General features: G+C 69.2%; 50 protein-coding genes, 1 tRNA gene, 1 other RNA gene and 1 pseudogene (2 of these 53 cut by a window edge). 27 read left to right on the forward strand and 26 right to left on the reverse strand.

All coding sequences use genetic code 11. The features are described from left to right. On the reverse strand, positions 1-276 hold the beginning of the coding sequence (gene aceE / locus NS283_RS04200; RefSeq protein ID WP_058595630.1) for a pyruvate dehydrogenase (acetyl-transferring), homodimeric type. It extends 2451 nt beyond the left edge of the window; the window shows 276 of its 2727 coding nt (coding positions 1-276); its start codon is at positions 274-276; its stop codon lies beyond the left edge, outside the window. Positions 277-627: 351 nt separating this feature from the next. Here aceE and NS283_RS04205 point away from each other — a divergent pair, with 351 nt between their 5' ends. Genes NS283_RS04205 through NS283_RS04215 form a run of 3 tightly spaced genes read left to right on the forward strand, consistent with a single transcriptional unit; the run spans position 628 to position 4410 of the window. Then, on the forward strand, positions 628-2643 hold the full coding sequence (locus NS283_RS04205) for a hypothetical protein (protein WP_058595631.1): 2016 nt from the start codon (positions 628-630) through the stop codon (positions 2641-2643). Positions 2644-2666: 23 nt separating this feature from the next. Beyond that, the gene (locus NS283_RS04210) at positions 2667-3710 is read left to right on the forward strand and encodes an acyltransferase family protein (protein WP_058595632.1); all 1044 of its coding nucleotides are present in this window, start codon (positions 2667-2669) and stop codon (positions 3708-3710) included. 4 nt (positions 3711-3714) lie between these two features. Further along, positions 3715-4410 carry a DUF1345 domain-containing protein gene (locus NS283_RS04215; protein ID WP_058595633.1) on the forward strand — a complete coding sequence of 232 codons (696 nt, stop codon included), beginning with the start codon at positions 3715-3717 and terminating at the stop codon, positions 4408-4410. A gap of 3 nt (positions 4411-4413) precedes the next feature. Here the strand turns inward: NS283_RS04215 and NS283_RS04220 are convergent. The 5 genes from NS283_RS04220 to NS283_RS04240 all read right to left on the reverse strand — a co-directional run bounded on the left by NS283_RS04220 (position 4414) and on the right by NS283_RS04240 (position 7653). Further along, positions 4414-4489 (reverse strand) — tRNA-Val (locus tag NS283_RS04220). 14 nt (positions 4490-4503) lie between these two features. After that, a complete protein-coding gene (locus NS283_RS04225) occupies positions 4504-5802 on the reverse strand; it encodes a hypothetical protein (protein WP_058595634.1) in 1299 nt (432 codons plus the stop codon). Continuing rightward, on the reverse strand, positions 5799-6128 hold the full coding sequence (locus NS283_RS04230) for a hypothetical protein (protein ID WP_058595635.1): 330 nt from the start codon (positions 6126-6128) through the stop codon (positions 5799-5801). The genes NS283_RS04225 and NS283_RS04230 overlap by 4 nt, the downstream gene beginning before the upstream one ends. Then, positions 6125-7342: a hypothetical protein gene (locus NS283_RS04235; protein ID WP_058595636.1), complete on the reverse strand. Its 1218-nt coding sequence runs from the start codon at positions 7340-7342 to the stop codon at positions 6125-6127. Before NS283_RS04235 ends, NS283_RS04230 begins: the two co-directional genes overlap by 4 nt. Continuing rightward, complete coding sequence (locus NS283_RS04240; RefSeq protein WP_058595637.1) at positions 7339-7653, reverse strand: DUF6507 family protein; 315 nt, start codon at positions 7651-7653, stop codon at positions 7339-7341. The genes NS283_RS04235 and NS283_RS04240 overlap by 4 nt, the downstream gene beginning before the upstream one ends. Positions 7654-7742: 89 nt before the next feature. Between NS283_RS04240 and NS283_RS04245 the strand changes: the two genes are divergently transcribed. The 3 genes from NS283_RS04245 (at position 7743) to rnpB (ending at position 10587) form a co-directional block, all read left to right on the forward strand. Continuing rightward, positions 7743-8471, forward strand: a complete 729-nt coding sequence (locus tag NS283_RS04245) for a zinc ribbon domain-containing protein (protein ID WP_058595721.1) — start codon at positions 7743-7745, stop codon at positions 8469-8471. 6 nt (positions 8472-8477) lie between these two features. Beyond that, positions 8478-10193: a bifunctional 3'-5' exonuclease/DNA polymerase gene (locus NS283_RS04250; protein WP_058595638.1), complete on the forward strand. Its 1716-nt coding sequence runs from the start codon at positions 8478-8480 to the stop codon at positions 10191-10193. 28 nt (positions 10194-10221) lie between these two features. After that, positions 10222-10587, forward strand: an RNA gene (gene rnpB / locus NS283_RS04715) — RNase P RNA component class A. A gap of 72 nt (positions 10588-10659) precedes the next feature. Here rnpB and NS283_RS04255 read toward each other — a convergent pair. Continuing rightward, positions 10660-11055 carry a DUF732 domain-containing protein gene (locus tag NS283_RS04255; protein WP_058595639.1) on the reverse strand — a complete coding sequence of 132 codons (396 nt, stop codon included), beginning with the start codon at positions 11053-11055 and terminating at the stop codon, positions 10660-10662. A gap of 46 nt (positions 11056-11101) precedes the next feature. Beyond that, the gene (ppgK, locus tag NS283_RS04260; RefSeq protein ID WP_058595640.1) at positions 11102-11887 is read right to left on the reverse strand and encodes a polyphosphate--glucose phosphotransferase; all 786 of its coding nucleotides are present in this window, start codon (positions 11885-11887) and stop codon (positions 11102-11104) included. 98 nt (positions 11888-11985) lie between these two features. On the opposite strand from ppgK, the gene NS283_RS04265 reads away from it, so the two are divergent. From NS283_RS04265 to NS283_RS04275, 3 genes are read left to right on the forward strand one after another with little or no spacing between them, the layout of a single operon-like run. Further along, positions 11986-12171, forward strand: a complete 186-nt coding sequence (locus NS283_RS04265) for a hypothetical protein (protein WP_058595641.1) — start codon at positions 11986-11988, stop codon at positions 12169-12171. A gap of 57 nt (positions 12172-12228) precedes the next feature. After that, complete coding sequence (glnA, locus tag NS283_RS04270; protein WP_058595722.1) at positions 12229-13569, forward strand: type I glutamate--ammonia ligase; 1341 nt, start codon at positions 12229-12231, stop codon at positions 13567-13569. 20 nt (positions 13570-13589) lie between these two features. Then, a complete protein-coding gene (locus tag NS283_RS04275; RefSeq protein ID WP_058595642.1) occupies positions 13590-16580 on the forward strand; it encodes a bifunctional [glutamine synthetase] adenylyltransferase/[glutamine synthetase]-adenylyl-L-tyrosine phosphorylase in 2991 nt (996 codons plus the stop codon). A 43-nt stretch (positions 16581-16623) separates the two neighbouring features. On the opposite strand, the gene NS283_RS04280 is transcribed toward NS283_RS04275, so the two are convergent. Beyond that, complete coding sequence (locus NS283_RS04280) at positions 16624-18315, reverse strand: long-chain-fatty-acid--CoA ligase (protein WP_058595723.1); 1692 nt, start codon at positions 18313-18315, stop codon at positions 16624-16626. Between the two features lie 80 nt (positions 18316-18395). Beyond that, on the reverse strand, positions 18396-18953 hold the full coding sequence (locus NS283_RS04285) for a DUF7010 family protein (RefSeq protein ID WP_058595643.1): 558 nt from the start codon (positions 18951-18953) through the stop codon (positions 18396-18398). A 60-nt stretch (positions 18954-19013) separates the two neighbouring features. Between NS283_RS04285 and NS283_RS19195 the strand changes: the two are divergent. Continuing rightward, positions 19014-19262, forward strand: a pseudogene (locus tag NS283_RS19195) (GNAT family N-acetyltransferase); the annotation flags it as partial. 12 nt (positions 19263-19274) lie between these two features. Here the strand turns inward: NS283_RS19195 and NS283_RS19200 are convergent. Beyond that, positions 19275-19769 carry a hypothetical protein gene (locus tag NS283_RS19200; RefSeq protein ID WP_241492187.1) on the reverse strand — a complete coding sequence of 165 codons (495 nt, stop codon included), beginning with the start codon at positions 19767-19769 and terminating at the stop codon, positions 19275-19277. 133 nt (positions 19770-19902) lie between these two features. On the opposite strand from NS283_RS19200, the gene NS283_RS04295 reads away from it, so the two are divergent. Beyond that, positions 19903-20217, forward strand: a complete 315-nt coding sequence (locus tag NS283_RS04295) for a DUF2277 domain-containing protein (RefSeq protein ID WP_058595645.1) — start codon at positions 19903-19905, stop codon at positions 20215-20217. A gap of 6 nt (positions 20218-20223) precedes the next feature. Here NS283_RS04295 and NS283_RS04300 read toward each other — a convergent pair whose 3' ends face one another. After that, a complete protein-coding gene (locus NS283_RS04300) occupies positions 20224-20868 on the reverse strand; it encodes a hypothetical protein (RefSeq protein WP_058595646.1) in 645 nt (214 codons plus the stop codon). Positions 20869-20975: 107 nt separating this feature from the next. Next, the gene (gene glnA / locus NS283_RS04305; protein WP_058595647.1) at positions 20976-22400 is read right to left on the reverse strand and encodes a type I glutamate--ammonia ligase; all 1425 of its coding nucleotides are present in this window, start codon (positions 22398-22400) and stop codon (positions 20976-20978) included. A 101-nt stretch (positions 22401-22501) separates the two neighbouring features. On the opposite strand from glnA (NS283_RS04305), the gene NS283_RS04310 reads away from it, so the two are divergent. Further along, positions 22502-22960 (forward strand): RDD family protein, encoded by a 459-nt coding sequence (locus tag NS283_RS04310; RefSeq protein WP_058595648.1) that lies wholly within the window; start codon positions 22502-22504, stop codon positions 22958-22960. 40 nt (positions 22961-23000) lie between these two features. On the opposite strand, the gene NS283_RS04315 is transcribed toward NS283_RS04310, so the two are convergent. Next, positions 23001-23711, reverse strand: coding sequence for a DUF4191 domain-containing protein (locus NS283_RS04315; RefSeq protein WP_058595649.1), 711 nt, complete (start codon positions 23709-23711; stop codon positions 23001-23003). A 122-nt stretch (positions 23712-23833) separates the two neighbouring features. On the opposite strand from NS283_RS04315, the gene NS283_RS04320 reads away from it, so the two are divergent. After that, positions 23834-24928, forward strand: a complete 1095-nt coding sequence (locus NS283_RS04320; RefSeq protein ID WP_153003278.1) for a hypothetical protein — start codon at positions 23834-23836, stop codon at positions 24926-24928. Positions 24929-24945: 17 nt separating this feature from the next. Here NS283_RS04320 and sucB read toward each other — a convergent pair whose 3' ends face one another. From sucB to NS283_RS04335, 3 genes are read right to left on the reverse strand one after another with little or no spacing between them, the layout of a single operon-like run. Beyond that, on the reverse strand, positions 24946-26661 hold the full coding sequence (gene sucB / locus NS283_RS04325; protein ID WP_058595651.1) for a 2-oxoglutarate dehydrogenase, E2 component, dihydrolipoamide succinyltransferase: 1716 nt from the start codon (positions 26659-26661) through the stop codon (positions 24946-24948). 54 nt (positions 26662-26715) lie between these two features. Further along, positions 26716-28089: a dihydrolipoyl dehydrogenase gene (gene lpdA, locus NS283_RS04330; protein ID WP_058595652.1), complete on the reverse strand. Its 1374-nt coding sequence runs from the start codon at positions 28087-28089 to the stop codon at positions 26716-26718. After that, positions 28086-29546: a leucyl aminopeptidase gene (locus tag NS283_RS04335; RefSeq protein WP_058595724.1), complete on the reverse strand. Its 1461-nt coding sequence runs from the start codon at positions 29544-29546 to the stop codon at positions 28086-28088. Before NS283_RS04335 ends, lpdA begins: the two co-directional genes overlap by 4 nt. A gap of 85 nt (positions 29547-29631) precedes the next feature. Here NS283_RS04335 and NS283_RS04340 point away from each other — a divergent pair, with 85 nt between their 5' ends. The 3 genes from NS283_RS04340 (at position 29632) to NS283_RS04350 (ending at position 32814) form a co-directional block, all read left to right on the forward strand. Beyond that, positions 29632-30558 (forward strand): proteasome assembly chaperone family protein, encoded by a 927-nt coding sequence (locus tag NS283_RS04340; protein ID WP_058595653.1) that lies wholly within the window; start codon positions 29632-29634, stop codon positions 30556-30558. Between the two features lie 250 nt (positions 30559-30808). Beyond that, positions 30809-32119: an RNA polymerase sigma factor gene (locus NS283_RS04345; protein WP_058595654.1), complete on the forward strand. Its 1311-nt coding sequence runs from the start codon at positions 30809-30811 to the stop codon at positions 32117-32119. Beyond that, positions 32116-32814 (forward strand): coenzyme F420-0:L-glutamate ligase, encoded by a 699-nt coding sequence (locus tag NS283_RS04350; RefSeq protein ID WP_058595655.1) that lies wholly within the window; start codon positions 32116-32118, stop codon positions 32812-32814. The genes NS283_RS04345 and NS283_RS04350 overlap by 4 nt, the downstream gene beginning before the upstream one ends. 428 nt (positions 32815-33242) lie before the next feature. Here the strand turns inward: NS283_RS04350 and NS283_RS04355 are convergent, their stop codons facing one another. Beyond that, positions 33243-34265, reverse strand: a complete 1023-nt coding sequence (locus tag NS283_RS04355; protein ID WP_058595725.1) for a sugar-transfer associated ATP-grasp domain-containing protein — start codon at positions 34263-34265, stop codon at positions 33243-33245. A gap of 45 nt (positions 34266-34310) precedes the next feature. Here NS283_RS04355 and NS283_RS04360 point away from each other — a divergent pair, with 45 nt between their 5' ends. Together NS283_RS04360 and NS283_RS04365 are read left to right on the forward strand one after the other, a co-directional pair. Continuing rightward, positions 34311-34946, forward strand: coding sequence for an alanine racemase C-terminal domain-containing protein (locus tag NS283_RS04360; RefSeq protein WP_058595656.1), 636 nt, complete (start codon positions 34311-34313; stop codon positions 34944-34946). Beyond that, entirely contained in the window at positions 34943-35983 is a 1041-nt protein-coding gene (locus NS283_RS04365; protein WP_058595657.1) for an alanine racemase, read from the forward strand. Before NS283_RS04360 ends, NS283_RS04365 begins: the two co-directional genes overlap by 4 nt. 63 nt (positions 35984-36046) lie before the next feature. On the opposite strand, the gene NS283_RS04370 is transcribed toward NS283_RS04365, so the two are convergent. After that, the gene (locus NS283_RS04370; protein ID WP_058595658.1) at positions 36047-36265 is read right to left on the reverse strand and encodes a DUF7455 domain-containing protein; all 219 of its coding nucleotides are present in this window, start codon (positions 36263-36265) and stop codon (positions 36047-36049) included. Between the two features lie 164 nt (positions 36266-36429). On the opposite strand from NS283_RS04370, the gene NS283_RS04375 reads away from it, so the two are divergent. After that, a complete protein-coding gene (locus NS283_RS04375) occupies positions 36430-38502 on the forward strand; it encodes a DNA gyrase/topoisomerase IV subunit B (RefSeq protein ID WP_153001245.1) in 2073 nt (690 codons plus the stop codon). Between the two features lie 286 nt (positions 38503-38788). On the opposite strand, the gene NS283_RS04380 is transcribed toward NS283_RS04375, so the two are convergent. Continuing rightward, positions 38789-41242, reverse strand: coding sequence for a DNA gyrase/topoisomerase IV subunit A (locus NS283_RS04380; RefSeq protein WP_058595660.1), 2454 nt, complete (start codon positions 41240-41242; stop codon positions 38789-38791). Between the two features lie 71 nt (positions 41243-41313). Here NS283_RS04380 and NS283_RS04385 point away from each other — a divergent pair, with 71 nt between their 5' ends. After that, positions 41314-42441, forward strand: a complete 1128-nt coding sequence (locus tag NS283_RS04385) for an alkaline phosphatase family protein (protein WP_058595661.1) — start codon at positions 41314-41316, stop codon at positions 42439-42441. A 6-nt stretch (positions 42442-42447) separates the two neighbouring features. On the opposite strand, the gene sepH is transcribed toward NS283_RS04385, so the two are convergent. Next, positions 42448-43503 carry a septation protein SepH gene (gene sepH, locus NS283_RS04390; RefSeq protein ID WP_058595662.1) on the reverse strand — a complete coding sequence of 352 codons (1056 nt, stop codon included), beginning with the start codon at positions 43501-43503 and terminating at the stop codon, positions 42448-42450. A gap of 221 nt (positions 43504-43724) precedes the next feature. Between sepH and NS283_RS04395 the strand changes: the two genes are divergently transcribed. Beyond that, the gene (locus NS283_RS04395) at positions 43725-44018 is read left to right on the forward strand and encodes a DUF4193 domain-containing protein (RefSeq protein ID WP_013586557.1); all 294 of its coding nucleotides are present in this window, start codon (positions 43725-43727) and stop codon (positions 44016-44018) included. Here the strand turns inward: NS283_RS04395 and NS283_RS04400 are convergent. Beyond that, the gene (locus NS283_RS04400) at positions 43993-44484 is read right to left on the reverse strand and encodes a DUF3093 domain-containing protein (RefSeq protein ID WP_058595663.1); all 492 of its coding nucleotides are present in this window, start codon (positions 44482-44484) and stop codon (positions 43993-43995) included. The two genes, NS283_RS04395 and NS283_RS04400, sit on opposite strands and share 26 nt — an antisense overlap. 12 nt (positions 44485-44496) lie before the next feature. On the opposite strand from NS283_RS04400, the gene dut reads away from it, so the two are divergent. The 5 genes from dut (at position 44497) to dxs (ending at position 51504) form a co-directional block, all read left to right on the forward strand. Continuing rightward, on the forward strand, positions 44497-44952 hold the full coding sequence (gene dut / locus NS283_RS04405; protein WP_058595664.1) for a dUTP diphosphatase: 456 nt from the start codon (positions 44497-44499) through the stop codon (positions 44950-44952). Next, on the forward strand, positions 44949-45578 hold the full coding sequence (locus NS283_RS04410) for a DUF3710 domain-containing protein (RefSeq protein WP_058595665.1): 630 nt from the start codon (positions 44949-44951) through the stop codon (positions 45576-45578). The genes dut and NS283_RS04410 overlap by 4 nt, the downstream gene beginning before the upstream one ends. Next, entirely contained in the window at positions 45575-46342 is a 768-nt protein-coding gene (locus NS283_RS04415; RefSeq protein ID WP_058595666.1) for a DUF3159 domain-containing protein, read from the forward strand. Before NS283_RS04410 ends, NS283_RS04415 begins: the two co-directional genes overlap by 4 nt. A gap of 136 nt (positions 46343-46478) precedes the next feature. Continuing rightward, a complete protein-coding gene (locus tag NS283_RS04420) occupies positions 46479-49319 on the forward strand; it encodes an aconitate hydratase (protein WP_058595667.1) in 2841 nt (946 codons plus the stop codon). Between the two features lie 235 nt (positions 49320-49554). Next, positions 49555-51504, forward strand: coding sequence for a 1-deoxy-D-xylulose-5-phosphate synthase (gene dxs, locus NS283_RS04425; protein WP_058595668.1), 1950 nt, complete (start codon positions 49555-49557; stop codon positions 51502-51504). 63 nt (positions 51505-51567) lie between these two features. Here the strand turns inward: dxs and NS283_RS04430 are convergent, their stop codons facing one another. The 4 genes from NS283_RS04430 to NS283_RS04445 form a co-directional block, all read right to left on the reverse strand. Further along, the gene (locus NS283_RS04430) at positions 51568-53706 is read right to left on the reverse strand and encodes a 3-hydroxyacyl-CoA dehydrogenase NAD-binding domain-containing protein (RefSeq protein ID WP_058595669.1); all 2139 of its coding nucleotides are present in this window, start codon (positions 53704-53706) and stop codon (positions 51568-51570) included. Further along, on the reverse strand, positions 53703-54911 hold the full coding sequence (locus NS283_RS04435; protein WP_058595670.1) for a thiolase family protein: 1209 nt from the start codon (positions 54909-54911) through the stop codon (positions 53703-53705). The genes NS283_RS04430 and NS283_RS04435 overlap by 4 nt, the downstream gene beginning before the upstream one ends. Positions 54912-54982: 71 nt before the next feature. Continuing rightward, positions 54983-56179, reverse strand: coding sequence for a ribonuclease D (locus NS283_RS04440; RefSeq protein WP_058595671.1), 1197 nt, complete (start codon positions 56177-56179; stop codon positions 54983-54985). Then, positions 56172-56714, reverse strand: a complete 543-nt coding sequence (locus NS283_RS04445) for a DUF3000 domain-containing protein (protein ID WP_058595672.1) — start codon at positions 56712-56714, stop codon at positions 56172-56174. The genes NS283_RS04440 and NS283_RS04445 overlap by 8 nt, the downstream gene beginning before the upstream one ends. A 73-nt stretch (positions 56715-56787) precedes the next feature. On the opposite strand from NS283_RS04445, the gene NS283_RS04450 reads away from it, so the two are divergent. Then, positions 56788-57671: the 5' portion of an alpha/beta hydrolase family protein gene (locus NS283_RS04450; protein ID WP_058595673.1), read on the forward strand. Its footprint extends 367 nt past the window's final position; the window shows 884 of its 1251 coding nt (coding positions 1-884); the start codon lies at positions 56788-56790; the stop codon falls past the right edge of the window.

Consider the following 57671-nt stretch of genomic DNA (forward strand, 5'->3'; position numbering starts at 1 on the left):
GATCCACTTGCGGTAGCGACGCTCGAGCTCTTCGTCACCGGGGAACTCCGGCTCGTTCTGCTGCGAGATGGTGTTGATGTAGTCGGTGGTGGGAACCATCGGCACGTTGAGGTGCAGTTCCTTGGAGCCCTTCAGCAGGCTCAGCATGATCTCGCGAGCGCGAGCCGGCCCCTTCGCCTGAACGAGCTGTCGCAGGGATTCCTGCCACTCCCCGGTCTCTTCGGGGTCGCTGTCCTGCGGCCCTTGCGAATACGGATCCTGGTCGTGAACAGTCACGGAAGACCTTTCGTCGTCTGGCAGGTCATGCCAGAGAATCGCCATACAAGTGCGGCAACCCTTGTTCGCTCCGCACAATCAACCATCGTCCAGCCTAGCGAGTCGCGGCCCAGCCGGATGCGCACGGTTCCGCTGCGCCCGCGCGGGGTCACGTGGATGGTTCGCCATCGAGGCATCCGAACGTCACGGACGGGTGAAGACGAGGGTCAATTCCGCAGAAACGCTCGGAGGTAGCGGAACCGAGAAGCATGTTTACATGCCACTTCTCGAGCGGTGCGCACTCCGTTCACCCGATCCCTCTCGCCGTCGCCGGGCTGCCACGGTGAGTCGTCCACTTCTAGCGTGACGCCGGTGAACCGATCTCTCCCCGCCCTCGACCGCCGTCGATTCCTCGCCACCGCGGGTTCCGGCGCCGCTCTCGCGGCTGCCGGTGTCGTGACCGCGCCGACGAGCGGAGCGGCTCACGCGCAAACCTCGACCGGCGCCGTCGATGTGATCACGGTCGACGGGGCGATCCCGGGGATCCCGTATCGCACACGCACGTCGATCCTGGATGTGGCGGAGTACGCCCGTCGCGCACAGGTGAACAGCGCGGCGTTCACGAACGCGTGGACCCGCGCCCTGCAGCGTCTGGCTGAGGTGCCGGCTCCGGCCAATTCTCCCGCGTCCGGCAACAGCGTGAACTGGCGCCCGAATTCGGGGGTGGTGATCCGCGTCGACCCGGGGTTCTACGCGATCGATCAGTGGTCGATGGCCACGCGACCCGCCGACCTCGGACTCCCGGGATCCGAGAGCGAAGGCCACCAGTACGGCGAGTGGTCGGTGCGCATCACGATCGAGGCGGAGGGGGTGGTGCTCGTGGCGAAAGATCATCAGGGGACGAGTGTCGGGAGCCCCGTCGTCTACCTGGGCAACCCGGACTCTCCGGGTGGCAGCAGAGATCTTCTGAAGCGGGTCACGCTTCGGGGCCTCACGGTGCAGAGCGACGGTGATTCCCTGCAGGGCGGATACGTCGCCGACCGGATCGGGATGCTGGTTCACCAGAGCCAGGAGATCCGCCTCGAACAGGTCTCCGTCTTCGGCTTCGCACGTGAAGGCATCCGCCTCGAGGGGGTCATGGACTCGACGATCGATGCGGCGGTGGTCGGGTGGTGCGGACGCCCTTCCCGACTGGCGACGGCACCCGACCCCCTGCCGTTCGGCCTGTCGCTGACGAGTACCCGCGACTCGTCCGGAGCGATCCTGGAGAACTGCAACGCCGTTCGCGTGATCGACAGTCACCTGGAGTTCTGCGAGCAGGAACTGTACCTCGACCGCGGAACCCGGCATGTCGAGTTCATCGGGTGCAAGTTCGAGCACGGCTGGGGAACCACCTCCGCGCAGTCGCCCATCTCGATCGGTTCGCCGGCGAACACCCGGTCGGCACACGACCGCGTGCTCGAGATCGGGTTCACCTCGTGCATGTTCGTGCAGAACACCTACGTGAACGCCGGGTCTCATCCGAGCCACATCGTGGTCGGCGAGGTCACCTACGGCGGAGGCGAAGCGGCCGCCGCGAAGACAGCCATCACCTTCAGCGGATGCCACTTCTCGGTGCCCGACGGGGGCGGCGAGCGCTGGTTCACCGGTGGCGACACCACTTTCGTCGGTTGCGACTTCGCCGGGTGCGGAAACGCCGAGGGCGAACCGCCGTGCTTCGACCTGGGCAACGACGTCACCTTCGACGACTGCCGTTTCGCGGCCGTGGCCGAGCTGCACGACGGCGTCACCGGTAGTCGTCGGGCCGGTGAGCCCGGGGCGGCGGTACCCGGTTCACGGGCCGACCTCTTCCGCTTCCGGGGCGGCGCCTCCCGCGTGATCAACCCGGTCATCTACTTCCCGCCCCCGACCGAGGGTGTCCACACGTCGCCCGGGTCCGTGGCCACGCTCGCCGGCGGTGCCGGGGACGCCAACCGCATCGCCGGTTGGCATCCGGCCTTCTACGGACTGCCCGGGGATGGAAGCGGCAGACCGGGGCCGATCGCCGCCGTGCGATACGAGGAGACGGGGCGGACGCAATTGGGCTCGTCTCTCGTCTGGGAGGCGATGAGCGGCGCGTCGACCCCGGTTCTCGAGCCCGATGCACAGGGTCGCGTCTCGGTCTGCGGGCGGGAGCAGATCCGCGTGCAAGGCGGGCGAACGTACAGAGGCTTCACCGACGCCTACGCCGGGCAGGTGGTTCGCGTCGTTGCGGACGGCGAACCCATCACGTTCGTGGGAGGGTCCCTCGTCCTGAAAGGCACCCAGACGCTCCGCGCGGGCATCGCCGACATGACGTCCTTCGTGTTCTACACCTACGGCTCGGGATCCGCATGGTTCCAACTCTGACCGTCCGTGCGCGAACGGGCCCGGTGAAGCCCACGATCGGGCGGCGGCTCGACCCCCGCTCGAACAGCCTGAACGCGGTGCGCCTGGTCCTTGCGCTCCTCGTGTTGGTGGCGCACGGCGAGGAGCTCGGCGGCTACGGCCGGCACCTCCAGCCGATCGGGCCCTGGGCGGTCGCCGGGTTCTTCTGCATCTCGGGTTACCTCATCGCCCTGAGCCGGCGACGAGCGCGAGGGGGCGGCGACTTCTTCCTGCGACGGATCGTGCGCATCTATCCCGCGTTCTTCGTGGTCCTTGTCGTCGTCGCGTTCGTGGTCGCACCCTTCGCGTCGGTCGTTCTGAACGCGGGTCCGTGGCGCATCGACGCCGCGGCACTGTACGTCGCCCGAAACGCCGGGCTGTGGATCGTGCAGCCCGCACTCCGCGACATGCTGGTGCAGCTTCCCTACCCGGGGGTATGGAACGGCTCGCTGTGGACACTCGCGTACGAGTTCGCCTGTTACGTGGTGACGGGTCTCATCGGGTTCCTCGCCGCGACCTGGGGCCTGCGGACGACGATCGCCCTGTGGGTGGGAAGCACCGCCGTTGCCGTGCTCGCCGGCGTGGGCGTCGTGAATCTTCCGCACACGCTGGCCACGTTCGCCACGCTGCTCGCCTTCTACCTCTCCGGGACGCTACTCGTCGTCTGGCAGGATCGTGTGCCCCTTCGCCCTGCTCTGATGATCGGTGCGGCTGCTGTGGTCGCGGCCGTGGCCATCACGGGCGCTCCGCAAGCCGTGGCCGGCCCGGCGATGGCCTACCTCATGATCGCGGCGGGAATCCTGCTTCCCCTGCGTCGAATAGGGGCGCGCAACGACATCTCCTACGGGATCTACATCTATGCGTTCCCCGTTCAACAGCTTCTCGCGTTGGCCCTGGCCGATCGAGGCGTGCCTTTCATCGTTCCCCTCGCACTCGCCATGGCGCTCACGATCCCGCTCGCGTGGGCGAGCTGGCTCTTCGTGGAACGACCGGCGATCCGCGCCCACCGTCGATGGGCGTCGAGGCGCCGGGAGGCGGGCGTAGCCTGAGCGCGTGACCTCCAGCGCATCCGCGGGCTTCCGGACCCGCCCCGAGCATCGCTGGCCGGTGCTCATCGCTCTCGCCGTCGGAACCGGCCTGTACGCGGTCCTCCCGAGCGATGCCTCGGGCGCGCTGCGCTATGTCGTCGTGGTCGCAGGTGTCCTCTGCGCGATCCCGATGATCGTGACCAATCCGGCACGCCTGACCCGCGAGACCCGCATCGGGCGCGGTTTCGCCCTGGCATTCACCGTGGTGCTCCTGAGCGCCAACCAGGTCGCCTTCTTCCTCCTCGTCCACCAGCTGCTGCAGGGCGAGGGGAGCGGCGCGACGACCCTCTTGGGCGCGGCGCAGGTCTGGGCGATCAATGTCATCGGCTACGCCGTCGTGTACTGGGAGATGGATCGCGGCGGTCCGATCGCTCGCCGCCGGGATGCCCGCGCTGAGCTTCCTCCCGCCGACTTCCAGTTCCCGCAGGACTCCGACCGCGACGCGGTCAGCGAGGTGGCGCGGCGCTCGTCCGACGTCGAAGACTGGGCGCCGGGGTACGTCGACTACCTCTATTTCTCGGCATCCAACGCGATGGCCTTCAGCCCGACCGACGTCATGCCCCTGAGCACGCGCGCCAAGATGTTCATGATGGTGCAGGCGATCTCGGGGTTCGTGCTTCTCGCGCTCGTGATCGCGCGGAGCGTGAACATCCTGAGTTGACGGTGGTGGGCCCTGCCGGGATCGAACCGACGACATCCACGGTGTAAACGTGGCGCTCTACCAGCTGAGCTAAAGGCCCGGGATGCCACGAGTCTAGCGGGCGGGCGAGGCCGGGCCCTCCTCGAGCGCGCGAGCGCAGAGATCGACGAGGAACGTGTACACCGCGCGACTCGGATCGGCGACGAGTTCGTGCACGCCGTCGACCGGCGCGGTCACGCGCTTCCATCCGCGCCCCGGGATGACGGCGTCGAAGCGCTCGCTGCCCGCTCCCTGGAGGAGCACGTCGGCCCATCCGCCTGTCGACGAGTCGACGGCCGCCTCGAGGTCCCGCGTCGACACCGTCATCGGTTCGGCGTCGTCGATCGGCCAGAACGGCTCGAGTCCGATCCACGCGGCAACGAAAGCGGGGACGTGCTCCGGAACGACCAGAGCGATGTGGCGGCGTTCCGGATCGGCGATCGCGGCACCCCCGTTCAGCTCGCCGATCGAGGGGTCGTGCGCGATCACGACGCCGCGCGGTCCGGCGAAAGCCACGAGAACGGCGGCTCGGCCTCCGCGCCGAACCCGGGCGACGAGGAGAGGCTGACGCGCGCCGAGGGCCGAGGCGACAGCCGTGCCCGTCGGGGTGAGCGCCGCGCCCTCGTCGATGAAACCGGCCGCGAGCAGCTCGGTTGTGGCATCCGTCGTTCTGACCCGACGGGGAAGAATCGCGGATGCCAAGCCCCGGCGCGAGCGTGACGCACCCGCGCGCAGCGCGGTCAGAGCCGCCGCCGAGACCACCGGCGCGGTCGTGGCGAAGGGCGGGGGAGCGAACGCGCTGAGAGCCTCGAGCGGGAAGCCGACACGCGTCGACGCGTCGGCATCCGCGGGAGCGGCACCCACCGATCGCGCCGCCGCCTCGACCTCGCCGGCATCGGCGGTGAGACGCAGCTGCGCGGCGATCCACGAGAAGACCGGGCCCACTGCTCCGAGCTGAGCGGGGGTGGCGCTGGCGGACAGGTGCACGTGGTGCGTCCCCGTCGCCCACACCGTCTTCGTCACGACGACGTCGGTCGCTCCCGCCGGGTAGACGAAGGTGATGCATCGCGCGCGGGCGAGGGTGGCATCCGGATTCTCGTCCCACAGGTCGACGCCCACCACCCGGGCTCCGGGATGCTGCTGGCTCGAGGCGAGGATCGCGGCCGCGGACGCGTCGGTGAGCGGCGCGGTGCTCTCCACCGCGGTGAGGACGAGGTTGGGCTGGAAACCGTCCTGCCGATCGCGGAGGGTGAGCACGAGTTCGGCGCCGTCGTACTCCGAGGCGACGAAGCTGTCGGGATATCTCACGATGGCGTGCGGCGTCTGCACCTCGTGCACCTGGGGAGCACGTCGGTCGGCGGTCGAGAACTTCACGCGCGGCCGCCTTTCGTCGTCGGGTCGCCGCGCAGGGTGAGGTACCACGCGGGGAGAAGGAAGCGGGGGAGCCAGAACGCCCCGACGATCGCCACGACGAGCAGGATCGCCGCGACCGCGAGCAGGACGAAGAACACCTCTCGCGAGTACGACTCCACGAGCAGGGCCACGGATGCCACGGCGAACGCCGCACCCAACCACAGCCAGGCGAATCCGATCGTGCTGCCGAATCCGCGGCGCGCGCGGATCCACCCCTTCCATCGACCGGTGTAGGCGACGACGCCGAGAACGAGGAACACGACCCCGAGGAGAAGCCCGACGGTCACAGGACGTTCCCCGGCTGCGCCCCGACCGGCCCCGGCGCCATGATCTCGACGTTCTCTTGACGGACGTCATCCATCACGTCCTGCGCGACCGCTTGACCGCCCATGCCACCCAGGACGCCGCCGATCACACCGCCGATGATCCCGCCGATGATGGTTCCCGGGCCGGGGAAGATCGATCCGATGCTCGCACCGAGGAGAGCGCCGCCCCAGCCGCCACCGGCTCCACCCGCGACAGACGCGCTGCCGATCACGACGGTGTCGACGACGGCCTCTTCCTGCCGCTGATCCTCCGACCAGTCCGGGTGCCGCGTGAGGGTGTCGTTGTAGCTCTCGCCGTAGACACCCCAGTACGTGAGTCCGGCGCCGAGCAGCCCCAGCGCCTTACCGGCGCGGCCGGCCCACTCCGGCGGCGTGCCCACCTTGTCGGGAGCGAACTGCGGCTGACCCTGCCAGCCCGGGAGGCCCGAGACGCGGGGAGGGGCGTCGGGCAGCAGATTGCTCTCGAGCATCAGGATGCCGGAGGGGCTGCGCACCCACACCTGCCCATCGATCATGGTGCGCGGCCACGTCGGGTTGATCTGGCCCGCGGTGAGCGTGATCTCGTCGGGCAGGAGGGCTCCGGGACCCGGGACCATGAGCGTGCCGCGGTACCGCTGGAGGAGCTCGGCGGCGAGACCCTGCGTGCCCGAGCCGATGTTGCCGTTGACGATCTCGAGGCCGTCGTTCATCGACCACGAGGCTGACGTCCGAAGAGCGCGCAGCGCTCGCGCGCACTCCTGGTCGGCCGCGACCACGTCGCCCTCGAAAACCGATCGCCTCTGCGCGACGTCCCACACCGTGGGGGCGCTCGGGTCACGGTCGTCCATCGGCAGGTCGAGCTGCTCGTCGACGGTGGCGAGGTCGGCCACCAGGGCGGCGCGCCGCGCCTCGAGCGACGTCAGGGTGTCGGCGTAGGTCCGCAGAGCCGAGACGGCAGCCGTGAGAGCGGTCTCGAGGTCGTCGACGGTCGGCGGCACAGGCGCCATCGCGCCGTACGCCGTCTGCGCTTCGGGAGCGTGATAGACCGCGCTCAGACCGCCCCAGGTGGTCGTGATGTCGGTCGAGGCGTCGTCGAGTCCGTCCAATGCCGCGGCGAGGGTGTCGGCGGCCGCCGATACCGCTGCCGAGCTGGGCACCGCGACGAGCGGTCCGGTTCCGGTGAAGGGCGTGCTCACGGCTGCACACCGCTCATCGTCGACTGCGTCTGCGCCGCCATGTCGTAGTCAGCCTGCTCGTAGAACGAGATCACGCTCTCGGTCGTCTCGGTGACCGTGCTGACGTGCCGTCGGAGAGCGGCGAGGCGGATCAGGAACGGGTCGGCGGCGACCTCGCTGAGCGCGGTCGAGGTCTCACCGTCGCCGACAGCCGTCTGGACTGCGTCGAAGGCGTTCGCGGTCGCGGTCACGACATCGTCGATGGCCTGGGCGTGTTCGTCGGTTGCACGGCAGACGGCGCGCGCCTGTACGGGATCGATGCTCCATGTCACGGTGATGGCATCCCTTCATCCGGGGGGTCCGTACGTTCCAGGCTACCCAGGGCGCTCGCGTGTCCGACCCTCGCGGTAGCGTGGACACCGTGAACGCCGACCCCGCCGACCAGCGCAAACTGCTCGATCTCGCCGACCTCGATGCCCGTATCCGGCACGATGAGCGTGTCGCGGGCAACCCGCCGCAAGCGGCGGAGGTGCGCGACCTGCTCGCCCAGCGCGCCACGCTGACCCAGGAACTGTCGAGTCGAGCCAACGCCCGCGACGACCTGACGGCTGAGATCGCGCGTCTCGAGTCCGACGTCAAGGTGGTCGACGCCCGGATCGCGCGCGACACCGAGCGACTGGCCGCCTCATCGAACCCGAAGCAGGCGCAGGGCTTCGAGAGCGAGCTCGCCGCTCTCGCGCGTCGCAAGAGCGATCTCGAAGACCTCGAGATCGAACTCATGGAGCGGCTCGAGAACGCGGATGCCGCCGTTGCCGAGCAAGAGGCTCTGATCGCCGAGACCAACGCCCGCGGTGCAGAGCTGAGCGCCGAAGCCAAGCGCGTGGTCGCCGAGGCCACCGAGCGCCTCGAGGGCGCCCGCCGCGACCGCGAGGCCGTGGCCGGCTCCGTGCCGACGGATCTGGTCGCGCTGTACGAGCGCCTGGCCGCGCGCGGAAACGGTGCCGGTCTCCTCCGGGCCGGTGCGTGCGAAGCGTGTCGCATGGTTCTGCCCCCGAGCGATCTGGCGTCGGTCCGCCGCGCGCAGACCGACGAGGTCGTCTTCTGCCCCGAGTGCGGGGCGATCCTCGTGCGCACCGAAGAATCGCGGTGAACCGCCCTGGCGTCCGCGGCCTCTGACGCGGTCGTCGTCGGACGGACGGCATCCGGTGATGTCGCCCTGATCGATCTGGATGCCACGGGCACCGCGACCTCCACCGTCACCGTCCGGGCGTCCGACGTCACCCGTGCGATCCACGACCGCGAGACGACCGGGCCGGTCCGCTGGATCTGGAGCGACACGCGTACGTGGTACCCCGGTCTGCTCGCCGCGGGCGTTCGCGTGGGGCGAGCCTGGGACCTCCGCCTCGTGCACGCGCTCCTCCGCGATGCAGCAGCCGTCACCGACGACCACGGTCTGCGTGCCGCTCGCACCTGGGACGCGATCGCAGCCGACACCGTCGCCGCCGACACGCTGTTCGACCTCGCCGACAGGGCATCCGGCCCTCCCGACACCGCAGACGCGGCGCTCGAGGAGTATCGCCGTCAGCGCGCCGCCATCGACGGTGCCTCGAGGCCCGATGCACTGCGCCTTCTGTGCGCGGCCGAGTCGGCGGGCGCACTTCTCGCGGTCGAGTTGCACGCGACGGGCCTTCCGTGGAGCGTCGAGGCGCACGGCATCCTGCTGGCACGCGAGCTGGGGGAGCGGCGCGGCCGGGCTCTCCCCACCCGCATCGAGGAGTCCGCGGCACGCGTGCGCGCGGCTCTCGGCGACCCGTCGGCGTCGCTCGACTCGCAACCACGTCTGTTGAGGTCGCTTCATCGCGCCGGTCTCTTCGTCGAGTCGACGAGCAAGTGGGAGCTGTCCGAACACGACCATCCGGTGGTGGCACCCCTCCTGGCCTACAAGAAGCTGATGCGCCTGTACACCGCGAACGGGTGGGCGTGGATGTCGGAGTGGGTTCACGACGGACGGTTCCGGCCCGTGTACGTCCCGGCGGGGGTCGTCACCGGCCGCTGGGCGTCATCCGGCGGGGGAGCGCTGCAAATTCCCCGGGCGCTCCGTGTCGCGGTCCGCGCCGACCCGGGGTGGACGCTCGTCACGGCCGACGTGGCGCAGCTGGAACCCCGCGTCCTGGCGGCGATGGCGCGCGACACCGCTCTCGCCGACGCCGCGCGCGGCCGCGATCTCTACGCGGGTGTCGTCGAGGCCGGTGCGGTCGCCACGCGCGCCGAGGCGAAGATCGCGATGCTCGGGGCGATGTACGGCGCGACGACCGGGGAGAGCGGCCGTCTCCTTCCCCGTCTGCGGCGCACGTTTCCCCGGGCCATGGCGCTCGTCGACCACGCGGCGCGTGTCGGCGAAGAGGGCGGTGTCGTGTCGACGTGGCTCGGCCGTACCTCGCCCGGCCCCGGCGAGGCGTGGCGCGCGGTGCAGTCGCGCGCCGGCGACGCCGAGGCATCCGGGATCGACGAGACCCGCGCCCGCCGCTCCGCGCGCGATCGGGGGCGCTTCACGCGCAACTTCGTGGTGCAGGGAACGGCCGCTGAATGGGCTCTCGCCTGGCTCGCCGACCTGCGCGGGCGCCTCGCGGCCTTCGAACCCGTGGATGCCGCGGACGGCGCGCCCCGCTCCGGCCCGGTGTTCGAGCGCCGCCCGCACCTGGCGTTCTACCTGCACGACGAGATCATCGTGCACACGCCGGTCGTTCACGCCGAAGCCGTCGCCGCGGCCGTCCGGGATTCCGCGGCGACCGCTCAACGCCTTCTCTTCGGATCGTTCCCCCTGGACTTCCCGCTCGACCTCAGAATCGGCGAGACGGCGGAGAAGGGTTAGACGGCCCGCGTACACTCGAGGGTGCGAATGGGTCGGCTGGACGGTCGCGTCACGGGTTCGCCCGTGCCGAGGAACGTCCGGGCTCCACAGGGCAGGACGGTGGGTAACGCCCACCCGGAGCAATCCGCGAGACAGTGCCACAGAGAGCAGACCGCCCGCGCTTCACGGCGCGGGTAAGGGTGAAAGGGTGGTGTAAGAGACCACCGGGGTCGTGGTGACACGACCCGCACGGTAAACCTCGTCCGGAGCAAGGCCAGACAGGGGATGTTGACGCGGCTCGCCGAGTCCCCGGGTAGGCCGCTGGAGCGGCACGGCAACGTGTCGCCGAGAGAGATGACCGTCCACGGGGCGTTTCGCCCCCGGACAGAACCCGGCGTACAGGCCGGCCCATTCGCTTCACGTCACTCGACCACGCGAGTTCGCGCCGCGAGGACGGGCCTGCACGCCGGTTCGGCGAATGCGCCGGTCAGTCGCAGAGCGTCGCCTGAGCAGCCTGGGCGACGATGACGCCGTCACCCGGCTGAGCGGAGAGGCCCGCGGGAACGACGAGGATGACCTGGTCCGCGGGCGTTCCGGCCTCGAGCTGCTCGCACGTGCTCTCGCCGAGCGAGACCAACTGATCGTCCGTCGCCGAAGCGAGGTCGCCGAGCTTGCTGCGCACCTCGGTGAGGTAGGCGGCATCCTCCGACGAGGCCGGAGCCGCGGTGTCTTCCGGCTCGACGACGACGGTCGTGTCGCCCGACGAGAAGGTCCCGGTCTGTCCGGGCGTGACGGTGATGTTCTCCTCGGTCGTTTCGCTGGTGCATCCGGCGAGGAGCACAGCGGCGGTGGCGAGGACGAGGACAGCGGGGAGACGTTTCATGGCTCCACCATAGGAAAGCCGAAACGCGTCCGTCAGAAAGACGGCCTCACTTGACAGCGGGCAGCGCCTCGGGCACAGGGACGGCCAGCGAGGCTGCGCCGATGATCCCCGCGTTGTTGCGATGCTTCGCGGGGACGATGGGGGCACGCAGCTTCAGCAGGGGCAGGAACTGCTCGGAGTGCTTCGAGACCCCGCCGCCCACGACGATCAGGTCGGGGCTGAAGAGGAACTCCACGTAGTCGTAGTACCACTGCAGGCGCTTCGCCCATTTCTCCCACGAGAGTTCCTCGCGCTCCATCGCGGAGTAGGCGGCGTAACCCTCGGCGTCCCGCTTGTGGCCGCTGCGCTGCAGATGGCCGAGCTCGCTGTTGGGGACGAGCACGCCGTCGTAGATCAGCGCCGAACCAATGCCGGTGCCGAGCGTCGTCAGGATGACGAGACCGTCGATGCCCTTCGCGGCGCCGTATCGCACCTCCGCGACACCGGCGACATCGGCGTCGTTGGCGAAGTGGATGTCGCGCGACAGACCGTGCTCGAAGAACTTCTCCGCCTCGAAGCCGATCCACGACTTCGACACGTTGGCTGCCGAGAGGGTTCGTCCGCCCTTCACGATAGCGGGGAAGGCCACGCCGAGCGGCAGGTCTGCCGGCGCTTCGAGGGTCTCGAGCACCTCCTTGACGGCGGCGAGCACGTCGGCGGGCTCCGCGCCGACGGGGGTCGCGACCTTGATGCGATCGCTGACCAACTCCCCGGCATCCAGATCGACGATCCCCGCTTTGATTCCGGTTCCGCCGATGTCCACTCCGACCGCGCGCGACGCATTCGTTGCCATGCCCTCCAGCCTATCCAGCCGAGCGGCCTGGATCAGTAGGATCGACAGAGGCCCGGCGGACAGCCGCCGCAGACGCTTGACCCACGCGAGGAGCGATCGTGAGCGACGAGAACACGAAGTACTGGTACAACCTGGAAACCCACGAGGTCGAGCAGGGTTACGCGTCGCCCGCGATCGACCGTGCCGGTCCCTTCGACACGGCCGAAGAGGCCGCTCGCGCCCCCGAGATCCTGCGTGAGCGGTCGCGGCAGTGGGCAGAAGACGACGCCCGCGAGGACCGCTGAGCCGTCGACGGATCAACCGCTGACCGCACCGCACCGTACTGAGAACGAGGGATGACGATGGACAAGCAGCGCGATTTCGTTCTGCGCACGATCGAAGAACGCGGCGTCAAGTTCGTACGCCTGTGGTTCACCGACGTCGTGGGCACGCTCAAGTCGGTGGCGATCGCGCCGGCCGAGGTCGAGGGAGCCTTTACGGAGGGCCTCGGATTCGACGGCTCGGCCATCGAGGGTCTCACGCGTTCGTACGAGTCGGACCTGCTCGCCCACCCCGACCCGACGACCTTCCAGATCCTGCCGTGGCGCGGCGAGATCGACCCCACGGCGCGCATGTTCTGCGACATCACGACGCCCGACGGCCAGCCCGCCGTGGCCGACCCGCGCCACGTGCTCAAGCGCACGCTCGCCAAGGCCGCCGACGCCGGGTTCACGTTCTACACGCACCCCGAGATCGAGTTCTACCTCCTCAAGTCGTCCCAGCTGGGCGCCGACGGACGCCCCGAGCCCGTCGACTCGGCCGGCTACTTCGACAACGTCCCCGGCGGCACGGCTCACGACTTCCGCCGTCGCTCGGTGCGCATGCTCGAAGACCTCGGCATCTCCGTCGAGTTCAGCCACCACGAGGGCGGCCCCGGCCAGAACGAGATCGACCTGCGCTACGCAGACGCGCTCACGACCGCCGACAACATCATGACCTTCCGCACGGTCGTGAAGGAGGTCGCGATCGAGCAGGGCGTGTACGCCACCTTCATGCCGAAGCCCATCAGCGGCCAGCCCGGAAGCGGCATGCACACGCACCTGTCGCTCTTCGAGGGCGACATGAACGCGTTCTACGAGGAGGGCGCGCAGTACCAGCTGTCGAAGGTCGGCCGTCACTTCATCGCGGGTCTGCTGCGCCACGCGAACGAGATCTCGGCCGTCACCAACCAGTTCGTCAACTCGTACAAGCGCCTGTGGGGCGGCGACGAGGCGCCCAGCTTCATCTGCTGGGGCCACAACAACCGCTCGGCGCTGGTACGCGTGCCGCTGTACAAGCCGAACAAGGGTCAGTCGACGCGGGTGGAGTACCGCGCGCTCGACTCCGCCGCGAACCCGTACCTGTCTTACGCGCTCATGCTCGCGGCCGGACTCAAGGGCATCGAAGAGGAGTACGAGCTCCCCGCCGAGGCCGAAGACAACGTGTGGTCGCTGAGCGACGCCGAGCGTCGCGCGCTCGGATACGCGCCGCTCCCCGCGAGCCTCGACCACGCCCTCGAGTACCTCGAGGAGTCGGAGCTCGTCGCCGAGACGCTGGGCGAGACGGTCTTCAAGTATGTGCTGCTCAACAAGCGTCGCGAATGGCAGCAGTACCGCGCCCAGGTGACGCCGTTCGAGCTCGCGAGCAACCTCGAGGCACTCTGACACCGCCCGACAGGACACCGATGATGTCGGGCGATCGATCGACGGCGCTCACAGCCCTGGCGCGCATCGGCTTCTCGCGACTCGCCGAGGCCGATGCGCTCCTGGGCGAGCTCGACGAGATTGTCGGCGTCGAGCGGACGGATGCCACGGCCCTGGCGCAGCGCGTCGCGGACCCCGATCGCGCCCTGTCGGCGATCGTGCAGATCGCTCGACGGAACGCGGACGCCGTGCGCACCTGCGCCACAGACGCCGGAGCGTGGCGGGCCTTCTGGGACATCGTCGGCGCCTCGGACGGGTTCGCGGAGTTCTACCTCCGTCATCCGGAGGAACTCGTGCACCTCGCCGGCGCCGGTCTGACCATCCCCGACGAGCAGGAGATGCGTGCCGACCTCCTGGCATCCGTCGGCGACGACAACGGCTTCGCGGCGGATTCTTCGGATGCCGCGTGGGTGGCGTTGCGAGTGCGCTATCGGCGCATCCTGGCCCGGATCGCCGCTTACGACCTCGGGCAGGACGACCCGGCCGCCGCGATCGACATGGTCTCGGCATCCCTCGCCGACCTGGCCGGAGCGGCGCTCGAGGCTTCGCTGAGCGTCGCTCGTGCGCGTGTGGCCGGGACCGGACCGGCGGCGTTTCCGCGCGCCCAGGTCGAGGCGACGCAGTTCGCGATCATCGCGATGGGCAAGACCGGAGCGCGAGAGCTCAACTACGTCAGCGACGTCGATGTGATCTTCGTCGGCGGGTCGGCCGACGAAGAGGTCGTGTCCGAGGCGCGGGCGATCGACATCGGGACGCGTCTGGCCGTGCAGACGATGCGCGGCATCTCGGGGCCCGAGATCGAGCCGCCGCTGTGGGAGGTCGATCCGAACCTCCGCCCCGAAGGGAAGCAGGGAGCGCTCGTTCGCAGCCTCGGCTCGCACCGGCAGTACTACGACCGGTGGGCGAAGAGCTGGGAGTTCCAGGCGCTCTTGAAGGCGCGCGCGATCGCGGGCGACGCGCAGCTCGGCGCCGACTACGTCTCGGCGATGCAGCCTCTCGTATGGCATAGCGCCGCGCGTGAGAACTTCGTCGAGGGCGTGCAGCGCATGCGCGAGCGCGTGACCGACCACATTCCGGCGAGCGAGATCAACCGTCAGCTGAAGCTCGGGCCCGGCGGCATCCGTGATGTCGAGTTCACGGTGCAGTTGCTCCAGCTCGTGCACGGGCTCACCGACCAGCGGATCCGTCAGCGCGGCACGCTCGAAGCGTTGGACGCTCTCGTCGCCGAGGGGTACATCGGGCGTTCCGAGGCTGAGGCATTCGCGCGCGACTACCGCCTGCTGCGTCTGCTCGAGCATCGCCTGCAGTTACGGGGCCTGCGCAGGACGGCGCTCCTCCCCGAGAAGCCCGACGATCTCCGCGTCCTCGCGCGGGCGACGCGACTGGCGGATTCCGCCGAGGGTGTTCAGGCCGCGTGGGAGGCCATCAAACGCGAGGTGCGCGACATCCACGTGCGCCTGTTCTACCGTCCGCTGCTCTCCGCCGTGGCGGCACTGCCGGAGGGGGAGCGAACCCTCTCGACCGAGCAGGCGCGCGATCGCCTCGCCGCGATCGGATTCCGCGATCCCGCCGGCGCCCTGCGGCACATCGCGGCGCTGACCTCCGGGTTGAGCCGCAAGGCCACGATCCAGCGGCACCTCATGCCGGTGATGATCCGCTGGTTCGCCGATGGCGTCGACCCCGACTACGGGCTCCTGGTCTTCCGGCGCATCAGCGAGCGGCTGGGCAACACGCCCTGGTTCCTCCGTGTGCTGCGCGACTCCGCCGGTGCGGCGGAGAGCCTGACGCGTGTCCTGTCGGGTTCGCGATACATCGGCGAGCTGATGGAGTGGATCCCCGAAGCGGTGGCATGGCTCGACGACGATGCCCTGCTCCGTCCGCGCTCGGGCAAGGCCCTCGAAGACGAGGCGCGTGCCATCCAGACACGATGGCAGAACATCGACGACGCCATGCGGTCGGTGCGCGCGCTTCGTCGTCGCGAGATGCTCCGTGTCGCGATGGCGGCCGTGCTCGAGGTGGTGTCGCTGGAGGAGCTCTCCGACGCTCTGACCACCATCACCGAGACGACCATCCAGGCGACGCTGCGCGCCGTCCGCCGCGCCGTCGTCCCGCCCGAGGACGATGAACTCGACTTCTCGGTCATCGCGATGGGACGCTTCGGCGGTCGCGAGCTCGGGTTCGGCTCGGATGCCGACGTGATGTACGTCTACCGGGCGAACGGCCTCGACCCGCAGCGCGCGAACAACCTGGCGCTGAAGATCGTCGCGGGTCTGCGCGAGCACTCCGAGGACCATCGTCTCCCGCTCGATCTCGACGCCGAGCTGCGCCCCGAGGGGCGCAGCGGCCCCCTGGCCCGCTCCCTCGACGCGTACGCCGAGTACTACCGTCGCTGGTCGTTGTCGTGGGAGGCGCAGGCCCTCCTTCGCGCCCGCGGCGTCGCCGGGAGCGTGAAGCTCATCAACGACTTCATGGCTCTCGCCGACGAGGTGCGCTACCCCGAGAAGGCCGACCCGAACGGTTTGCGCGAGATCCGCCGCATCAAAGCACGCGTCGAGAACGAGCGGCTCCCGCAGGGCGCGGACCCCGCACGTCACCTCAAGCTCGGTCCGGGGTCGCTCAGCGATGTCGAGTGGCTCGTCCAGATCCTCCAGTTGCAGCACGCCCGCGCCGTGCCGGGTCTTCGGACGACGTCGACCCTCGGAGCGCTCCGCGCGGCCGTCGATGCCGGTCTCGTGCCGGTCGACGCGGCCGAGAAACTCGCGGCGTCCTGGCACCTGGCGAGCCGCTTGCGTTCGGCCAACACCCTGCTCTCGGGCCAGACGAGCGACGTGCTGCCCGCCGACCGCGCCCGTCTCGACGGCATCGGACGCATCCTCGAGTATCCGCCGCGCTCGGCGACCCGCGTCGAGGAGGACTACCTCGCCGCGACCCGCCGTGCCCGACGCGTGTTCGAGAAGCTTTTCTACGGGTGATGCCCGCTCGGTGCCGAGCCCGCGGGCGGGGCTCGCGCGCCGGTCACGACATCAGATGCTCGCGCACCTCTCGACGTAGAACCTTGCCGACGAGCGAGCGCGGGAGGTCGTCGACGACGATCACGCGCCGCGGAACCTTGTAGGCAGCCAGGCGGGTCTTGCAGAAGTCGCGGACCGCGTCGGGCTCGAGGTCGACCCCGTCGCGGACGACGATCGCGGCAGCGACGTCTTCGCCGCCCCGCGGCTTGGGCAGCGCGACCACGGCGGCAGCCTCGATGTCGGGATGCGCGACGAGCGCGTCCTCGACCTCGCTGGGCGAGACGTTGAACCCGCCCGTGATGATGATCTCTTTCAACCGGTCGACGATCGTGACGAAACCGTCGGGTGAGACCGAGGCGATGTCACCGGTCCGCAACCACCCTCCGTCGAGCAGCGTCTCGGCGGTGTCCGTCGGGCGGTTCCAGTATCCCTGGAACACCTGCGGACCGCGGAGGAGGAGTTCTCCCGTCTCGCCGAGCGGGACATCGGTCTCGGGATCGGCGGGATCGACCACGCGGATCTCGGTGCTGGGGAACGGCACGCCGACCGTACCCGGCCGGCGCGACGGACCGATCGGGTTGCCGAGCGCGACGGGCGAGGACTCGGTCATGCCGTAGCCCTCGACGAGCAGACCGCCCGTCGCGGCCTCCCAGCGATCGACCGTCGCGACCGGCAGGCTCATCGCCCCCGAGATCGCGAAACGCACGGTCGACAGATCGATCGTGCCCCGGGCCGCCGCTCGGGCGAGCTGGTCGTAGATGGGCGGAACGGCGGGGAGGAAGGTCGGCGGGCTCTTCCGGACCGCGGATGCAACGAGCTCGAGATCGTACTTCGGGAACAGCACGAGCTTCGCGCCGATGCTCATCGCGAAGGTCAGGCACAGGGTGAGCCCGTACGCGTGGAACAGGGGAAGGACGCCGTAGAACGTCTCTTCCCCGTCATGGAGACCCGGCACCCAAGCGCGGCCCTGCATCGCGTTGGCGCGGAGGTTCGCGTGCGTCAGCACCGCCCCCTTGGGACTGCCCGTCGTGCCGCTCGTGTACTGGAGGAGCGCGATGTCGTCGAGTCGCGGTCCGGTGTGCTTGCGCGACAGCGTGCCGTGGGTAAGCAAGGTCTCCCAGGGTCGCGCGCGCTTCGACGTCGGCGCGGCGGTCAGCTGCGCGCGTGCCTCCCGGGCTTTGCGGACCGGAAGCCGGAGCGCAAAGCGCTTCGCGCGCGGCATGGCCCTCGTGATGTCGACGCTGATGACATGCTCGAGAGCCAGGTCGGAGGGGAACTCGGCAACGGTGTCGGCGACCTTGTCCCACACGATCGCGAACCGCGCGCCGTGATCCTCGAACTGGTGTCGCAGCTCGCGAGGGGTGTAGATCGGGTTGTGCTCGATGACGATCGCACCCAGCCGGAGTGCCGCGTAGAACGCGACCACGTGCTGCGGACAGTTGGGAAGCACGAGGGCGACGCGATCACCGGCACGCACACCGACCCGACGAAGACCCTCGGCGGCCCGGTCGACGAGTCTGCCCAGCTCGCGATACGTCGTCGTCGCGCCGAAGAACTCGAGCGCGGGACTCTTGCCGTACCGCGACACGCTCGCGGCCATCATCTCGGGCAGCGTCTGCGTCGGCTCGTCGATCTCGTGCGGAACTCCTTCTGCGTAGGAGCTCAACCAGGGACGCGAAGCGTAGGGGAGGGGCATGGCATCCATCCTTCCGTCCCCCTCCGACATCGCGGCGGCGCGGCACCTGTGGGGATGCCGGGAGCCTGGGGCGGAAACCCCTACGCGTGCGATGTGTTGCGCTGCCGCTCCGCTCGCGCTGCGAGATACAGCAGAACCGCGAAGGCGAGCAGAATTACCGCACCGATCCACCCGCTGACGTCTCGAAGCGGGGGAGCCGCGAACATCGCCGTCGCGCCCACAGCGACGAGACCTCCGGCAAGAACGCCGTAAAGCCGCATGCCGTAGAGCGAGATGAACGTGAGGTAGTGAGCGCCGACGATGATCAGCGACGCGGGGAGGAAGAGCGTCGGCGCCACGCTGCCGAGGGCGATCGCCACGAGCAGTCCGAGCGGGACGGTGAAGGCGCACTGCATGGCCAGGGCGGCTGACGGGTGCCCCCTCGGAAGGAACGCCGGCCCACCCATGATCTTCAAGACGACAGCCGAAAGGGGGAAGATCATCATGCCGCCGAGGAACAGGACAGACATCGACAGCCAGATCGGCCCCCATATCGAGGCGACCGACGCCGCCGCCCAGATCACGGCCGAGACGAGCGGCCCCGAGAACCCGCCCCGATATACCCGACGCACATCCGCCTGGGCGATTTCGACTTCCATATGGCTCATCCTGACAGGCCGCGCTTCGCCGCTCACACGGAGCAGTGCTTCGATGGACCCATGCACTTCCAATCGCTGACCGAGGATGACCTCCGCTCGTCCCCACCGTGGTGGCACGACCGTAACCTCGCAGCGGATTTCTGGCGTGACGGCGAGACCAGGTCGGCTGTGGCGATCGACGGGGGCGAGATCGTCGCGGCCGGAGCGATCTGGCTGTCCCGCGTCCACGACGCGCGTTTCTGGGTCGACATAGTCGTACATCCCGAGATGCGACGGCAGGGGATCGGGACGGCGATCCTCCGTCATCTGGCGACCCTTCGGTCACGCGATATCCCTTTCGCCGCACGCGGCTACGTCGATGAAGAGAAGATGCTGTTCGCGGACGCGCGCGGAGCGGTCACCACTCAGATCGTTCCGCCCGCACGGGTCGATCTGTCGACGCGCACCTCCCTGCGGTCGCATGCTCAGGTTCAGGCTGTGGCGGGGATCGACAGGTCCCGGATCGAAGCCGCGCACGCGGCCATGTATCAATGGACGCATGAGACCTGGAGTCCCGTCCGCCCCGGCTTCGAGACCGCACTCAACGAGGGCTTGTGGGACGTTCTGGACGTGGATGCCTCCGCCGCCGTCGTCGATGACCAGGGGCGTGTATCGGCGCTCGCTCTCGTCTATCGGGATACGGATCCGCCCCTCATCGTTGCCGAGACGACGACGCGCCATCAGGCCGAGGGAGAGCATCTCGTCGAGGGCAGCATCCGTCGCGCCATGGCGATCCTTGCCCACCGTGGTTTGACGAACGTCGACTTCGACGGACACGTCAGCGACCCGCACTTCCTACCCGCCCTGTCTCGCCTTCGTCCGAGCGGACGGTGGTTCAGGATCGTCGAAATACCGGCGCCGTGAGCGTCGCACCCTCGCGTTGACGACGCGATCGACCTACTCTGACGCCATGTGCCGGAACATCGTCCCCCTCCACAACTTCACCCCGCCCGCGACGGATGCCGAGTGCCACGACGCCGCGCTGCAGTTCGTGCGCAAGATCGTCGGAACGACCAAACCCTCGCGGGCCAATCAGGAGGTGTTCGATCGCGCGGTGGCCGAGATCGCGGCATCCGTTCGTCTCCTTCTCGACGACCTGGTGACGAGTGCTCCACCGAAGGTCCGTGAAGAGGAAGCGGCGAAGCGGCAAGCGCGCTCGGCCGAGCGGTACGAGGCGATACGTGTCTTCCAGGAGCAGAAGCGAGCCGCGCGGTCGGCCTCCTGACGGATCTCAGCCCTCGGCGAACCGCTCGAACAGGGGAGTGGCGTCGGGACTCTCCAGATCCGGGATGCCGTCATCGTCCGGGCCCGCGGTGAGCGGCCCACGCAATTGGTCGAGGAGCGCCGCGGAGTCGCCAGAATGACACGTCGACGTCGCGCGAAGCTCGAGGACGTCAGCGCTGAGCTCGGCGGCGAAGCCAGGGCTCAGGTCGACGCCCAGGAGCGCCACTCCCTCGCCGAGGTTGCGCGCCTCGATCGAAATGTCCGTGACGCTCGGACCGTACGACCGAGCGGGCTCGACCTGCCAGCCGTTCTCCGTCAGCCAGGACCGGAGCTGTTCCATCGTGGCCGGCCCCCGGTCGTGGAACGAGAACTCCGTGGGGAGCTTGCGTTGGAGGGAGAACTGATACCCGTCATCGCAGACGTGGGGGATATCGCCGTATTCTTCGACGCGCCACTCTCCGGCGTAGATCTGCCCCTGCACCTCAGCGACGGCTGCCTTGAACTCGAGATTCGCCGCCTTCGCCTGGGCGAAGCTCTCCTCACTGGCCGGTGAGTCCGGCGGTGAGGCCGTAGGGCCGACGCACCCGGACAGCAGAGTCACCACCGTCAGCGCGCTCACCGCGAGCACGAACGGTCTTGCTCGCTCGATCATCGATCCCATCCTGCCAAAACCGCGGGCCGCCGTGAGGCCCGCCAGACGAACGAAGACGCCCGCCCCCACGAAACGGCGGGGACGGGCGTCTTGCAGCGATCAGGCGGTCAGACCCCGAAGTACAGCTCGTACTCGAACGGGTGCGGACGCTGAGCGATCGGCTGGATCTCGTTCTCGATCTTGTACTCGATCCAGGTCTCGATGAGCTCCTCGGTGAAGACGCCACCGGCGAGCAGGAACTCGTGGTCGGCGCGGAGGGCCTCGAGCGAGTCGAGCAGCGAGTTCGGAACCTGCGGGATGTTCTTCGCCTCTTCGGCCGGGAGCTCGTAGAGGTCCTTGTCGACGGGCTCGTGCGGCTCGATGCGGTTCTTGATGCCGTCGATGCCGGCCATCAGCTGAGCGGCGAACGCGAGGTACGGGTTGCCCGAGGCGTCGGGGGCGCGGAACTCGATGCGCTTGGCCTTCGGGTTCGTGCCCGTGATCGGGATACGGATCGCCGCCGAGCGGTTACCGGCCGAGTACACCAGGTTGACCGGCGCCTCGAAGCCCTTCACCAGGCGGTGGTAGCTGTTGAGGGTCGGGTTGGTGAAGGCGAGCACGGCGGGGGCGTGAGCCAGGATGCCGCCGATGTACCAGCGGGCGATGTCGGAGAGGCCGCCGTAGCCGGTCTCGTCGTAGAACAGCGGCTTGCCGTCGTTCCACAGCGACTGGTGGGTGTGCATGCCCGAACCGTTGTCGCCGAAGAGCGGCTTCGGCATGAAGGTGGCGACCTTGCCCCACTCTTCAGCGGTGTTCTTGACGATGTACTTGAACTTCAGGATGTCGTCGGCCGCGTGCACCATGGTGTCGAAGCGGTAGTTGATCTCGGCCTGGCCGCCGGTGCCGACCTCGTGGTGGGCGCGCTCGAGGATGAGGCCCGCGTCGATCAGCTTGAGGCTGATGTCGTCGCGCAGGTCAGCCTGCTTGTCGACAGGAGAGACCGGGAAGTAGCCACCCTTGTAGGGCGTCTTGTTGGCGAGGTTTCCGCCCTCTTCGACGCGGCCCGTGTTCCAGGCGCCTTCCTCGGAGTCGACCGAGTAGAAGCTCGCGTTCTGCTTCACTTCGTAGCGGACGTCGTCGAAGATGTAGAACTCGGCCTCGGGAGCGAAGAAGGCGGTGTCGGCGATGCCGGTGGAGGCGAGGTACTTCTCAGCCTTCTTGGCGACCTGACGCGGGTCCTTCGAGTAGATCTCGCCGTTGCGCGGGTTGTAGATGTCGAAGACCATGACGAGCGTCTTCGCCTCGCGGAACGGGTCGAGGTACGCCGTCGTCACGTCGGGGATGAGCTGCATGTCCGACTCGTGGATGTTCGCGAACCCGCGGATCGACGAGCCATCGAACAGCTGTCCGACGGTGAAGAACTCCTCGTCGACGGTCGAGGCGGGGATGTTGAAGTGCTGCTGCACACCAGGAAGGTCCGTGAAACGGATGTCGAGGAACTTGACGTCCTCGTCCTGGATGAACTTCAGCACCTCGGACGAATCTTTGAACATGAAGACTCCAGAGGTAGAACATTCGGGATGGGCGGGCCGCGGCTCGCCTCCTCGACCATACCCAGAACCGGTGTCTCGGTCATATCTCGCATGTTTCAGAGATGTTACGCGGACCCGATTACGCTGGGGTCGTGACCGCTGCGACCGACAACGAATATCCGGGCCAGCGGCTCGGCCTTCCCCGCGAGGGTCGCGGCTCCATCGCCCGGCCCGGACGGCGGATCGCCGCCCTCCTGATCGACGTCGCGAGCGCCGGTCTCATCGGCTTCGCCTTCTTCTCGAGTCCCGATCCCGTGACGGGCGTGCCGTTCGCGAACCCGATCGCGACGAACCTCATCTTCTTCGCCGTGCAGATTCTGTTCATCCCGTTGATCGGCGGAAGCCCGGGGCACCGACTCATGGGGATGCGTCTCGAATTGGCATCCGGGGGATGGGTGGGCGTGTGGCGCCCGATCGTCCGCACGATCCTTCTGGCGCTGGTGATCCCCGCGGTCGTGTGGGACTCCGACCAGCGAGGTCTGCACGACAAGGCCGTCGGAACGGTTCTCGTCCGCAGCTGACAGCAGAAAGGCCCCGCGTCGGCGGGGCCTTTCTCGTGGGTCAACGGGGGCGCGGTGCCCGCATCTTGTTCGGGTCGACGCCCTTCGGGATCGGCAGCGAAGCCAGGCCCTGCGAGACCGAGGAGACGCGCTTGATGACGGCGGCCATCGTGGCGCGGTCGACCTTCTTCGGCAGCGACTTGATTCTCGAGGCGAGGTCCTTGATGGCGACCTCGTCCTCGCCGTGACCGACATAGAAGACCGTGATGGGAACGCCGGTGGCCACGCGCTGCACGCGGGCTCGCTCCTCACCCATCAGGCGGGAAAGACGCGTGCGCGAGCCCTCGCCGATGAGGACGACGCCGCCGCGGCCGATTGCACGGTAGACCGCTTCCTGCGTGCGGGGGTTCACGCCGATGGGCGTTTCCGACGCCTGCCAGTTGCGACCGAGCGACGACGACAGGACGTGGCCGGTGGCCCCCGGCATCCCGTCGATCTTCTTGTACATCGCGTGGGTCGACAGGCGCGTCATCGTGATCATCCCGCCCAGGATGCCGGCCAGCAGACCCGTGAAGCCCCACAGGATCACGCTCCAGACGGCGACCGGCGGGATGAGGAACCCGATCAGCACGCCGAGCGCGGCACCCACCAGCACGATGCCGGCCAGCGCGAACGGGAGCCAGCGGTACTCCTTCTGCGTGAAGGTGTAGAGCGTGCGAAGCTGCGAGAAGAATCCCGGACGCTTCTCGGGGGTGGTGGTACGAGCGGCCATAGGAACGATTCTATCTTCGCGCGTGACGCCGCCTCTCCTCCCCAGTCGGTCAATGCTCCGCTCTGTCCACGATCGCCCTCGTGAGCGCCGCGCTCGGTCACGGAAACGCGCACGATCGACGGATGACCGCGTCTGCCGCCCCGCCCGTCGTCGAACGCCTCGACGACTATCTCCACCGCCGCTCACGGAGCGGTCTTCCGCTGTCGCCCGGCGAGGTCGTGACCCTCGCGGTGGGTGTTCTGCGCGGATGCCATCACGCGGAAGACCGCTCCCATCGAGGGTTCTGGGCGCTGACGGCCCGGGGCTGTCCGACGCTGGTCGACGAGGGCGAGGGCGAGGGCGACGACATCCTGGCCGAGACGGCTCGCGTTCTCGCGCGCCTTGCGGACATGACCGATCGCGACGGACGTCCCCTCGTCGAGCGTGCACGGGAGACCGTGCTGACCCACCCTCCCCGCGCCTGGGAGGAGGGGGAACGACGACTCTTCGCGTGGGCCGCTCCTGTTCCTCTGGTCCTGGGCCCCCTTGCGCCGATCGCCGCAGTCGAGACCGGACCCCGGGAGGCTTCCGCGCCCTCGCCATCCGGCCTCCTCGCCGTCGTCGATGCGGACGTGGCGACCATGGTCGCCGAAGCCGTGCGCGACGTGCGTGAGAAGCTGCGCCGTGTCCGCCACCTCCGCTGGATCACGTTCGGCACCGTGGCGGTCGCCACCGCGCTCGTGCTCGGGTTGCTTCTTCCGTCCTCCGCACCGGCGTCGATTCCCGCCGGCAATCCCGGTCCGTCCGCCACCGGGTGGGCGAACGAGGAGATTCCGGATGCCACGTCTCCGGCGACGCCGACTCCGACCGGTCATCCGACGGTCCTCGAGCTCGGCGGTTCGACCCACCTCCTCGACGTACAGACCCGCACACCGGCGCCGTCGGAGAGCTCGGCGGACGGCGAGATCGTCGCCGCCGCGCGCGCACTGCTCGAGTCGTACGCGGCATGCGCCGGAGAGGCGGGGTGCGAGCAGCGCCTGAGAGAGGGTCGAGCAGCCGGCGACGACGAGACACCGATGGATCCGGCCGTCGCGGACATCGCCCTGGTCGATGACTTCGGGGGACTCGCCGTCGTCCGATTGGACGACGGGGGCCGACGCCAATATGTGACGCTCGTGCGCGACAAAGACCGATGGCTGGTCCGCGCCGTCAGATCGGGCACGGACCAGCCATCATGAGCCGGTTGCAGCGGGGATCAGATCCCGAGGTCTCCCTCGAACTGAGCCGCCTCGAGGCGTGCCTTCACCGCGCCGAGGAAGCGAGCGGCGTCCGCACCGTCGATGATGCGGTGATCGTAGGAGAGCGCCAGGTACACGTACGAGCGCACGGCGATCGCATCCTTGCCGTCGACCGAGACGACGCCCGGCTTCTTCACCACGGCACCGAGGCCGAGGATCGCCGACTGCGGCAGGAAGACGATGGGCGTGTCGAACAGCGCGCCGCGCGAACCGGTGTTGGTCAGCGTGAACGTGCCGCCGGCGAGCTCGTCGGGCTTCAGCTTGTTGTCGCGCGTGCGAGCCGCCAGATCGGCGATCTCGCGGGCGAGCTGAGCGATGTTCTTCTCACCGGCGTCCTTGACGACCGGCGTCAGCAGGCCACGCTCGGTGTCGACGGCGATCGCGACGTTCTCCTGGGCGGGGTAGACGATCTCGTCGCCCTCGACCGTCGAGTTGATGATCGGGAAGGCCTTGAGGGCCTCGATCGCCGCGATGGCGAAGAAGGGCAGGAACGAGAGCTTGTCGCCCGTCTTCTGCTGGAACTCGCCCTTGACACGGTCACGGAGCGCCGCGACCTTCGTCACGTCGACCTCGACGACGGTCGTGAGCTGCGCGGTGGCCTGCATCGACGCGACGGCGCGCTCGGCGATGACCTTGCGCAGACGCGACATCTTCTGCGTCGTACCGCGAAGCGGCGACACCTCGACAGGCGCAGGAGCAGACGGAGCAGCAGCCGCGGGAGCCGCCGTCGGAGCCGACTTCGCGGCCTCGGCCGCCTTCAGGACGTCTTCCTTGCGGATGCGTCCACCGACTCCGCTGCCCTTGACCGTGGTCAAGTCGACGCCCTGCTGCTGGGCGAGACGCCGGACGAGCGGGGTGACGTAGGTGACGTCATCGTTGGAGGAGGCCGCGGGCGCCTGCTCGGCGGGCTTCTCGGCGGCCGGAGCCGGGGCCTCGGCGGGCTTCTCGGCGGCGGGCTGCGGAGCGGCCTTTTCTTCCGCGGCGGGGGCGGGCTGCTCGGCAGGCTTCTCCTCGGCGGCCGGGGCCGGCGCAGGAGCCTCGGCAGGAGCGGGAGCACCGCTGCCGATGCGGGCGAGGGTGGCGCCGACGGCGACCGTCTCGTCTTCCTGGACGACGATCTCCTGGAGGGTTCCGGCGACCGGCGAGGGGATCTCGGTGTCGACCTTGTCGGTCGAGATCTCGAGCAGCGGCTCGTCCACGGCGACATCGTCGCCGACGGCCTTCAGCCAACGCGTGACGGTGCCTTCGGTGACGCTCTCACCGAGCTCGGGGAGCTTGACGTCCGTCGCGTCACCGGACGACGCCGGGGCGGGCTGCGCGGCTGCCGGCGCCTCGGCGGGGGCAGCCTCCTCGGCGGGAGCTTCCTCCTGCGCGGGAGCCTCCTCCTGAGCGGCGGGCGCGGCCTCGGACGCGGCGTCCGACGAACCGGCGCCGGACCCGTCGCCGATCTTCGCCAGCACGGCGCCGACCTCGACGGTCTCGTCTTCTTGCACGAGGATCTCTTCGATCACGCCCGAAACGGGCGAGGGGATCTCGGTGTCGACCTTGTCGGTCGAGATCTCCAGCAGACCCTCGTCCTCCTGGACGGTGTCACCGACCTGCTTCAGCCAGCGGGTGACCGTTCCCTCGGTCACGCTCTCGCCGAGAGCGGGGAGGACGACGGAAGTGCTCATGGATATGTCTCCTTCGTACCGGATGCGGTATCTAGCTTAGTGACCGGTTCGTGGTCAAAGTGCGTGCAGGGGCTTTCCGGCGAGAGCCAAGAAGGCTTCGCCGAGCGCCTCGCTCTGGGTGGGGTGCGCGTGGACGAACGGCGCGATGTCTTCCGGGTGGGCCTCCCAGCCCACCGCGAGCTGGGCCTCGGTGATCAGTTCGCCCACGCGGTCGCCCACGAGATGCGCACCGACGACCGGCCCGTCGACCCGCCGGACGATCTTGACGATCCCCGACGTTCCGATGATCTCACTCCGGCCGTTCCCGGCGAGGTTGTACTCGTAGGCGCGGACGGCCTCGGATCCGTAACGATCCTGTGCCTGGGCCTCGGTGAGACCGACGGACGCGACCTCCGGGTGCGAGTAGGCGACGCGAGGGACGTCGGAGTCGGAGACGAGCACGGGAGACAGGCCCGCGATCTCCTCCGCGACGAAGATGCCCTGCTGGAAGCCCCGGTGCGCCAGTTGCAGTCCGGGCACGATGTCGCCTACCGCCCAGACGTGGGCGGCCGCGGTGCGCAGACGTTCGTCGGTCTGCACGAAACCGCGGTCGAGGACGACGCCGGCCTCCTCGTAGCCGAGACCGGCGGTGGCCGGACCCCGGCCGACCGCCACCAGGACGTAGTCCGCCGACAGCTCCGCCCCGTCATCGAGGACCACGGTGATGCCGTGCTCGTCCTGTCGCGCCGAGTCGAATCGCCGACCGAGCCGGAACTCGATGCCCCGCTTGCGGAACGCGCGCTCGAGGGCCTTGCTGGATGCGACATCCTCCGCGGGCAGGAGGTGGGGGAGTGCCTCGACGATCGTGACGTCGACGCCGAAAGAGCGCCAGACGCTCGCGAACTCGACGCCGATGACGCCGCCGCCCAGAACGATGACGCGCTGCGGGACCACGTCGAGATCGAGAGCCTGCTCGCTGGTGAGAACGCGACCCCCGATCTCGAGACCGGGAAGGCTGCGGCTGTACGACCCCGTCGCCAGAATCACGTCGGCGCCCCGGTAGAGGTCCGCGCCGACGCGCACCGCGGGTCCGGCCTCGAGGGATCCCTCGCCGCGGACGACGCGGATGCCGCGCGCCGAGATCAGCCCCTCGAGCCCTTTGAACTTCTTGGCCACGATGCCCTCGCGGTAAGCGCGCACCCCGGCCGGATCGATGCCGGTGAGGCTCGCGTTCACGCCGATGCTCGCCGCATCGCGCGCCAAATCTGCGACCTCGGCCGCGTGCAGGAGGGCCTTGGTCGGGATGCAGCCCCGGTGCAGGCACGTGCCCCCGAGCTTGTCCTTCTCGACGAGGACCACGTCCTTGCCCAGCTCGGCGAGACGAAGGGCAGCGGCGTACCCACCGCTCCCACCCCCGAGGACGACGACGTCGGCGGAGTACTCGGTCATCGCGAGCTCGCCAGCAGCTCGACCAGCGAACGAACCGTCGCCGCCGTGACTCCCTTGTCGGTGTACCCGAACGGAGCACCCTTGTTCATGCCCACGCCCGCGATGTCGAGGTGCACCCACGGGATGCGGGGGGCGTCGGCCTCGTCCGAGACCCGGCCGACGAAGTGGCGGAGGAAGAGCCCCGCGAAGAGCGAGCCTCCCGCCGGGTCGCCGATCTTGGCGTTCTGCAGGTCGGCGATGGGCGAGTCGAGGTCGTCAACCATGTGCGCCGGGAGCGGCAGCTGCCAGGCGAGCTCCGAGGCGCGCGACGCGGCGGACAGGTACTCGGCGACAGCGTCGTCTTCGCCCATCACACCGGTGTGCCGGTTTCCGAGGGCGATCGTGATCGCGCCGGTGAGAGTGGCGACGTCGACGAGCAGATCAGGCCGCTCACGGCTCGCGGCAGCGAGGCCGTCGGCGAGCACGAGACGGCCTTCGGCATCCGTGTTCAACACCTCGACAGTGGTCCCGTCGAGCGTGCGGAGCACATCACCGGGACGCGTGGCCCGCCCCGACGGCATGTTGTCGGCAATGCAGAGCCACGCGCTCACGCGAACGGGCAGCGCCATCTCGGCCGCGGCCTTGAGCACCGCGAGGACCGTCGCCGCACCGCACATGTCGTACTTCATGCCGACCATCGAGGCGGCGGGCTTCAGCGACAGGCCGCCGGTGTCGAACGTGATGCCCTTGCCGACGAGGGCGACGTGACGCTGCGCCCCGGCGGGGGAGTAGTCGAGGCGGACGAGGCGAGGCGGGCGGTCCGAGCCTTGACCGACACCCAGGATGCCGCCGTACCCGCCGTCGCGGAGCGCTTCCTCGTCGAGCACCTCGACGTCGACGGGCAGACCGGCGACCGCCTCGACCGCCGCGTCGGCGAAGTCGGCGGGACCGAGCCACTCGGCGGGCGTGGTGACCAGATCCTTCACCAGAGCGACCGCGCCGGAGATGGCCGCCACGGCGACGACATCGTCGTCGGCCGGAGCGTCGGGCGAGTAGACCGTGACGCGCTGCGCGCGGGTCTTCGGCACCTCCTTTTTGTATCCGGCGAACCGGTAACCACCGAGGGCCGCCCCCTCGGCCAGCGGCCGCCATGCGGACGGCACCAGCGCCTGAACCGCGACGTGCTCGAAGCCCGTGAGCTGGCGCAGGCCCGCCCCCGCCGCGTCGCGGAGGGCGGCGGCGTCCGGATCGGTCCCTGCACCCACGACCGCGAGCGGCGTGGTGACGCCGGGCACGTGCACCCGCTGGAACGAGCCGGGAGCGCCGGTGAACCCCACGGCCGTCAGAGCGGCACCGAGTCCGTCCCACCCCACGGGGTCTGCACCTTCACCCACGGGCTTGGCGACCACCAGAAGAATCGCATCGGCATCGGACTCGCGCAGGGGGGCGCTTGTGTGCGCCACAGAAGGAAAGGGCATGCCGTCCATCCTAGGTTCGCGTGTGTTCGCTAGCAGCGGGACGCTCCGGACCCCGACGTCCGACCCGGCTCGTAAGCTGGAGGGCATGCCGTATTCCGCACCGCTGTACGATCGCGCACCCTCCGCGCCGCCGGTGCCCTCGGGGCTTCCCCTGGTGATCGCGCTCACGGGGTTCACCGACGCCGGCGGGGCTGTCACCCGGCTCGTCGAGTACTTCCGTAACGACCTGGAGCCCCACGCGGTCGTCGCGTTCGACAACGACACGCTGCTCGACTACCGCGCTCGGCGCCCTTTGATCACATTCGTCGAAGACCACCTCAGCGACTACCGGCCGCCGCGGCTCGAGCTGTCGCTCGCCCACGACTCCCTGGGCAGCCCCTTCCTTCTCTTGGCGGGATACGAACCGGACTTCCTCTGGGAAGCCTTCGCCGAGAGCGTCCTCGAGCTCAGCGCCGGGCTCCAGGTGTCGTCCGTGACGTGGGTGCACGCCATCCCGCTCCCCGTTCCGCACACGCGGCCGATCGGCACCACGGTCAGCGGCACGCGCTCCGACCTCGCCGAAGCGCACTCGGTCTGGCGCCCGCACACGCAGGTGCCCTCGACCGTCGGCCACCTGCTCGAGTACCGCTTCGCGGAGGCCGGCGCCAAGGTCGCCGGGTTCGCGCTGCTGGTTCCGCACTATCTCGCCGACACCGAGTACCCCGCTGCCACCCTCGCCGCCCTCGACAGCCTCACGGTGGCCACCGGACTCGTCTTCTCCGGAGAAGTGCTGCGCGAAGAGAACCGCGACTTCCTCACGAAGGTGACCGAGCAGGTCACCGCGAGCGACGAGCTGACGCGCATGCTGCAGGGCCTCGAGGAACGCTACGACTCATACATGGCCGGTTCCACCCAGGCGACGCCGATCATCCACACGGGCGATCTCCCCAGCGCCGACGAGCTGGCGGCCGAACTCGAGCGCTTCCTGGCATCCGGCCCGAGCGACGACGACCGGCGCGGGCCCCTCGGCTGATCCCGCTCCGCGCAGTCAGCACATCTGAAAGCGCTTCTCGCGGAATGCGAGGACGCGCCTCCGCGTTACTACGCATAGATCCCCGGTGCGCGTCAAGTCCCGCGTCGAGGATGTGAGACAATGAAGAACCTGACCCGTTGTCAACCGGTCCAGGAGCCCCGCTCCTCGGCTCCGGACTTGACAAGGGTCTTACTAGTGTCCGAGAACGACCGGCGGCCGTGCAACGTACGTTCCCGGTGAAAGGCGAAACGTGGCAGGCACGAACACCAAGACCCGCTCCCGGAGTGCGAAGGACACCGACCTCGACACTTCCGAGGAGACCGTGACGACGTCGACGAAGACGCCGGCGAAGAAGGCCCCCGCCAAGGCCAAGGCCACACCGGCGAAGGCCAAGACGAAGGCGAAGAAAGACGACGACCTCGAAGACGAAGAAGAGGTCGACGAAGAGGTTGATGTCGAGCTCGACACCGACGACGACACTGACGACGACGACGAGGCGAAGCCCGCGGCGAAGAAGTCCGACGACGACAGCGACGACGACGACGAGACCCCGGCGGCGCCCGCCGAGGCCCTGCCGACCGGCGCGATCGTCATCTCATCGAGCGACGAGGACGACGTTCCCGTTTACTCGGCGCAGATCACCGGCGCCACGGCCGACCCGGTCAAGGACTACCTGAAGCAGATCGGCAAGGTCCCGCTCCTGAACGCGGCCGAAGAGGTCGAGCTTGCGATGCGTATCGAGGCCGGCCTGTTCGCCGAAGAGAAGCTGTCGAACATGTCGGCGGCCGAGAAGACGAGCCAGCTGGGCCTCGACCTGCAGTGGGTCGCCCGCGACGGTCAGCGCGCGAAGAGCCACCTCCTCGGCGCCAACCTCCGTCTGGTCGTCTCGCTCGCCAAGCGCTACACCGGTCGCGGCATGCAGTTCCTCGACCTCATCCAGGAGGGCAACCTGGGCCTCATCCGTGCGGTCGAGAAGTTCGACTACACCAAGGGCTTCAAGTTCTCGACGTACGCGACCTGGTGGATCCGCCAGGCGATCACGCGCGCCATGGCCGACCAGGCTCGCACCATCCGCATCCCGGTGCACATGGTCGAGGTCATCAACAAGCTCGCCCGCGTGCAGCGCCAGATGCTGCAAGACCTCGGTCGCGAACCCACGCCCGAAGAGCTCAGCCGCGAACTCGACATGACCCCCGAGAAGGTCATCGAGGTGCAGAAGTACGGCCGCGAGCCCATCTCGCTGCACACGCCCCTCGGTGAAGACGGTGACAGCGAGTTCGGTGACCTCATCGAGGACACCGAGGCGGTCGTCCCCGCCGACGCGGTGGGCTTCACGATGCTGCAGCGTCAGCTCGAATCCCTCCTCGACTCGCTCAGCGAGCGTGAGGCGGGCGTGATCCGCATGCGCTTCGGCCTCGGCGACGGACAGCCCAAGACCCTCGACCAGATCGGCGACACGTTCGGCGTGACGCGCGAGCGGATCCGCCAGATCGAGTCGAAGACGATGGCGAAGCTGCGTCACCCGTCGCGCTCGCAGTCGCTCCGGGACTACCTCGAATGAGCGGCGAGGCCAACGCCGGCAAGGCGCTCACCCGTACCGTCGAGGGCACCTCGTACGCGCGCATCCCGATCCGCACGCGGGTCGTCATGCCGGGCGATGATCTCGACGCGTTCATCCTCGAGTACGCGAAGGATGCCGTGCAGCCGGGCGACCTGCTGTTCGTCACCGAGAAGATCGTCGCGATCACGCAGGGCCGCTCGTTCAAGCTCGACTCGATCAAGCCCCGCAAGCTCGCGCTCTTCCTCTCGAAGTACGTCACGCGCACGCCCTACGGCATCGGCCTCGGCATGCCCGAGACGATGGAGATGGCGCTGCGCGAGTGCGGCACGCCCCGCATCCTGTTCGCCGCGGCCGTCTCGGCCGTGACCAAGGCGTTCGGACGCAAGGGCGACTTCTACCGCATCGCGGGTGACAAGGCTCGCGCGATCGACGGCCCCACGAAGGGCACGATCCCGCCCTACAACCAGGCCGTGGTCCTCGGACCGGAGCGCCCCCGCGAGGTCGCCGCGCGTCTGAAGTCGCTGCTCGGCATCGACCTCGACGTCGCCGTCGTCGACATCAACGACCTCGGCGGGAACATCCTCGGGTCGACGCTCGACAAGGCCGGCGAGAAGCGTCTCGTCGCGATCCTCAAGGACAACCCGCTCGGCCAGGGACACGAGTCCACGCCGCTCGGCATCGTCCGCCCCAGCTGATCGAGTCATGCGACAAGGCCCGTCCCCTTCGCGGGGCGGGCCTTGTCGCGTTTCTGCATGCCACCACTCTCACTGCCCCAAGCCCACCGCGGGGATGATCTGCCGCAGATGCGCACGAACACCCGCCCCGGCCGCACATTCGCGGCACACGAGCGATCCCACCGGGAGCACGCGACGGTGACGTGCCGCAGATGTGCGGCAACGGCCCCGCCGAGCGCACATATGCGGCAAGTGAGCGGCGCGATGCGGTGACGCCGTGATGCGATGACGCCGCGATGCGATGACGCACAGCGACGACACGGGGCGTACGCGCCGCGCGCCATCGGGCTGATTGTCGCGGGCGGGGCCGGGGAGCGAGCACCCCCGGGGCCCTGGAACACAGCAGAACCCCGACCCGGTCGCAGGAGCGGGCCTCACGGCATCCGGAGTCAGAAACCGATCGCGGCCCGATAACGCGGCTTGTGACCGGTACGGATACCGGTGACGCTCGGCTTGTTCTCGTACACGCCCGCACCCCAGTTGCCCTCGACGAGCACGGGACCTTCGGGGCCGACGACGATGTCCCACCCGACGTACTGCACCTGCGGCACGACGCGGGCGACCTGGTCGACGAACGCCTTGACCTCGTCGATCATCGGCAGCTGGAAGTCGGCGATGCGCACGCCCGAGTCGGGGTGCAGCTCGTGGACGTGCCCGTGGGAGTCGTAGCCGGCCCCGAGGGCGTGGCCGTTCTCGTCGAGCATCGTGTAGAAGCCACCGAAGGTCATCTGGTCGCTGACCGCGCCGCGGCCGAACTTCTGCGCCATCGCGAGGATGTGCGTGGTCGAGCCGTCGAAGAACGCCGTGACGCGCGTGGTGTTGACGGTGCCGGGGCAAACGGCCGCGAGGTCGTCGTGCTGACGGATGACCTCTTCGACGAGGATCTCCCCGCGCTCGAGCAGACCGCGGTGGAACGCGTCCCAGTCCTCGACCTCGGCCGCGTGGTAGCGGTGCACGCCGGTGCCGGCCTGACCGACCGGCTCCTTCGTCACGATGGTGCCCAGGCGCTCGGTGAAGGTGCGCAGGTCGTCGGCGTTGTCGGCATCCACGACCATCCACTCACGGCGCAGGAAATCGCTGAACCGGCGGTCGAATTCCACCTTGTCCTGGAAGATCCCGCGGTAGTCCGGGTGGTCGTACTTCTGCGAGATCTGGTTCGACACCGGGTGCGTCATGTACGTCGCGCGTTCCGCGGGGGTGAGGATCGCGAAGTCGTAGTCGATGTAGTCCTGGAACCCGACGTTCTTCACGCCCGCCTGGTAGAGCATGTCGGCGACCACCAGCGGCAGGGACTTGCCGTGCTGCTCGGATGCTTCCTTCGCTCGCTCGACCACCGACCCGACGTCGATACGGCGGGCGCGTCCGGCGAGGTAGCGCAGACGGGTGACGGGGGAGAAGCCCTGCTTAGGCATGCACGCTCCGGGGTCGGGGATCACGGACCCCGTTAGTCTAGATGTGTGACCTCCACGCTCCCTGCTCGCGCGTCCGCCGCCGGGGGAGTCGCTCCGATCGCGTGGGTCTCCGAGGCTGCGCTGCGCCACAACGCGCCCCTGGCCGTGGGGGGTGACGACGACGTTCTCGCCGCCGACGCATGGGGTCACGGCGCCGAGTGGGTGGCATCCGTTCTCGCCGGACAAGGGATGGATGCCACGGCCCTCGACGCCCCGACCCTGTTCGGCCTGCCCGGAACGCGCGCGCGTCCCGTGATGTCGCTCCGCGGCCGAGCGCTGGGCACCAAGCCCCTCCTCCGCGGCGAGGGCGTGTCGTACGGGTACACGCACCGCGCGCCACGCGACACGACGGTCGCGTTGGTCACCGGGGGATACGCGCAGGGAGTCGTGCGCGCTCTCGGCAATGCCGTGACCGTGTCGATCGACGGACGTCGGCACCGGATCGTCGGTCGCGTGGCCATGGACGTCTCCGTCGTCGACGTCGGTGAGACGTCGATCGCTCGCGGAGCGGAGATCGTGTTCTTCGGCGACCCCGCGGCCGGTCACCCCTACCTCGAGGAGTGGACGGATGCCACGGGCTGGACCGCGGCCGAGATCGTCGCGGCCGTGGGCGTCCGCGCGGAACGGCGGGTCGCCGCGTGAGCGCCGAGTACCGCGTCGACCTCGACGCCTTCGCGCGAAACCTGCGCCGCGTGCGCGACGCGGTGGCCCCGGCGCAGCACATGTTCGTCGTGAAGGACGATGCGTACGCGCACGGTCTCGACGTGCTGGTCCGTCGCGCCTGGAACGAGGGCGTGCGATGGTTCGGAGCCTTCGACGTGGTCACCGGCGCGGCGGTCCGGGCGGCGACGGGACCGGATGCGCGCATCTTCGTGTGGCTCATCGGCGGGGCCGATGACCTGGCCGCGGGGATCGCGGCCGACCTCGACCTGGGCATCGGAGACCAGGCGCTCCTCGACGACCTCGCCGCTCTCGACGCCCGGGACGTCGCCCGCGTGCACCTCAAGATCGACACGGGTCTCCACCGCAACGGCATCCGTCCCGAGGCATGGGACGCGGCTCTTGTCCAGACGTCTGACCTCGTGGCCGCGGGGCGCGCCCGGTTCGAGGGCATCTGGTCGCATATCTCGGAAGCCTCGGATGCCGATGACGACGACGCCCGCGCGCTGTTCCTCTCCGCGCGGGAGGCGGCGCGCACGGCCGGTTTGGAGCCGCGCTTCTCGCACCTGGCCGCCAGTGCGGCGGGTTTCGCCCGGGGCGAGTTCCGCGAAGACCTGGTGCGCGTCGGTGCGTTCTCCTACGGCATCCGGCCTACGGGAGGACCGCATGAGGCAGAACTGGGGATCGAGCCGATCTCCACGCTCGTCGCGACCGTGACCGCCGCGAATCCGGAGCGCGTGCTCCTCGATGTCGGGAGCCTGCACGGTCTGCCGAGCGCCCTGTCGGGCCGCTTCGACGTCGCGACGCCCGCCGGTCCTCGCCGGGTGGAGGCGATCGGTCTCACCTCCCTCACCGTCGCGCCGTGGGACGCGGTCGTCGGCGAGACGGTCCCCGTCTTCGGCCGCGGCGCGCTGGCGAGCGCGACCGACCTCGCGGAGCTGATCGACACGATCGGCGAGGAGATCGCTCTTCGCGTTTCGCCCGTCGTTCCTCGCACGTACGCGGGGCAGTTGGGCTGACGACACAGAAAAGGCCCCGTCCGCTCCTGTCGGAGCGACACCGGGGCCCGTTCTGAGGGAGTCTCAGTCGGCAGCGTGGAGACGCGCGGTCTCGTCGTGCCACGAGGTGGCGACGCTGCGCAGCTTCTCTTCGTACTTGCGGCCGTGGTGCGCGCAGAACAGCAGCTCGCTGCCGTTGACCTCGGCGGCGATGTACGCCTGCGCGCCGCAGGAGTCACAGCGATCCGCCGCCGTCAGGCGGTGGTCGAGAACGGACGCTTCGGGTGCGGTCGTGGTGGTCATCTCGGGTGCCCTCCTCAAGTGGTCGTTGGGCGAGTCTCCATATACAACCACGCGGATGTTTCCCCTATGCCGCGGCTTGATCACATTTCGCTGTGCGCGTACGGTGACCCGACCGTGCTGTGTGTCTGGCAGGGGATGTCGGTGGGCCCCGATTACGCTGGGAAATCGTGACGTCCGAGTACTCCGCCCATCATCTCCAGGTCCTCGAGGGCCTCGAAGCCGTCCGCAAGCGCCCGGGCATGTACATCGGCTCCACCGATTCGCGCGGTCTGATGCACTGCCTGTGGGAGATCATCGACAACTCGGTCGATGAAGCGCTCGCCGGGCACGGCAGCCGCATCGACATCGTCCTCCACGCCGACGGCAGCGTCGAAGTGCGCGACCGTGCCCGCGGCATCCCGGTCGACGTCGAGCCCCGGACCGGGCTCACCGGCGTCGAGGTCGTCTTCACCAAGCTCCACGCCGGCGGCAAGTTCGGCGGCGGTTCGTACGCGGCATCCGGAGGCCTGCACGGTGTCGGCGCCTCGGTCGTGAACGCGCTGTCGGAGCGTCTCGACGTCGAGGTCGATCGTGCGGGCAAGACGTACGCCATGTCCTTCCACCGCGGCGAACCGGGCCTGTTCGCGGGCGACACGCCCGACTCGGCCTTCACGCCCTTCGAGCGCAGCAGTGAGCTGCGCGTCGTCGGCAAGGCCCCACGCGGTGTCACCGGTACCCGCATCCGATACTGGGCCGACCGACAGATCTTCACCAAGGACGCGGCCTTCGGCCTCGACGAGCTCGTCCAGCGCGTTCGCCAGACGGCGTTCCTCGTGCCGGGACTCGAGATCGTGGTGCTCGACGAACGCGGTGACGAGAAGGTCGAGACGAGCTACCGCTTCGACGGCGGGATCTCGGAGTTCGCGGACTTCCTCGCCCCCGACGCGGCCGTGACCGACACGTGGCGTCTCACGGGCACCGGCACGTTCACCGAGACGGTGCCCGTTCTCCAGCCCGGTGGGTCGATGATCCCGACCGAGGTGCAGCGCGAGTGCGAGGTCGACATCGCGGTTCGGTGGGGCACCGGCTACGACACCACGACCCGGTCGTTCGTCAACATCATCGCCACGCCCAAGGGCGGCACGCACCAGCAGGGCTTCGAGCAGGGCCTCATGAAGGTGCTGCGCGCGCAGGTCGAGCAGAACGCGCGCAAGCTCAAGGTCGGCAACGACAAGATCGAGAAGGACGACCTTCTCGCCGGTCTCACGGCGGTGCTGACCGTCCGCCTCCCCGAGCCGCAGTTCGAAGGCCAGACCAAAGAGGTGCTGGGCACTCCCGCGGTGCGTCAGATCGTGGCATCCGTGGTCCAGAAAGAGCTCGCGGCTCGCTTCGCCTCACCCAAGCGCGACGACAAGACGCAGACGGCTCAGCTGCTCGAGAAGATCGTCTCCGAGATGAAGGCGCGCATCTCCGCGCGCACCCACAAAGAGACCCAGCGGCGCAAGAACGCCCTCGAGTCGTCGTCGCTGCCGTCGAAGCTGGTGGATTGCCGCTCGAACGACGTCGACAATTCCGAGCTGTTCATCGTCGAAGGAAACTCGGCGCTCGGCACCGCGCGCGACGCCCGCAACAGCGAGTACCAGGCGCTGCTGCCGATCCGCGGCAAGATCCTGAACACGCAGAAGGCCTCGATCAGCGACATGCTGAGCAACGCCGAGTGCGCCTCGATCATCCAGGTCATCGGCGCGGGGTCGGGGCGCTCCTTCGATCTCAGCGCGGCGCGCTACGGCAAGATCATCCTCATGAGCGACGCCGACGTCGACGGCGCGCACATCCGCACCCTGCTGCTGACGCTGTTCTTCCGCTATATGCGGCCGCTCGTCGAGGCCGGCCGGGTGTTCGCCGCCGTGCCGCCACTGCACCGCGTCATCGTGATGAACCCCGGCTCCAAGCCGAATGAGACGATCTACACCTACAGCGAGCAAGAGCTGCACGCCCTGCTCGCGCGTCTGAAGAAGGCGAACAAGCGCTGGCAGGAGCCCATCCAGCGGTACAAAGGCCTCGGAGAGATGGATGCCGATCAGCTCGCGACCACCACGATGGACCGTGCCGGGCGCACCCTGCGACGCGTCCAGGTGAAAGACATGGAGGGCGCCGCGCAGGTGTTCGACCTGCTGATGGGTAGCGAGGTCGCGCCCCGCCGCGAGTTCATCGTCGACTCGAGCGACCGGCTGGCGCGGGAGAGCATCGACGTCTGACGGCGGAGTCCCCGGGCGTCGTGGCTGCCGCAGGTCAGGGTCATGCTGTCCTGTCCTGCGGAGCCGGACACCGACACCGAAGGATCGTGCTGTACCGTCTCGCGGACACCGGTGCAGACGCCGAAGGTCGCGCCGTACCGCCCTGCGGAGTCGGGGCCGGAAACGCCGCAGCCGCCGCGCGCGGAGCGGGGAGTCACCCTTCGGATCCGCACGAGGGAGCCGCTGTACGCATCGGTCAGCTACCCGCCGGATATCCGCACGGCGGCCCAGCCCGCCGACACGACGATCAGCGGACGACGGTGCCGATCGCGGCGATCGCGGCGTCGAGAGGCTGACCCGACGCGTCGCGCTTGGCGCCCGCCTCGGGGAGCGTCCGAACGGACCCGTCGGCTCCCACCGCACGCGGCTCGCTGCCGACCCAGGCGAGAACCAGCGCGTCCTCCCCGCGGAGCAACCGCTGCGCGCGCACGCCGCCGGTGGCACGACCCTTCGCGGGGAACTCGCTGAAAGCCGACACCTTGGCACTGCCGGCGTCGGTTCCGGGCAGTGCCGCCGACGAGCCGGCGATCGTCACCACGACGGCGTCGAAGGCCGAGGCCCCCACGACCGCGAACGCGATCACGCGCGCACCGTCTGAGAGACGGATGCCGGCCATGCCGCCGGCCGAGCGTCCCTGCGGCCGCACGGACGAGGCGTCGAAGCGCAGCAGCTGAGCGTCGCTGGCCACGAACACCAGTTCGGCGTTGTCGCCCGCGAGAGCCGCGCCGACCACCCGGTCCCCGTCGCGGAGCCCGATGATCTCCATCTCGTCCTTCGCGCCGATCTCCCTCGCGGCGACCCTCTTCACGACCCCCTGCGCGGTGCCGAGGGCGATGATCGCCTGATCGCCGAGCGGGACGAGCGCGACGACCTCTTCGCCCTTGCCGAGGGTCAGGTACTGACCCACCTTCGTACCCGCGGCCACCTGCACCGAGTTTGCGGGCACCGAGGGCAGGTCGACCGGCGAGAAGCGCACGAGACGGCCTGCCGAGGTCACCGCCCCGATGTCTCCGCGCGTGGTCGTGTCGACCGACGAGCGGATCGCGTCGTGCTTCGAGCGGCGCGTCGGAGCGACCACACCCCCGCCTGGTGCGTCGGCGACCAGTTCGGCGCGCACCATGCGCCCGGTGGCCGAGAGGTACACGCGGCACGGGGCGTCGGCGATCTGCAGGTCCGCCGCAGCAGCTGCCTTCGTGGAGCGCGGTTGCACCGGCCCGCCGTTCAGCAGCATGGTGCGCCGCGGGGTGCCGTACGCCTCTGCGGCGGCATCCAGCTCCCGCGCCACCTGCTGGCGCAGCAGCGTCTCGCTGCCCAGCAGCTCGACGAGCTCGGCGATCTCGGCGTTCAACTGGTCGCGCTCGGCCTCGAGCTCGATGCGCGAGAACTTCGTGAGGCGCCGCAGGCGCAGCTCGAGGATGTACTCGGCCTGGGGGTGCGAGAGGTCGAACACCTCTTGCAGACGCGTGCGCGCCGCCTCGCCGTCATCGGACGAGCGGATGACCTGGATGACCTCGTCGATGTCGAGGATCGCGATGAGCAGGCCCTCGACGAGATGCAGGCGCTCACGCTTGCGCGCCAGGCGGTACTCGCTGCGCCGCGTGACGACGCGGATGCGGTGGTCGAGGTACACACGCAGCAGGTCGCGAAGCCCGAGCGTCTGCGGTTGCCCGTCGACGAGGGCGACGTTGTTGATGCCGAACGAGTCCTCGAGCGGGGTCAGGCGGTAGAGGTGCTCGAGCACGGCCTTCGGGTCGAACCCGGTCTTGATGCCGATGACGAGGCGCAGACCGTGGTGACGGTCGGACAGGTCGGTGACGTCGGCGATGCCCATCAGCTTCTTGGCTTGAACGGCATCCTTGATCTTCTCGATGACGCGCTCGGCTCCGACGAGGTAGGGCAGCTCGGTGATGACGATGCCGGTGCGGCGCGGGCCGAGCGACTCGATCGAGGCCTTCGCCCGCGTCCGGAAGGTGCCGCGACCGCTGGTGTAGGCGTCTTTGATCCCGTCGAGGCCGACGATGATGCCGCCCGAGGGGAGGTCGGGGCCCGGGACGAACTCCATGAGCTCCTCGACCGTGGCATCCGGATTCTGCAGCAGGTGCGTCGCCGCGCCCACCACTTCGATCAGGTTGTGCGGCGCCATGTTCGTGGCCATGCCGACCGCGATACCGGTCGCGCCGTTGACCAGCAGGTTGGGAAATGCCGCCGGCAACACCTCGGGCTGCTGGAACTGTCCGTCGTAGTTGGGGATGAAGTCGACGACGTCTTCGTCGAGGTTCTCGGTCAACGCGAGGGCCGGGGGAGCAAGTCGGGCCTCGGTGTAGCGCGAGGCCGCGGGGCCGTCGTCGAGCGAGCCGAAGTTGCCGTGTCCGTCGACGAGCGGCACCCGCAGCGTGAAGTGCTGCGCGAGACGCACGAGCGCGTCGTAGATGGGGGCGTCGCCGTGCGGGTGGAGCTTTCCCATCACCTCGCCGACGACACGGGCGCTCTTGACGTGCCCCCGATCGGGCCGCAGACCCATCTCGGCCATCTGGTAGAGGATGCGGCGCTGCACCGGCTTCAGACCGTCGCGGGCATCGGGAAGAGCGCGCGAGTAGATCACCGAGTAGGCGTACTCGAGGAACGACCCCTGCATCTCGGCGGAGACATCGACATTCTCGATGCGCTCGGACACGGGGGAGGAAGAACGGGAATCGGGCATGGATGCGGCCTCGGGTCGGGCGGGCGTCACGTCAGGACGGGGATCGGGAGCCGTGTGGAAGACTTGCTCCGATGTCTCTCAGCCTACCGGCGGACCCGCCGCGTTCCCGGAGCCTCACCGGTGTGGTGGAGCAGTCGATCGCCGCCCTCGAGGGACGCTCGGACTGGTTCGCCCCCGCGCGCAGCGCGGTCGTCTTCGTCGTCGACGGTCTCGGCGCCCACAACCTCGCCGCCCGGCGGGGGCACGCGCGCTTCCTCGGTTCGACGGGGGGTCGCCGCGACGTCGCGCGCACGGTCTTCCCCTCCACGACGGCGGCGGCCCTGACGAGCCTGCTCACCGGCACCGACCCGGGCACGCATGGGATCGTCGGGTATCGCGCCCGCATCCCCGGCACCGACGTCGCGCCGAACCAACTGCACGGCTGGGAGACCGACGGCCTCGACCCGAGAACCTGGCAGCGCAGCGAGCCGCTGTTCGAACGCGAGGTCGCGAGCGGTCGGCCGTGCTTCGTCGTCTCCCGACCGGAGTACACGCGGACGGGATTCACCGCGGCCACCCTCCGCGGGGCCGAGTTCGTCGCGTCGAACGACCTCGCCGAGCGTGCCGCGACGGCGGCCGATCTGGCGGCGCGCCACCCCGGTGCGCTGGTCTACCTCTATGCGCCGGAGCTCGACACCGCCGGACACCGCGACGGCACCGAGTCCGATCGCTGGATCACCGCGCTCGAGCGCGTCGACGCCGCGGCCCAGCTGCTCGCCTCCACCGCCGATGCGACCACCGGCATCCTGATCACCGCCGATCACGGAATGGTCGACGTCCCCGCCCGTCGACACGTGCTCCTCGGCGACGGCGACCCGCTGGTCGACGGGGTCGCCCTCCTCGGCGGCGAACCGCGGATGTTGCACCTCTACGCGGAGCCCGGGCGAGCGGATGCCGTGGCCACGGCGTGGCGAGAGCGCGAGCACGCGCGGGCCTGGGTGCTCACCCGTGACGAGGCGATCGCGGCGGGCCTTTTCGGCACCGTGGCGGATGACGTCCGCGAGCGGATCGGCGACGTCGTCGTCGCCGCGCGAGGGCGCTACGCGTACTACGACGACCGCGAGACCGACAAACGCCCGCAGAGCATGGTCGGGCAGCACGGATCCCTCACCGACGAGGAGCGGACGGTCCCGCTCCTGCGCCTCGGCGCGTTCGCCTGAGCCCGCTCAGCTCTCGTCGGAGCGCGCCCCGAACACGATCTCGTCCCACGAGGGCATCGACGGGCGGCCCTTGGCCCGGCGACCCGCGTCGTTGCCCGACGCCGCGGGGCCGGACGAGGAGGCGTTCTCGGGCTCGGGCGCCGGCTCGACGGCCGGGTCGCTGTAGCCCGGTTCGACGGCGTCGAAGAGCGCGACCGGTGCGCCCACAGGGCGCGGGGCCGGGGCCTCGGGCGCGGTGGTTCCGGGCAGCGGCTCGCGCTGGCCGCGCCGACGGCGGAGAGCCTCGAGAAGGTCGGCGGTCTCCGACGATGTCACCGGCACATCGGGCGCGCGCTTGATCGCCGCCGCCTGTACGGCTGCCGCCACGGGTCCGGTGGCCTCGACGCCCGGCTCGTCTTCGATGTCGATCTTGCGCGGGCCGAACGACCCGCTGTCGAAGCGCGACTCGTCCTTGGGGAGCGGGCTGTCCAGGGCGCGCAGTCGTGGGATGAGGCCCTCGGGAAGCGACCCCTGGCGTGACAGCTGGATCGCGTCGGCGTTCTGAGGCGAGAGCGTGCTGCGGCGGGGGTCGAAGCTCCAGCGGGCATCGTGATCGATGCCGTTCGCCGTGAACTCGAGCTTGACCATCCAGCCGGACGATTCCTTCCAGCTGGTCCAGCGTTCCGCGGAAGCGCCGGCCTCACCGAGCTTCGCGCGCACGGCGGTGCCGAAGGTGATGGGGGAGTCGTGTTCGAGAGCGCCCCCGAGAAGCACGGGCACGGCCAGCGCCTGGGCGACGACATGCTCGCGCTCGGCCAGCACCGGACCCTCGAACCGCTCCACGTCCTCGACGCGGGCGTTCAGCAGGGTCGCGACCTCACGGGCGGTGAGGCCGGAGCGGATGTGCGCCTGGATCTCGCGCGGGCTGGGGCGGGGTCCACGATCGTCGTCTTCACGGTCGCGACGGGCCCGACGCGCTTGCACGCGCATCACCTCGTCGAGGGCGAGAGCGAATCGTTCACCCGATTCGGTCGCGACGACGAGGACGTCATCTTCGGTTCCGATGACTTTGAGCTGCTCCATGCGAAACACCCCTCCGATCTGCGGTCGACGCCCATGCTGACACGGCCGTTCCCCGGTTCCGGGAATATCGCGGGCGCGCCGCGAGTTTCACGCCTCGCCCGAAACGCAACCCGCCTCGCGAGCATTTGCTTATCGAGGTCGGGTCATGCAAACTATGGCCGCCCGATCGGGTACCCGACGGCGCACAGCACCACAATCACCGGAAGTAGAGACCAGCACGCATGGCCACCGATTACGACGCACCGCGCAAGACCGAGGACGACAGCGAGTCGATCGAGGCCCTCAAGGAGCGCGTGCCTGACAAGACGTCGGGATCGATCGACAACGAGGATGCCGACAACCCCTCGGGCTTCGAACTCCCCGGGGCCGATCTGTCCGACATCGAACTCGACGTCGTCGTCCTCCCGCCGCAGGAAGACGAGTTCACGTGCATGAACTGCTTCCTCGTCAAGCACCGCTCGCAGATCGACCACGAGAGCGGCAACGGCTTCATCTGCGCGGAGTGCGCAGCCTGAGCTGAGCACGCTGGATCGCCGCAACGAGGCGATCCGGCGTCCGGGTGGACACCACCCACGAAGGAGTCGGATCCTCGGGGTCGGTCACGGGAACCGTGACGACCCCGTCGATGCCGCCCCGGATCACATGCCACGCCCGATGGTCGAGACCACTCCCTCGGGCCGTGCGAGCGGCGTCGCCCTCGACGCCGAACGGCTCTCCGAGCAGCTCGACGGGGATGTGCGCACGGCCGGCGTGCAGCTCGCCCTCGCGGATCTCGACGACAGGGGAGATCGCCAGGAGGCCGACCACGATCGCGACCGACACGACCAGCCCGATGAAAAGGGCGAGGGTCGTGTTCAGAGGCGAGAAGACGACGGCGGCCATGGGGCCGCAGACGGCCGCGGCGACCAGCGCCCACAGCGACGGGCTGAGGCGCTCTCGGTACTCGACTCCGGTGCGGATGCCGCACCCCCTCTTCTGCATTACCCTCGTGGGGTGACCGAAACGGTGGATGTCCTCATTGTCGCATCCGAGCCTCCGGTCTTCGCCCACCCGGGCGACGCCGGAGCCGACCTGACCTCCGCGGAGGCCCTGCGTCTCGAACCCGGTCGACGCGCGCTCGTGTCCACCGGGGTCCGCATCGCGCTGCCCGAGGGTTACGCTGCGTTCGTCGTCCCGCGCAGCGGACTGGCCGCCAAGCACGGCATCACGATCGTCAACTCTCCGGGGACGATCGATGCGGGCTATCGCGGCGAGATCAAGGTCGCCCTCCTCAACACAGACCTCGACGAGGCCTACGACATCTCCGTGGGCGACCGCATCGCCCAGCTCATCGTGATGCCCGTCCCGCCCGTGCGCTTCGTCCCCGTCGACGACCTGCCCGACAGTGTGCGCGGCGAGGGCGGATTCGGATCGAGCGGATACCAGAACCTTCAAGGGAGCACCCGATGACCGACGACGCTCAGCCCACCTCCGAAACCGACGACGCCGCCCTCGAGGTGGCGATCTCCGCGAAAAGCGCTCCCGCTGATCGCGAAAGCAGCGGGCCGTTCGACGAGGCGGAGGCGAACCCGGTTCGCCCGTACATCGATCTCGGCGGCATCAAGATCCTTCCGCGCGAAGGCCTGAACCTCCGGCTCGAGGTCGAGGAGCAGACGAAGCGGATCGTGGCCGTCGGCCTCGATTACGCCGACTCCACCCTCCAGGTGCAGCCGTTCGCCGCTCCCCGCACGAGCGGGCTGTGGGGCGAGACTCGCGAACAGATCCGTCAGCAGGTCAAGCAGCAGGGCGGTCGCGTCGAGGAGCGCGAGGGCCCTCTGGGTCCCGAACTGCTCGCCGAGGTCCCGGTCATGGGTGGCGCCGAGGGGGCGGGCAAGCGCCTCGCGCGCTTCGTCGGCGTCGACGGTCCGCGGTGGTTCCTGCGCGGCGTCATCGGGGGAGCGGCCACGACCGACGTCGAAGCCGCGGCGGCTGTCGAAGATCTCTACCGATCGATCGTCGTGGTGCGGGGCGGTTCGCCCATGCCGCCGCGCGACCTGATTCCCCTCCGGATGCCGGCGACCCCCGGCACGGCATGAGCGACGACGCGGCACGCCCGACGCGCGAGGGCGAGAACGTTCCCCTCGAACCGCCCGCCGCGGCCGACAGCCTGAGCGCTGCGCTCGGCAACGCGGCTCGACGCGCGGGCCTGGATCCGTCTGCTCACGCGTCGACCGGCTCGGCCGTGTGGTCGGCGATGGGCGGGTGGCGCGGCATCCTGGAATCGGTCCTGCCGTCGCTGGCGTTCGTCGTGCTCTTCACGGTCACCATCGATCCGACGACGGGGCAGGGGAACCTGTGGCTCAGCCTCGGCGTGTCGGTGGGCATCGCCCTCGTCTTCACGATCGCGCGACTGATCGCGAAGTCCCCGCCGAGCGCCGCCATCGGGGGCCTGCTCGCGACCGTGGCGGCGGCAGTCCTCGCGCTCGTCACGGGCCGGGGCCAGGACAACTTCGTGTTCGGGTTCTTCACGAACGGCGCGTACGGCACCGCGTTCCTGGTCTCCGCCCTGGTGGGCTGGCCGCTGATCGGTCTGGCGGCGGGCTACCTGACGGGGGAGGGCACCAGCTGGCGCGCCGACCGTCGCAAACGCCGGACTTACGTGTGGCTGTCCGTCGCCTGGGCCGCCCTGTTCGCGGCGCGCCTGATCGTGCAGCTGCCGCTGTACTTCGCCGGCGACGTCGTGGCGCTCGGCACGCTCAAGATCGTGATGGGCCTTCCGCTGTTCGCGCCGATGCTCGCCGTGACCTGGCTCACGGTCCGCGCCCTGGGACCTGCTCGCTCCGTTGCGCGCGAAGACTGATACATTTATCTTGATATCAAGATAAATACCCGTCTTCAGCGCGGTTAGGTCGGCCTTCCTGGCAGCGACCGAGCGGCGCGGGGAAGATGGGATTCGCGGGCTGACGCCTGCGCATTCGCCGACGAAGGAGACGATCGTGTCCACGGTTGACAGCTTCGGTGCCAAGAGCACCCTGACGGTCGGCAGCACCGACTACGAGATCTTCCGCATCGACACGGTCGCCGGTCACGAGAAGCTCCCGTTCAGCCTCAAGGTGCTGCTCGAGAACCTTCTCCGCACCGAGGATGGCGCCAACGTCACCAAGGAGCAGATCGAGGCCCTCGGTTCGTGGGTGCCCACGGCCGACCCCGACACCGAGATCCAGTTCACCCCCGCACGCGTGGTCATGCAGGACTTCACCGGGGTGCCCTGCATCGTCGACCTCGCCACCATGCGCGAGGCCGTGACGGCGCTGGGCGGCGACCCGAACAAGATCAACCCGCTCTCGCCCGCCGAGATGGTCATCGACCACTCGGTCATCGCCGACCTGTTCGGCAGCGAGAACGCCCTCGAGCGCAACGTCGAGATCGAGTACGAGCGCAACGGCGAGCGGTACCAGTTCCTCCGCTGGGGCCAGACGGCGTTCGACGACTTCAAGGTCGTCCCCCCGGGCACCGGCATCGTGCACCAGGTCAACATCGAGCACCTGGCCAAGGTCATCTACGACCGCACCGTCGACGGCGTGCTCCGCGCGTACCCCGACACCTGCGTCGGCACCGACTCCCACACCACGATGGTCAACGGCCTGGGCGTGCTCGGCTGGGGCGTCGGCGGTATCGAGGCCGAGGCGGCCATGCTCGGTCAGCCCGTGTCGATGCTGATCCCGCGCGTCGTCGGCTTCAAGCTCTCTGGCGAGATCCCCGCCGGTGTCACCGCGACCGACGTCGTCCTCACGATCACCGACATGCTCCGCAAGCACGGCGTCGTCGGCAAGTTCGTCGAGTTCTACGGCGAGGGCGTGGCCTCCGTGCCGCTCGCGAACCGCGCCACCATCGGCAACATGAGCCCCGAGTTCGGCTCGACCGCGGCGATGTTCCCGATCGACGACGTCACCCTCGACTACCTGCGCCTGACCGGTCGCGACGAGCAGACCGTCGCCCTCGTCGAGGCGTACGCCAAGGAGCAGAAGCTCTGGCACGACCCCGCCCGTGAGCTGGTCTTCAGCGAGTACATGGAGCTCGACCTCTCGACGGTCGTCCCCTCGATCGCCGGCCCGAAGCGTCCCCAGGACCGCATCCTGCTCTCCGAGGCCAAGTCGCAGTTCGAGAAGGACATCCTGAACTACGCGGATGCCTCGGTCTCGGACTCGATCGTCGACCTCGAGGTCGACGGCACCTTCCCGGCATCCGACCCGGGCGCCGTCCCGGGCGAAGAGACCGAGGACGTGACCGGCAGCGATGTGCTCATCTCCTCCGGCCACCCGGTGAACGCGTCGAACCCGGTCAAGGTCACCACCCCCGACGGGCAGTCGTACCTGCTCGACAACGGCGCCGTGACGCTCGCGGCGATCACGTCGTGCACGAACACGTCGAACCCGTCGGTCATGATCGCGGCGGGCCTGCTCGCCAAGAACGCCGTCGACAAGGGCCTGAAGCGCAAGCCGTGGGTCAAGACGACGCTCGGCCCCGGTTCCAAGGTCGTCACCGACTACTACGAGAAGTCCGGTCTCGACAAGGCGCTCGAGGGCCTCGACTTCTACACCGTCGGCTACGGCTGCACGATCTGCATCGGCAACTCGGGACCGCTCATCGAAGAGGTCTCCGAGGCCATCAACGAGAACGACCTCGCCGTGACGGCCGTCCTCTCGGGTAACCGCAACTTCGAGGGACGCATCAGCCCCGACGTGAAGATGAACTACCTGGCCTCCCCGCCGCTGGTGGTCGCCTACGCTCTCGCCGGCTCGATGAACTTCGACTTCGAGACCGACGCACTGGGCAAGGACCAGAACGGGAACGACGTCTTCCTGAAGGACATCTGGCCCGCTCCCGACCAGGTCCAGACGATCATCGACGCGTCCATCTCGCGCGAGCAGTTCATCCAGCAGTACGCCACCGTCTTCGAGGGCGACGAGCGCTGGAAGAACCTGCCCACCCCGACCGGCCCCGTCTTCGAATGGGATGCCGACTCGACGTACGTGCGTAAGGCACCCTACTTCGACGGTATGTCGATGGAGCCCTCGCCCGTCACCGACATCACGGGTGCGCGCGTGATGGCGACCCTCGGCGATTCGGTCACGACCGACCACATCAGCCCGGCCGGCAACATCAAGGCGGGCACCCCCGCCGCGCAGTACCTCACCGAGCACGGCGTCGCGCAGAAGGACTTCAACTCGTACGGCTCACGCCGTGGGAACCACGAGGTCATGATCCGCGGCACGTTCGCCAACATCCGCCTGAAGAACGAGATGGTCGCCGCCGTCAACGACGGCCAGATCATCGAGGGTGGCTACACCCGCGACTTCACGAAGGAGGGCGGCCCGCAGTCGTACATCTACGACGCGAGCCAGAACTACCAGGCTCAGGGCACCCCGCTGGTGATCTTCGGCGGCAAGGAGTACGGCTCGGGTTCGTCGCGCGACTGGGCGGCCAAGGGCACCAACCTCCTCGGCGTGAAGGCCGTCATCACCGAGAGCTTCGAGCGCATCCACCGCTCGAACCTCATCGGCATGGGGGTCGTCCCGCTGCAGTTCCCGGCCGGCGAGAGCTGGAAGTCGCTGGGCCTCGACGGCACCGAGATCGTCTCGATCGAGGGCCTCGAGCAGCTCAACGAGGGCGTCACGCCGAAGACGGTCAAGGTCACCGCCGAGCCGAGCGAGTTCTCGCCCGAGGGCAAGCAGACCGTCACCTTCGACGCCGTGGTCCGCATCGACACCCCCGGTGAGGCCGACTACTACCGCAACGGCGGCATCCTGCAGTACGTGCTGCGTTCGCTGGTCTGACCCACCGCGCGCCGGCCAGGAGCGCCCACCCCGATCCTTCGGGGTGGGCGCTCTTCGCATCCATCGGGCTCGGCCCACGCGAACCGGACCGCGACGACGGCGAACGCCCTCTGTCGCTCATCGTCGAGAGAGCATGCGGACCCGGGACGCAAGCCGTTGCCGGGCCCCGACCAGCCCCCGAGACTAGAATCGACACGTACGCGCGTCCCCGCGCGCACCGCACGAGAGGAGTCTTATGGCTCTCCTACCCGGCATTCACGGCCCCCGTGACCTCGACGGCCTGAGCACCGACGACCTGCGCCAACTGGCCGCGGAGGTCCGCGCTTTCCTCGTCGAGAACGTCTCCCGCACCGGCGGACACCTCGGTCCGAATCTCGGCGTCGTCGAGCTGACGATCGCCCTCCACAAGGTCTTCGACTCTCCGGCCGATCCGATCATCTTCGACACGGGGCACCAGTCCTACGTGCACAAGATGCTCACCGGTCGCCAGGACTTCGCGAACCTGCGCTCGCGCGGCGGCCTCGCCGGATACCCGCAGCGAGCCGAGAGCGAACACGACATCGTCGAGTCCTCCCACGCCTCCAGCTCGCTCAGCTGGGCCGACGGCGTCTCACGGGCCTTCAGTCGCACGGGGCGCCGCGATCGTCACGTCGTCGCCGTCGTCGGTGACGGTGCGCTCACGGGTGGCATGACGTGGGAGGCGCTGAACAACATCAGCGACGACAACGATCGCAACCTCGTCATCGTCGTGAACGACAACGGTCGCTCGTACGCGCCCACCATCGGAGGGATGGCGCGTTACCTCAACCGTGTGCGCACGAATGAGGCCTATCGCACGCTGCACCGCGGCTCCGACACTCTGTTCCGCCGTCTGGGGCCCGCCGCTCGCGCGGTCTACCGTGGCGTCCGCGGCGGCACCCACGGGTTCCTCTCGCGCTTCACCAACAACGAGGCGCTCTACAGCAACCTCGACATCAAGTACCTCGGTCCGATCGACGGGCACGACTTCGAGTCGCTCATCGAGACACTCGAACTCGCCAAGTCCTACGGCGCTCCCGTGATCGTCCACGCGATCACCGACAAGGGAAGCGGTTACGCGCCCGCCATGAGCGACGAGGCCGATCAGTTCCACGCTGTGGGCAAGATCGACCCGGTCACCGGTGAGGCCGTGGGCTCGGGCGGCGGCACGCAGTGGACCGATGTGTTCGCCGAAGAACTCCTCGCCGTCGGTGCCGAGCGAGAGGACGTCATCGCCATGACCGCCGCGATGCTGCGCCCGACCGGCCTGCAGCAGTTCGCCGAACGCTTCCCGGAGCGGGTGTACGACGTCGGCATCGCCGAGCAGCACGCGGTCGCCTCGGCCGCGGGTCTGGCCTTCGGCGGCCTGCACCCCGTCGTCGCGATCTACGCCACGTTCATGAACCGGGCGTTCGACCAGGTCATGATGGACGTCGCGCTGCACAGAGCGGGTGTCACGTTCGTGCTGGACCGCGCGGGGGTCACGGGCCCCGACGGCCCGAGCCATCACGGCATCTGGGACCTCGCCATGCTGCAGCTCGTCCCCGGCATCCGCATCGCCGCGCCGCGCGACGCAACGCGACTGCGCGAGGAGTTCCGCGAGGCCACGGCCATCGAGGACGCGCCGACGGTCGTGCGGTACCCCAAGGGCAAGGTGAACGCCGACGTCGAGGCGATCGAGCGCTTGCACGACGGTGTCGACGTGCTCAGCCGAGGCTCGAGCCCAGACGTCCTCCTCGTCGGTATCGGCCCGATGGTGCACCTGGCTCTCGAGGTCGCGGAGCGGCTGAAGGCGCAGGGGATCGGCGCGACCGTCATCGACCCGCGCTGGGCCATTCCCGTGCAGCCGTCGGTCGTCGACCTCGCGCGCGAGCACCGTCTCGTCATCACCATCGAGGACGGCATCCGTGTCGGCGGAGTGGGCACCCGCGTGCGCCAGGTCCTGCGCGAGGCCGGCGTCGACACGGCGGTCGACGAGCTCGGCATCCCGGACGAGTTCATCGACCACGCCACGCGCGAGCAGATCCTCGAAGATGCCGGTCTCACGGCATCCAAGATCGCCCACGACGTCGTGGCGCAGGTGCTCGGCACCCGCATCCCGATGGCGCGGCAGACGCCCACCGGCTCGATCCCCACGATCGAGGAGTGGGAGAAGTCCCGGCCCTGAAGCCTCTATCGACCACGACGGCGCCGCCCCCTCGGGGACGGCGCCGTCGTCATGTGCCGGGCCTCAGGCTCCGATGCCGCGGATGGGCGGGTGGTGGAACGTGTCGCCGAAGGCGCGCTCCGACGCCCCCTCACGGTCGAGATAGGGCGAGGCCCCGCCGTCGATGAAGGGCCAGCCGGCGCCGAGGATGAGGCACAGGTCGATGTCCTGCACCTCGGGCACCACGCCCTCCTCCAGCATGATTCTGATCTCCTGCGCGAGGCCGTCCTGCACGCGCGCGAGGATCGTCTCGGGCGCGACCGGCGTCTTTCCGGTGATGAGGACCTTCTGCGCGGCCTTCGTCCAACCGGTCATCCGGCCGCCCTTGTCCTTCTCGACGACCTCGGGGAGAGCGGCGAGCTCGTGGAAGTTCTCCGACGAGAAGAACCGCTCGGGGAACGCATGCGCCATCGTGTCCTGCACGTGCGCCGCGACCTTCCAGCCCACCAGGTCGATGAGCTGGAACGGCCCCATCGGAAGACCGAGCGGCGCGAACGCCTTCTCCACGACCGCGATCGGGGTGCCCTCGTACACGGCCCGCGCCGCCTCGCCCATGACCTTCGCCAGCAGGCGATTCACGACGAAGCCCGGGGCGTCGGCGGTGAGCACCGCGTTCTTGCCGAGCCCCTTGGCCACGACGAACGCGGTCGAGAGCGCGGCGTCGCTCGTGGCATCCGTCTTCACGACCTCGATGAGAGGCATGACCGCGACGGGGTTGAAGAAGTGGAAGCCCACGAGACGCTCGGGGTTCTGCAGCACAGAGCCGATCTCGGCCACGGAGAGCGACGAGGTGTTGGTCGCGAGGATCGCGTCCTCGGCGACGATTCTCTCGATCGCCGAGAACACCTCCTGCTTGACGCCGACCTCTTCGAACACGGCCTCGATGACGAAGTCGCAGTCCGCGAACTCCGAACGGTCGGTCGTGCCGTGCACGAGCGCGCGCAGCTGGTTGGCCGTGTCGCCGTCCAGGCGGCCCTTGGCCTCGAGCTTGCCGATCTCCTCACGGATGGATGCCACGCCCTTGTCGACGCGACCCTGATCGAGGTCGGTGATGACGACGGGCACACGCAGCTTCCGCACGAACAGCAGGGCGAACTGCGAGGCCATGAGACCCGCGCCGATGACGCCGACCTTCGTGACCTTCTTCGCCAGCGCCTTGTCGGGAGCCCCGACCGGACGCTTGGCGCGCTTCTGCACGAGGTCGAAGGCGTACATGGATGCCGCGAACTGGTCGCCCGTGATGAGGTCGGCCAGCGCCTCGTCCTCGCGGGCGAACCCCTCGGCCTTCGTGCCGCTCTTCGCCTTGTCGAGCAGGTCGAGCGCGACGTAGGGGGAGCGGGGGACGGTGCCGATCTTGGACTCGAGCATGCCGCGGGCCATCTTGATCGCGATCGGCCACTTGGTCAGTCGCTCGAGCTTGCCGGGCTCATTCTTCCGCTCGACGCGGACGCGACCGGTGAGCACGCCGTCGGCCCACCGCAGCGAGTCCTCGAGGTAGCTGGCCGCCGGGAAGATGGCATCCATGATCCCGAGGTCGAACGCCTGCTGGGGCTTGAGCATCCGGTTCTGCTTGAGCGGGTTCGAGATGACGACCTCGAGCGCGTTCTCGATGCCGATGAGGTTCGGCAGCAGGTACGCGCCGCCCCAGCCGGGGATGATGCCGAGGAACACCTCGGGCAGGGCGATCGCCGCGGCCGACGCATCGACCGTGCGGTAGGTCGAGTTCAGCGCGATCTCGAGGCCACCGCCGAGCGCGAGCCCGTTGACGAAAGCGAACGACGGGACGCCGAGGTCGGACAGTGAGCCGATGACCTGGTGCCCGCGCTGAGCGATGAGCCGGGCGACCTCCTTCGACGGCAGCTTGGCGACGTCGGACAGGTCGGCACCGGCCGCGAGGATGTACTGCTTGCCGGTGATGGCGACGGCGTGGATCTCGCCCGCCGCCGCACGGCGCTTCAGCGTCGCGAGGGTTTCGCCGAGCTCGGCGAGCGTCGCCGGGCCCAACGTGTTCGGACGCGTGTGGTCGCGGCCGTTGTCGAGCGTGATGAGCGCCAGCACGTTGCCCGAGGGCAGGCGCACATCGCGGACGGGGGAGTGGGTGATCACCTCGTCGCCGGTGAGGGCGTCGAGGGGGCTGAAGTCGATCGAGGTGTAGTCGGTCACTTGCGCTTCTTCTTTCCGTCGAAGAACGGGTTCTCCCAGATGACAGAGCCGCCCTGGCCGAGGCCGACGCACATGGCGGTGAGCCCGTAGCGCACGTCAGGCCGCTCGGCGAACTGCGCGGCCAGCTGGATCATGAGACGGACTCCGGATGCCGCGAGCGGGTGGCCGACGGCGATCGCACCGCCCCAGGGGTTCACGCGGGGGTCGTCGTCGGCGATGCCGAAGTGGTCGAGCAGCGAGATCACCTGGATCGCGAACGCCTCGTTCAGCTCGAACAGGCCGATGTCGTCGATCGTGAGTCCGGCCTTCTTGAGGGCCTTCTCGGTCGAGGGGATGGGGCCGATGCCCATGATCTCGGGCTCGACACCGGCGAACGCGAACGACACCATGCGCATCTTCGGCGTGAGACCGAATTCCTTCACGGCGTCGGCACCCGCGAGCAGGCTGATGGTCGCGCCGTCCGTCAGCGGCGAAGACGTGCCCGCCGTGACGCGACCGTGGGGGCGGAACGGCGTCTTCAGCGTCGCAAGACCCTCGACGGTGGTCTCGGGGCGGCGACCCTCGTCCTCGGTCGCGAGGCCCCAGGCGCCGTCGGCATCCTTCACCGCCACCGGCACGAGGTCGGGCTGGATCTTGCCGGCCTCGTAGGCGGCCTGCACCTTGTGCTGGCTCGCGGCGCCAAAACGATCGGCGCGCTCCTTGGTGAGGTGGGGGAACCGATCGTGGATGCGCTCGGCGGTGACGCCCATGTTCAGCGCACCCGGGTCGACGAGCTTCTCGGCTACGAAGCGGGGGTTGGGGTCGACGTTCCCTCCGATGGGGTGACGACCCATGTGCTCGACGCCGCCCGCGAGAGCGAGGTCGTACATGCCGACGCCGATCGAGGCGCCCATCGTGGTGACGCTGGTCATGGCGCCGGCGCACATGCGCTCGACCGCGAGACCCGGCACCGTCATCGGGAGCCCCGCGAGGATCGCCGCCGTGCGACCGAGGGTCAGACCCTGGTCACCGGTCTGCGACGTCGCGGCGATCGCCACGTCGTCGATGCGGTCCTTCGGCACGTCGCCGTTGCGCTCCATCAACCCGATGATCGCCTTGACGACCAGGTCGTCCGCGCGGGTGTTCCAGTACATTCCCTTCTCGCCGGCGCGCCCGAAAGGGGTGCGCATTCCGTCGACGAAGAAGACGTCCGTCATCTCGGCCACTCTGCCTCCAAAGTTTGGGATGACCCCAGCCTAGGAAGGCGGATTCCCGGCGAGGAATCGGTTGTCCGAACCTACGAATCCGTGCCAGAGGCGTCGTCGTCGGCTTTGAGGGAAGCTACAAAGCTATCCGCGATCACCTGTGCGGTCTGGTCAATCTGCCAGGGTCGCGCACCGAGCTCCGCCAGGGCGGCCCCGATGGTCTCGGCGGTCACCTCGGCGGGCGGAGCCCACGCCACCCGACGAAGCGTCTCGGGGGTGAGGAGGTTCTCGGTCGGCATGCGCAGTTCTTCGGCGCGCGCCTCGACGGCGGGGCGAGCCGCCTTCAGCCGACGGTCGGCCTCGGGGTTCCGGTCGACCCACGCGCGGGGCGGCGGGAGTGTGTCGCTGGGGACCCGGTCCGGCGGCAACTCGGTGTCTTCGCGGCCGGCGACGATGGCGTTCCACCAGCGGTCGAGCTGAGTACGGCTGGCCCGCCCGTTGAACTCCTTGACGCCGGCGAGCGCCTGCTTGCTCGCGGGATCCGCGAGCACGGCGGCCACCAGCGCGCGGTCGGGGACGAGCCGGCCGGGGGCGACGTCCTGCTCGCGGGCGTACTCCTCGCGGGCCCACCAGAGCGCACGGGCCACCGCGAGCGCCCGGCGACCGCGCACCGTGTGGAGGCCGCTCATCCGCCGCCACGGGTCTTCACGCGGCGGCTTCGGCAGGCGGTCGAGGACGGCCTGGAACTCCTGCCGCGCGAACTCGGTCTTCTGCTGCTCATCGAGCTCGGCGTCGAGCACGTCCCGCACGTCGATGAGGTGCTCGACGTCGAGAGCGGCGTACTCGAGCCAGGATGCCGGGAGCGGACGGGTCGACCAATCCGCCGCCGAGTGGGCCTTTGCCAACGTGATGCCCAGGGTCTGCTCGACGACGGCGCCGAGACCGACGCGCTCGTGTCCGAGCAGTCGCGCACCCAGCTCGGTGTCGAAGATGCGCGGGGGTTCGAGACCTCGCTCGCGCAGCGACGGCAGGTCCTGACTGGCCGCGTGGAACACCCACTCGATGTCTGCGATCGCGGCCTGCAGCGGCGAGAAGTCCTCGATCGTCGACGGATCGAAGAGGAAGACGCCCGCCTCCCGACGGAACACCTGGATGAGGTACGCGCGCTGCGAGTAGCGGAATCCCGATGCCCGCTCGACGTCCACCGCGACCGGCCCGGTGCCCGCAGCGAGGCGATCGGATGCCGACGCCAGTCCGGCGGCATCCTCGATGACGTTGTACTCAACCACGGGTGGGCCTCCGGGCTCCGAAGACGGCGACGCCCTCCGACCCCGGGGGGAGGCCGGCCAGCATGCACACGAGTTCCGCCCACGCGTCGAGATGGGGGCGGATGGGACCACGCGGCGACCATGACGCGCGAAGTTCGATCTGCGACCCCTCGCCCTGGGACGCGAGGGCCCCGAAGCCGGTCGAGAGGGTCTTGGTGGCGGTGCCCGATTCGGAATGCCGTTCGGCGCCGCGCGAGTCGAGGGCGTCGATGAGCCACGACCACGCCACCTGGGCCAGGAGGGGGTCGATGCCGATCTCGGGCTCCAGCGGCGCCTGCGCGAAGCACACCACACGCCACGCGCCACCCCACGCATCGGGTTCGTCCGGATCGTGCAGCAGGATGAAGCGCCCCGTGCCGAAAGGCGAGTCGGTCGAGTGTTCCTCCGGACGGACATCGCCCGCCAACGCCAGGGAGTGGGGCGCCAGGCCGGCGGGGGAGGGGATCTCGCGCACGACGAAATCGTCACGGAACGTGGCGGCGCGCACCTCCTCCATCGCCCGGGCGAAAGGGGTCGACGCCTCGGGTGAGCCCAGGTCAGTCACGGCCACAGACTAGAGTGAGGCCTCGATGAACGCTCCCAGGCGCGCCGCGCGGCCCGGCCCCTCGCGACGAACCGCATCGATCGCACGCGTGGGGATCGCGACTCTCGCGATGGCCTTCGGGGCGAGCCTCACGGCTCTGAGCGCGGTCTCGTTCCGCATGGCTCGAACCGTCATCACCCCCGCCGGTCGAGTTCCCAACACGCGGATCGTCTCGCTCGACACCGTCGCGCAGACGGTCACCCTCGACCGCACCGACGACACCGCCCTGCCGGGACGGTACGGGCTCTTCACCGTCGGAACCACCGACTATCTGCGGCTGGGGTCGGTGGTCGCCGACGACGGCGCAACGGTCACCCGGAAACTCCTCACCGAGGTCGCCGCCGACGACAGCATCGCCGCCGAGGCGGCTTTCAGCGGCTGGTACTACGACGAACCCGATCAGCTCCGGCTGCCGTACCGGTCGGTGCAGATCGAGACCCCCGTCGGGGCCTGCCCCGCGTGGGAGTTTCCCGCCGACTCGGTTTCCGCCTCCGAAGGGTCCGGCGGAGAGGGGTCCGGCGGAGAGGGGTCCGGCGTCTGGGTCATCCAGGTGCACGGTCGAGGCACGACGCGCGCCGAGACGCTTCGCGCCGTCCCGGTCTTCCACGCCCTCGGCATCACGGCTCTCGCGGTGTCGTACCGCAACGACGGAGAGGCGCCGCAGAGCGCGAGCGGCACCTACGCGCTCGGTGCGACCGAGTGGCGCGACGTCGATGCCGCGATCGAGTACGCCGCGGCCCACGGCGCGCGCCGCATCATCCTCATGGGGTGGTCGATGGGCGGCGCGATGTGCCTCCAGACCGAGGCCTTCTCGACGCATCGAGACCTGATCGCCGGACTCGTCCTGGAATCACCCGTCGTCGACTGGCG

It is taken from the genome of Microbacterium testaceum (assembly GCF_001476285.1).
In the GTDB taxonomy this organism is placed as follows: Bacteria; Actinomycetota; Actinomycetes; order Actinomycetales; family Microbacteriaceae; genus Microbacterium; species Microbacterium testaceum_B.

What these genes read in the sequence shown, in the direction of transcription:
- NS283_RS04335 (WP_058595724.1), bottom strand. Translation starts at nt 29,546, where the DNA reads ATGCCCTTTCCTTCTGTGGCGCACACAAGCGCCCCCCTGCGCGAGTCC.
- NS283_RS04295 (WP_058595645.1), top strand. Translation starts at nt 19,903, where the DNA reads ATGTGCCGGAACATCGTCCCCCTCCACAACTTCACCCCGCCCGCGACG.
- NS283_RS04385 (WP_058595661.1), top strand. Translation starts at nt 41,314, where the DNA reads ATGTCTCTCAGCCTACCGGCGGACCCGCCGCGTTCCCGGAGCCTCACC.
- glnA (WP_058595647.1), bottom strand. Translation starts at nt 22,400, where the DNA reads ATGTTCAAAGATTCGTCCGAGGTGCTGAAGTTCATCCAGGACGAGGAC.
- NS283_RS04285 (WP_058595643.1), bottom strand. Translation starts at nt 18,953, where the DNA reads ATGGAAGTCGAAATCGCCCAGGCGGATGTGCGTCGGGTATATCGGGGC.
- NS283_RS04355 (WP_058595725.1), bottom strand. Translation starts at nt 34,265, where the DNA reads ATGCCTAAGCAGGGCTTCTCCCCCGTCACCCGTCTGCGCTACCTCGCC.
- NS283_RS04350 (WP_058595655.1), top strand. Translation starts at nt 32,116, where the DNA reads ATGAGCGGCGAGGCCAACGCCGGCAAGGCGCTCACCCGTACCGTCGAG.
- dxs (WP_058595668.1), top strand. Translation starts at nt 49,555, where the DNA reads ATGGCTCTCCTACCCGGCATTCACGGCCCCCGTGACCTCGACGGCCTG.
- NS283_RS04315 (WP_058595649.1), bottom strand. Translation starts at nt 23,711, where the DNA reads ATGGCCGCTCGTACCACCACCCCCGAGAAGCGTCCGGGATTCTTCTCG.
- NS283_RS04340 (WP_058595653.1), top strand. Translation starts at nt 29,632, where the DNA reads ATGCCGTATTCCGCACCGCTGTACGATCGCGCACCCTCCGCGCCGCCG.
- NS283_RS04275 (WP_058595642.1), top strand. Translation starts at nt 13,590, where the DNA reads ATGATGTCGGGCGATCGATCGACGGCGCTCACAGCCCTGGCGCGCATC.
- NS283_RS04400 (WP_058595663.1), bottom strand. Translation starts at nt 44,484, where the DNA reads ATGCAGAAGAGGGGGTGCGGCATCCGCACCGGAGTCGAGTACCGAGAG.
- NS283_RS04255 (WP_058595639.1), bottom strand. Translation starts at nt 11,055, where the DNA reads ATGAAACGTCTCCCCGCTGTCCTCGTCCTCGCCACCGCCGCTGTGCTC.
- NS283_RS04300 (WP_058595646.1), bottom strand. Translation starts at nt 20,868, where the DNA reads ATGATCGAGCGAGCAAGACCGTTCGTGCTCGCGGTGAGCGCGCTGACG.
- NS283_RS04380 (WP_058595660.1), bottom strand. Translation starts at nt 41,242, where the DNA reads ATGCCCGATTCCCGTTCTTCCTCCCCCGTGTCCGAGCGCATCGAGAAT.
- NS283_RS04415 (WP_058595666.1), top strand. Translation starts at nt 45,575, where the DNA reads ATGAGCGACGACGCGGCACGCCCGACGCGCGAGGGCGAGAACGTTCCC.
- NS283_RS04320 (WP_153003278.1), top strand. Translation starts at nt 23,834, where the DNA reads ATGACCGCGTCTGCCGCCCCGCCCGTCGTCGAACGCCTCGACGACTAT.
- ppgK (WP_058595640.1), bottom strand. Translation starts at nt 11,887, where the DNA reads ATGGCAACGAATGCGTCGCGCGCGGTCGGAGTGGACATCGGCGGAACC.
- NS283_RS04445 (WP_058595672.1), bottom strand. Translation starts at nt 56,714, where the DNA reads ATGGAGGAGGTGCGCGCCGCCACGTTCCGTGACGATTTCGTCGTGCGC.
- sucB (WP_058595651.1), bottom strand. Translation starts at nt 26,661, where the DNA reads ATGAGCACTTCCGTCGTCCTCCCCGCTCTCGGCGAGAGCGTGACCGAG.
- NS283_RS04280 (WP_058595723.1), bottom strand. Translation starts at nt 18,315, where the DNA reads ATGCCCCTCCCCTACGCTTCGCGTCCCTGGTTGAGCTCCTACGCAGAA.
- NS283_RS04410 (WP_058595665.1), top strand. Translation starts at nt 44,949, where the DNA reads ATGACCGACGACGCTCAGCCCACCTCCGAAACCGACGACGCCGCCCTC.
- sepH (WP_058595662.1), bottom strand. Translation starts at nt 43,503, where the DNA reads ATGGAGCAGCTCAAAGTCATCGGAACCGAAGATGACGTCCTCGTCGTC.
- glnA (WP_058595722.1), top strand. Translation starts at nt 12,229, where the DNA reads ATGGACAAGCAGCGCGATTTCGTTCTGCGCACGATCGAAGAACGCGGC.
- NS283_RS04395 (WP_013586557.1), top strand. Translation starts at nt 43,725, where the DNA reads ATGGCCACCGATTACGACGCACCGCGCAAGACCGAGGACGACAGCGAG.
- lpdA (WP_058595652.1), bottom strand. Translation starts at nt 28,089, where the DNA reads ATGACCGAGTACTCCGCCGACGTCGTCGTCCTCGGGGGTGGGAGCGGT.
- NS283_RS04310 (WP_058595648.1), top strand. Translation starts at nt 22,502, where the DNA reads ATGTTACGCGGACCCGATTACGCTGGGGTCGTGACCGCTGCGACCGAC.
- NS283_RS04370 (WP_058595658.1), bottom strand. Translation starts at nt 36,265, where the DNA reads ATGACCACCACGACCGCACCCGAAGCGTCCGTTCTCGACCACCGCCTG.